The following is a 57,671-nucleotide window of genomic DNA, read 5'->3' as shown; positions in this document are numbered from 1 at the left end:
GCAATAATTAAATCGATAAAGTAAGTGGTTTAGAAGGCGATGGTGTTCAGGATCTCGGCTATTCTTTTTTTTGCAGTGGTTCTGCCGGTATCGGTTGCAAGTGCTCAAGATAATATGCAGGCTGGTCCGGATGAAGTGACGGCTCGATCGGATAGTGCGCTGGTACATTCTTATCTGGAAGAAGCTGGTGTTTCCAAAGGAGAGGGAGATATTCGCAGACAGCGGAAATTACTTGGACGAGCATATGAGGCAGCTGATTCTCTTGACGTCTCATTATTGCTCAAAGCGGTCGAAAAAGATCTTGGGGAGTATTATCTGGAGACAAGCAGTTATGATTCGGCGGAGACCGTACTTCGACGAGCTGCTGAACGATCTTCGGATGGGATCATCCAAACACGGACCCTGAATTTATTGGCGACGGCCTACCGATACCAGTCTAAATACCCTGAAGCGATGAAGACGTATAATCAGGGATTGGCACTGGTTGATTCGTTGGAAAGTCCGAAAGTATATGCGGCTATCAAAACCAATAAAGCTTCTATTTATGAGAATTTAGGTAATCTCAGCAAAGCGGTATCTCTTTATCAAGATGGAATTACATTTGCCGAGATTGTGGAGGATAGCAGTTTTTTGGCTACCGCCTTGAATAATTTGGGGAACCTTTATTTTCAAAAGGGTGATTACGAAGAGGCCATCCCGTATCTGGAAGAATCGATTGCTATTAGCGAGCAGCAGGGATTCTATAATACATTATTGCGGTCTAAGCATAACTTAGCCAGCGCGCATCGTGATCTCGGTAATTATAAAAAGTCACGAGAAGTATACGAAGAAGCTTGGGCGCTTCAGAAAAAAGTTCGTCCCGATATTCCGCCTATACAACTTTTGCATAGTATGGGAGTGTTTTATTTAAAGGTTTCTGAGCTTAAAAAGGCTGAAGAGCATTTTCAAGAGTCTTTGGAGTATGCCCGTCAAGCAGGGGTCCCGGCTGGGCTGTTTCATAACCTAATTGGTCTTGGAGATGTCTCCGTTGCTCGCAGTGATTATACAGAGGCTACTGATTTTTACAGTAATGCTTTTGATGTTGGCCAGAAAGTTGATGTTCCTCCATTTCGAGTAACTGCCGCAGATAAATTGTATAAATCATATAAGAAAGCGAATAATTTTGATAAAGCACTCAAGTATCACGAACTGGTTAAACAGGTGTCCGATAGTTTAACTGAAGCTCAGCAGGATGAACAGCTGGCCCTTGCCGAAACGGAATTGGGACTTCGTCAGCAGCAAAAAATAAATCAGCTGTTGCAGGAACGTCAAGATGAGCAAGAAGCTCGAATACAAACTCAGAATTGGTTGATTATTGCATTTACAGTGGTCCTTATCATTGTCATCATTTCGTTGTATCTGTTATATAGATCAAATAAAGAACGGGAACGCATCAATAAGGAGCTTGAAGAGTTGAATGAAGTAAAGAATAAAATGATGGGGATTATTGCTCATGATCTCCGTTCGCCGATGTCATCAATGCAGGGAGTATTTTATCTGTTAAAGAATGAAGACCTTGAGCTTGAAGAAATCAGAGAAATCGCCTCGGAGTTGGAGATTTCGATCCGCGAGAATATAAACATGATGGATAACTTGCTGAACTGGGCAAATAGTCAGATGACAGGATTGAAGATAGATATTGAGAAAGTTTCAGCTTTTGAAGCTGTAGATGAGGTGATTGAAAACTTGTCCTTTTCGGCCAGTCACAAATCAATAACACTTGTAAATGAGGTGGATACAACCATTGAGGCTGAAGCGGATATCAATCTTTTGCAGTTAATTATTCGTAATTTGGTCAGTAATGCGATTAAGTTTTCAAATGAGGGAGATTCCGTTACGATTACGGCAAAAGAGCAAAATGATGAGGTAATCTTCAAGGTGGAAGATACGGGCATTGGAATTCCTGAAGAAGAACGTGAAGGACTTTTTTCTTTGCAGGGGAATTCGCGTTCGGGCACTAATAATGAAAACGGCAGCGGACTGGGTTTAAAGCTGTGTAAGGAGTTTGTAGAAAAACAAAATGGCACTATTGAGCTGGAGAGTACTGTAGGAGAAGGGTCTACTTTTTATGTGAGCCTACCCAAAGCGTCATAGGTTTTGATATTATTATCTAAAAACAAAAAACCTTCCAAGGCAATGAACCCCGGAAGGTTTAAAGTGTTGTAGGTTCGGTAGTACTTACCGAATAAATACCGGCTCAGTTTTATCTTCGGTATGTTCTTCGCTGTAGCTGTAATCATTTCCGTTGAAGCCGAGTAACCCTTCATAGGAATCAATTTCATTTTCAACCAGATAACGGGCCATGGTACCGCGGTTTTTCTTGGCATAAAAACCGATCGTTTTTAAATCGCCATTTTTGAAATCTTTGAATTTTGGAGTGATGACATCCACTTTTAACTCGTCCGGTTGCAGGGCTTTAAAGTATTCATTGCTTGCAAGGTTGACGAAGAGTTCTTCATCTTCAAGTTCATCATTCAATGCCTCGGTAAGGCTGTTGCCCCAGAATTTATATAGCCGATCATGACCGTTTACTTGCATCTTGGTTCCCATTTCCAAGCGGTAGGGTTGCATTAAATCTAATGGACGAAGTATTCCATACATTCCCGAGAGGATACGCAGGCTGTCTTGGAGGAAGTCAATATGATCTTCATCAATGGTATAGGCATCAAGCTCTTTATAGGCCGAACCGTTAAAGGCATAAATACAGGGGCGGGCATTTTCTTTGTTGAACGGCGTAGAAAACTTTTGATAGCGTTCATAATTCAGATCTGCCAAATTCTGGCTGATGTCCATGAGGTCTTTCAGTTCCTCTTTCGACATTTCAGCCAGTTCATTGTTTAGCGTTTCCGCCTCATCCAAAAAACGGGGCTGGGTGGCTTTATCAGTTGGCAGTTCGCTTTCGTAATCCAATGATTTTGCAGGTGAAAGAACTATTTTCATAAAGTTAGATTAATATTATCAGCGTTAAATGTTTGTTAATGAGATTAGGAGGTACAACCTATTTTATAAACAGGATCATTCCATGTGGCAGCAATCAAGTATGTAAGAGTAAGTTATTTTCCCATCGGGCCAATATTTCCGCGAAGTTCCCCTTGTTTGTTTTTGAAGGAACTAATATTGATATACAGATCTCCTCTTTTTAACAAGGCCTTTTCTGAAGCGGAAAGGACATATCGATTTTCCTCACCAATAAAGGTGCCGCCGGTTTTTTCTTCGTTCAAATCAGCTTTTAACCGGTAGAGTTGATTTCTTCCTTTTCTTCGAAGGCTCACCATCAGATAGGCGCCTGAAAAATTTCCGGTCAAATCTTTAAATTTTCCTTTTACGGTAAGGGTATCACCATGTAATTGAATGGTAGCCAGACCTGAACCGGTGGTTGCAACTGGAGGTTTATGTTTATAACCGGCTAAAATAATTTTTTTGGATTGTTGAGCCTGTACAGCTGTGTGGTCGCCCAAAATCCAAGATACCACCAGTAGCAAAGTGAATGTATAAATGGATAATCGTTTCATAACAAAAATGTTATGTGAGAGTGTGATGTACATTACTAACTCGAACTATTGCTGATTTATTTTGTAGTTTAAAAAGTTCACAAATAATATGTACTATCCAATCTGTGCTATAATATATATTCGTTGCGAAAAATAATAAAAGGAACGGATTACTTTTTTAAAGTGAGATTACTCTTTCTGTCATGGCTAAAAAACCTACTATTTATGAAGTTGCCAAAAAAGTTGGCGTAAGTACGGCTACTGTTTCACGGGTTCTTAATGATTCGCCTCGCGTTTCGGATAAGACCAAGAAACGTATTCTAAAGGCAATGCGTGAGATGAATTATGCCCCGCGGTTAACAGCTCGAAAATTGGCCAGTAGCAAAACGGAACTTTTAGGAGTGGTGGTGCCCTCATTTACCACCCCATACTATAATGAAGTGCTCAAAGGTATCAAAGATGAAATAGGCCATACTGATCTGGATATGATGATTTATAATACCGGATCGGATACTCCTCAACAAGGTTTGAGAGAGTTTTTCGGACGAGGTATCGCTGATGCTTTAATTATTATTTCGGTTGATATACCCGAACGTATCCATAAACAGATGCAAGCCACTGAAGTAAAAACGGTGCTGATAAATACTACCCACCCTGACCATAGCTATTTTCAGGTTGACGATTATAAGGGGGGCTATATGGCGGCCGAACATCTGGTGAATCAAGGGTATAGATCGATCGGCATTATTTCGGCAGCAGAAGAATCGACTATAACGAAGGAACGAACGAGAGGATTTCAGGAGTACTTGGATGAGCAGGGTATTGAAGTGAAGGAAGAACATTTTGTAAGAGGATCAATTAGCAAGCATGCCGGATTTTCGGAAGAGTCGGGGTTTGAAGCTATACACAAATTTGATAAGCAGGGGACGTTCCCAGAGGCTATTTTTTGTCTGAATGATACATTGGCCACTGGTGCGATGTATGCACTGTCACGGTTGGGTATTAAGGTGCCCGAAGATGTAGCTATGATGGGCTACGATAATATTAAGTTGAGCAAATACCTCGACCTGACAACAGTAGACCAAAAAATGTATACCATAGGAGTTAATGCTATAAAACAGATGACCAAGTTAATTGGTGCTGCTGATACTCCCGTTGTTCAGCAGGTTTCTGATCCTATTTTAGTTAAGCGGGGCTCGACAGAGAAAAAGTTGTAATATTACCGGTGGTTTTGGAACCACTCCATCAGTTCATTGGCAGGTTTTGTGTTTAAAATACGCTCTTTCTCAAATTTGGCCTTTCGCGCAATACGCACGCCATAAGATATGTAGTCAATTCCTTTTTTGCTGTGCGCATCGGGATTAATGCTGGACATCAAGCCTACCTCTTTGGCTTTGTTGCCGTGCCTCCAATCTAAATCCAACCGATAGGGATTCGCATTTATTTCAATAGCGGTGTTATGGTCGGCAGCCAGCTCAATCAGCTCATTCATATCCAGGTCGCTGCCGTCACGTTGTAGCAGCAGGCGTCCTGTTGGGTGGCCCACGATATCGGTATATGGATTTTTGATAGCATTACGGAAGCGCATCATCATCTTTTCGCGCGACATATCAAGGCCATTGTGTACACTGGCAATCACGAAATCGAACCCCTCCAGAATGTCATCGTCATAGTCCAGGCTGCCATCACTCAGAATATCAGACTCAATACCTTTAAATATTCTAAAATCGGTATCATTTGCAGCGAACTCTTCGTTTAATTGATCAATCTCTTTCCACTGCTGTTTAATCTGATCCACGGAAAGACCGCCGGCATAGGCTGCGGTTTTGGAGTGATCACTCATTCCCAGATACTCGTAGCCACGTTCGATACAGGCCTCAGCCATCGCTCTTATCGAGAATTTGCCATCGCTGTAGGTACTGTGGGCATGAAGAACGCCCCGGATATCATCAGTAGTAACCAACTCCATGGATTGGTGAGATTCGAAAAACTCAATCTCTCCACGATCTTCGCGCAACTCCGGAGGTACGAAGTGAAGGTCAAGGTGTTTATAGATATCCGTTTCGGAAGTGTAATCTATCGGTTGATCGAAATTGGTATTTCCTTCTTCATCAAGTTTAAAGAGTCCGTATTCGTTTAGTGACAAGCCGCGTTCGCGTGCCCGCTGGCGTAACACCACATTGTGCTCTTTGCTACCGGTAAAGTACATCAGTGCGGCGGAAAATTGGTCAGGTTTTACGATGCGTAAATCAACCTGACGGCCATTTTCGGTTCGGATGGAGCTCTTGGTATCGCCGCGTCCCAGCACCTCGACGACCAGCTCGTGATCTACAAAAGCATCAAATAGATCTGTTATATATTTTTCATCGGCGCCGATTAAAATATCCACATCACCGATGGTTTCTTTTGATCGGCGGAGCGAACCGGCAATTTCGATAGTTTCAACGCCTTCTCGCTCTTTAAGAAAATCATACATGGGTTCTGCTATTGCGGTGGCTTCATCCAGCCGACAGCGTTCGTCGAACTGTTCCATCCATTCGATGGATTTCAAAATCTTCTGTGCGGATTTTTCCCCCAGCCCGTCGAGTGAGGCCACTCGGCCGTCTTGGCAGGCTTCTTTGAGTTCATCAAGTTCTGAAATACCCAGCTGATCGTGAATTTTAGCGATATTTTTGGGACCCAATCCAGAAATATCCAACCACTTAATAATGCCCTCGGGGATGCGTTCGCGCAGGCTTTCCAGTACCTCGATTGTGCCCGTATTTGCGTACGATTTGATATCTTGTGCAATAGAGTTGCCAATACCTTTGATATCAGTCAAAGAATCGTTTTCAATATAATCATTAATATCTTCGTTCAGAGATTCAATGGTTTGAGCGGCACGGTCGAAGGCAATAGCACGAAAACGGTTTTCACCGGCCAACTGCATAAGCTGATATATTTCACGGAGCCGTTCGGCAATTTCAGCATTTGTTACAGACATAAAAAGCGAGTAGTTTTATTCTTAATTTTTGATGGATAAAGGTAATAAATAGCTCCCTTTTTTAGCAGTTCCTTAGCGGATTAATTAATTCCTTTTGATCTCGATTTTTTTATACATTCCACAAAGCAAATTTACTCTCTATATTTTATGGTTAATAAAACGCTCATCTACATTCTAATCATTCCTGCTCTTTTTGTGCTGACGGTCGGGTGCTCTTCAGGCAATGAACAATCGCGGCAAGTACAAAAAAAAGCTATTAATACCATTCTTGATGATTGGCACTTAGCTGCATCTGAAGCTAATTTTGAACGTTATTTCATGCATTTTACAAGCGACAGCGCCATCTTTATGGGGACTGATGCCACTGAGCGGTGGACGATTGCGGAATTTAAGCCATGGGCTAAACCCTACTTTGATGATGGTCAGGCGTGGGATTTTACGCCGGTAGATCGACATATTTACCTATCTGATAACGGGCAAACAGCTTGGTTTGATGAATCGCTTGACACGCCCAATTTAGGTCCGGCGCGTGGTTCTGGCGTTCTCGTAAAGCAGGAAGAAACATGGAGAATTGCTCATTATAACTTGTCTATCCCTATTCCAAACGCTATCGTGGATACGGTTGTCAAACAAGTTGAAAATGCTCTTGAAGATACAAGCACAAAAGAGTCACCGTAACACATCAGTTAGCTTCAACGTCGTTTAGCACTCATTATAACATACACGAAAACAAATATTATGCGTAGAATACCACGGCTTTTAATTATTTTGATATTATTCATTGGATTTGGGTCTGTGGATAGTGTGGCCCAAGATATGGTGAAATCGCCATCGGACTTTTTAGGATACGAATTGGGTTCAGAGTGGACTCCCCACCATAAAGTAATGGACTATTTTTGGTATGTGGCCGAACAGTCGCCGCTTGTTGAGGGTAAAAAATATGGTACGACCAATGAAGGCCGTGAGTTGATGTTGGCCGCTGTTTCAAGTGAGCCAAATATGCAACGGATTGAGGAAATTCGAATGAATAACTTAAAACGTACCGGCTTAGTAGATGGTACGCCAACGGAGGACAATACAGCTATTGTCTGGCTCAGCTATAATGTACATGGCAATGAGACCTCCAGCAGCGAGGCGGCCATGAAGACTATTTATGAACTTGTTCGTTCAGACAATACCGACACTAAAACGTGGCTGGAGAATACGGTTGTGGTGATAGATCCGATGCTGAATCCCGATGGACGAGATCGTTATGTGAATTGGTACAAAAGCACAGTTGGAGAAAAGATGAATGTCCATCCCGATGCACGTGAACATCACGAGCCGTGGCCGCAGGGACGTTCGAATCATTACTATTTCGATTTAAATCGTGATTGGGCATGGTTGACGCAAAAAGAAAGTCGTCAGCGCGTTGCCGAGTACCAAAACTGGATGCCGCATATCCATGTTGATTTTCACGAGCAGAGTGTAAATTCTCCCTACTATTTTGCTCCCGCCGCCAAGCCATTCCACAATGCTATAACCGATTGGCAATCTGATTTTCAATACACTATTGGTGAAAATAATGCCAAATATTTTGATGAAAAGGGATGGCTTTATTTTACGCGCGAAGTATTTGACCTGTTTTATCCCAGTTATGGCGATACCTATCCAATCTTTAATGGGGCTATTGGGATGACCTACGAACAGGCCGGGAACAGTCGGGCGGGATTGGGCATCACAACGGAAGAGGGGGATACACTTACCCTTAATGATCGCCTGATGCATCATTATACTACGGGGCTGTCGACAGTTGAAATAAGTTCAATGAATGCTGAAAAACTGGTATCGGAATTCGCTGATTACTATCAAACGGCACAAAAAAATCCTGAAGGAGAATACAAAACGTTTGTTATCAAGCAAGATAACAATCCTGATAAGCTAAAAGCATTATTTGATTTACTGGACAAGCATAAAATTGAGTATGGGCAGGCCCAATCCGGAGCAACCCTAAGCGGATACAATTATCAAACAGGGAGTACTCAAAGGGTTCGGGTTACCGAAGGAGACTATTTGGTTAGTGCCCGCCAACCGAAAGGAGTACTTGCTCGAACGTTGTTTGAACCACGCCCGCAGCTTGAGGATTCGGTGACCTATGACATTACCGCGTGGGAACAGCACTATGCATACGGATTGGATGGATATGCTTTGACGCGACAACTTCGGGTGGAACCACTGGAGTACCAAAAAGCAGATGTGCAACAAGATTTCCCCGATAAACCTTATGCTTATTTAGCTCGTTGGGAGGATATGGATGATTTACGCCTGCTCTCGGATTTGTTAAAGCATGATGTAAAAGTGCGTTATGCCACCGGAGAGTTTAAGATGAACGATCGAGTGTACGATCCCGGTACGCTGGTTTTAACGCGCTCCGATAATAAAAATCTGGCAACTTTTGATAAAACCGTCCGCGATCTTGGTAAAAAGCATAATCAGGAAATAAATGCAGTGGAGAGCGGTTTTGCGCAATCTGGATTCGACTTAGGCTCTTCTTCTGTTCAGTATATGGATAAGCCCCAAGTCGCGGTCTTATCGGGTGAAGGGACCTCCTCGTACCAGGTGGGTGAAATTTGGCACTTTTTTGATAAACAGATTGAATACCCGGTGACGCTGCTCGATACTGAATATTTTGATGGAGTGGATTTGGATCTGTACGATGTGCTGATTTTACCTTCCGGATATTATAACAGCCAGATCGACAGTAGTCGATTTGCCGAAGTTAAAAAGTGGGTTTCTGATGGTGGAAAGTTGATTGCGGTGCAGGATGCAAATGGTTTTTTGGCCGGTAAAGACGGTTTTGGCTTAACCCATAAAAAAGAAGATTCATCAGATTCGGAGCAGCAAGAAGCGCTTGAAACTTATAGCAATCAGCAGCGGGAATCTATCTCCAGTTTTAATAGCGGATCGGTTTATAAAATTACCATGGATAACACCCACCCATTGGCATACGGATATGATGATGCATATTTTTCCTTAAAGTTAGACTCTGATGCTTATAATTATCTTGAAGATGGCTGGAATGTGGGAGTGGCCAAAGAAGATGCACATATGAGCGGCTTTATTGGATATAAAGCTAAAGAAGAGCTCGAAAATACTCTTACCTTTGGTATACAGAATATGGGCTCCGGCTCTGTGGTTTATATGATTGATAACCCCTTGTTTCGCGCATTTTGGTATAACGGTAAGCTGTTGTTTGGCAATGCCGTTTTTATGGTCGGACAGTAGCACATCCCATCGGGTGGCTGGCAAAGCCATCCGATAAAAAAATGGTTTGCTCTTTGAAGCATTTTTGCTCGATCATGTCTTTTAATTAATCGGTGTGTAAGATAAGTATATACGCATTTCGTAGCAGGCCAGCTTTACAAGCTCGCTTATTTTATTTGCTAAACATATTTTGAAGATATGAGGCAAGGCCCTTATCTTAGGGATGAATAAAATCACCCAAGGTTGGGGGTGCTTGCAACAGCAGGCTGAGATCATACCCTGAGAACCTGAACCGGATAACACTGGCGTAGGGAAACCAAGGCAGCGTACATCATATTTTAAACGCTGCTGGATTGATCAGCATTTCTTGCAAGTTCATCTCCCGCTCTTATAAACCTATAAGACGGAGGAACTTATGTTTTCCAAACTACTTAGAAGTACAGCATTTCTGTGCTTTATATTCTTTTTTAGTTCATCTCTTTTTGCACAAACGATAACTGGAACAGTGACGGATGCCCAAACGGGCGAACCGCTTGCCGGAGCAAATATTGTGCAGGCAGGTACATCAAATGGTGTTTCAGCAGAAGCTGACGGCACATTCTTTCTTGAACTGCTTGATAGTAAGACTCAAAAAATTTCTGTTTCGTTTGTGGGATATAAAACCAAAACCCTTGATGTCTCGGATGATCAGGAATCATATAATATTTCGTTGGTTTCGCAGACGATCATGAGTAACGAGGTTTTTGTAAAAGCGTTGCGTGTTGATGATGCCTCACCAATGGCTTACGAAAATGTGAGTCGGGAGGATATTGAACGGCAGAATCTGGGGCAAGATATGCCGTATATGATTGGCAGCACGCCATCTGTAACGACTACCTCTGATGCCGGCACGGGCATTGGTTATACCGGTCTGCGCATTCGGGGCGTAGACCAAGGACGTATTAATGTGACGGTAAACGGGATTCCCCTCAATGATGCAGAATCGCACAACGTGTTTTGGGTAAACATGCCCGATCTGGCATCATCAGTGGAGAATATTCAGATCCAGCGCGGGGTGGGAACTTCTACCCAGGGCGCGGCCGCCTTTGGTGCAACTATGAACATCCAGACTTCACAAATGCGTCCGGAAGCGTACGGAGAAGTCAATACTGCAGCCGGCTCTTTCAATACCCGAAAAGCAAACGTTATGCTGGGTTCGGGTTTGATGGAAAATGGTTGGCAGTTCGAAGGCCGGCTCTCAAAAATTGAATCCGACGGTTATATTGATCGTGCTTTTTCTGATCTAAAATCATTTTATTTGTCCGGGGCTAAACACGGTGAAAATAGCTTGCTCCGTGTTGATGTTTTTTCAGGTCAGGAGCAAACCTATCAGGCGTGGTATGGTGTGTCCCAAAGCCGCTTAGAAAATGGTAACCGAACATATAATCCTGCCGGCATGGAAAAGCCCAACAGTCCGTATGATAACCAGACGGATAACTACCAGCAGGATCACTACCAACTGCATTATTCTTATCAGCTAAGTGATAACTGGAATGCCAATGCCTCACTGCATTATACCTACGGTCGGGGATATTATGAGGAATACAAAGCCGATCAGATGTTGAATGAATATAGCTTTAATCCCATCCAATTGCCCGGGACCACTATTTCGCAGAGTGATTTAGTCCGTCAGCTTTGGTTGGATAATCATTTTTACGGAGGCGTATTTTCAACGCAATACGATAAAAGCGAACGCTGGTCGATAACTGTCGGCGGAGGATATAATGAGTATGATGGGGACCATTTCGGCGAAGTTATATGGGCCGAGTTTGCCGGTAATACGGAGGTTGAGAATAAGTATTACGATAATAATGCGTATAAGACAGACTTTAATACTTATGTGAAGGCAAAGTACAATATTACAGATGATTTAAGTGCTTTTGCCGATGCGCAGATTCGCCATATTACCTATGAGTTTTTAGGGAAGGATCGACAACCTGCACCGGGTGGCGGTCAACAAGTGGTGGATGTACAACAAACCGATCGGTTGACGTTCTTCAATCCCAAAGGGGGCCTGACCTATAATTTCAAAGATAATCAGCGCGTGTATGCTTCCATGAGTGTAGGCAATAAAGAGCCAACCCGTGATGAGTATGTGAATTCAACACCCGAAAATCGGCCGGAGCACGAAACCCTCTACGATTGGGAAGCCGGTTACAAAGGTAATTTCGATCGCTTTTTTGTAAAAGCCAATCTGTATTACATGAATTACAAAAACCAACTCATTTTAACCGGTGAAATTAATGATGTTGGGGCCTATATACGCCAAAATGTGCCCGACAGTTACCGAGCGGGATTGGAGCTGCAGGCCGGCGTTCAGCTTCTTGAAAGCCTCGAATGGTCCGGTAATGCAACCTTAAGTCGAAATAAAATCGAGGAGTATACCAACTATCTTGACAATTACGACATCGGTGGGCAGGAAACAACTACCTACACGGGCACTGATATTGCTTTTTCCCCGAATGTTATTGCCAACTCGAAATTCCGAATTACGCATAAAGGATTTTCGGCCGCACTGAACACTAAATATGTTTCCAAACAGTATTTGGATAATACCCAGACTGAAAGCAGATCATTAGATTCATACATAGTAAATGATCTGCAGCTGAGTTACAATTGGAGTACTACACCATTGTTTAATAGCCTTGATGCGACGTTAAAAGTAAATAATATCTTTAACGAAATGTACGAATCCAACGGCTATACCTATGGATATATCTCGGGTGGTGAGCAGCAGTTTTTTAATTATTATTATCCGCAGGCCGGACGCAATATTATGCTGCAACTGTCGTTTAAATTTTAGAAGATAGATAGTTATGGTTTAGATGATTAGTGAAAAGGCGGGTCGGCAGGCCCGTCTTTTTTTATTTTGTCCAACCAATTAATTCTTAGTTCTCCTGTTTGGTTTCAGCAAAGAACGTTAAATCTTCTTCCTTCTTTTTTTGGACTTCTGGAGTGGCTCCTGCTTCATTATCCACCACTTGTATAAATATAGCGCCAGTAATAATAAATACCGCAGAAATAATTTCCATCATGTTTGGATTCACACCGATGCTGAGCCAAGCAATTACCAAGGCTGCGATAGGTACCATATTGCCATAGAGCACCACTTGAGTCGGTCCCAGTATTTTTAACGCTCGAACCTTAACCCATTGTCCAACTCCCACCCCGATGGCTCCGCCGGCTATAATAGCAATCCAGGTCCAGAGTCCTAATGATAACCAAGTAACTTCAATTAAATCAGGCGTAGCGATAAGAATATATAACGCCCCGCCAATAGCAGTTCGTAATGCAACGATAGAGACGGACCCGTATTCGCGTGCCAAGGGTTTTATAGCGTGTAACTCGATAACGGTGAGGGCCAATGCCACTATAAGGATGAGATCGCCCAGCCAGTACCCTTGTTCCGGACGTAATCCGTCCCAGGCTAAAACAGCCGTACCAATCACGGCAAGCAACACACCTGCATAGCCAAACTTTCCCATCTGCTCGGTACTAAAAAAATAGCCGATGCCGGTACTGATAGCAGGACCGAGTGCCAGCCAGAGCGAAGCACGGGCGCCGTGGGTAAGTCCTAATCCTTCAATGCCCAGCCAAGGGGCCAGCGTAGCACCAATTACAGAGACAAACAAGAGGCGGGGCCAATCTTCTTTTTTTATTTTCGGTAAAAAGGGAACCTCGTGCGAAGTTTTGCTGCATGCGGTGCGGTATTGCAAGTACATTACCAAAAACATAGCAATGCCTCCCATCGCAAAGCGTGATACGCTAAATGAGATGGGAGACATTTCGGCAAGAGCAATTTCGGCCAGTATAAAATTGGCTCCCCAAAAAAAGACGAATAATATTAGTAGGCTGTGGTGAGGTAAAGCTTCCCCACTTACTGATGATTTAAGAGGATTAGATGTCGAAATAATGCGCTATATATTAATTGTAAAGGGTACTTTGGTTGTATCCCAGTGTAATATCACGGTTGCTGATTCTTGAGAAACATCTTCAAAATAGAACAGCAGCCGCTCTGAAAAGTCTGCCTTTTGAGGTTCTGTTGTAAATCGTAATACATCTTTGGATTTGTCGTACTGCGTACCCCAAGATAGCTTTGAGTTAATGATTATCGTCCATTCATCTTTGCCCGGAATCGTATAGAGTGAATAGGTTCCGGCCTCCAGCTTATTACCTTCAATAGTTACATCATCAGAGAGAACCAAAGCCGTAGACTCATTGGCCCCTGTTCTCCATACTTCGCCGTAAGGCACCAAGTCTCCAAAGATTGTTCGATCATCGACAGCGGGACGTCCATAGGTGATGGTAATGTCGGTTGTGCCAATGGTTTGACTTACCGTTGCGTTAGGACTCTTTCGCGGTTCTTCATTTCCACGCTCTTGTGCTAAAGCTGTTGCTGATATGAAAAATGACATTACAGCCACAAGCGATATCTTGATATAAGCAGAGTAAATAATTTTCATAACCCGGTTGGTTAGTTCATGATTGAAGATTCATCATTTTAACTTAAAATAGAGGAAGATCGTTTATTTGTATTTACCTAAAGTTTTATCCTTATACAAGCTGTTAAATTAATGTGTGTTAATACATATTTGTATTTTCTAAAAAGCCTTTAAATACTTATATAAGTAAAAATAAGTAGTTCGTTTTTTAATAGTTTATAACTATAGTATTAGGGCATAAATAATAACTAATGGTAAAAAAGGAAGGTTCTCGCTTTTCTGATGACATTGAAGAGCTCTTTAGCAGTGGAACGGTTATTTTATTCACCTGTGCTACTACTCCAGGTTTTCCCATTCTTTCTGTTAGTCAAAATGCTGAAGATATTTTAGGATTTTCACCCACCTATCTTAATGAGCACGAAAACGCTTGGTCGGATCGGATTCATCCGGATGATAAAGAAGAGGTGTTTGCTCAGTTTCAAAAAGTACTTGAAGAGGGGGGGACAGCTATAAACGAGTATCGTTTTAAAACCAAAGGGGGAGATTATAGTTGGTTGCGTGATGAAATTAAAGTTATAGAAACCAGTGATGGAAAGGAGTTGATATATGGTTCCTCTATAGACATCACCAATCGTAAAAAAGCAGAAATAACGCTCAAAGAGAATAAAACGGAAGAGCTAAAGCAAGAGATTGGGCGACGTCAAGAGGCTGAAAAAAAATTAGAGAAGCGTCTTGAATATCAGAAAGTGATTTCTCAATGTTCAAAATTACTACTGGAGAGTAACTCTTCTGAAGCCGTAAAGAAGAGTTTGGAACTGCTTCAAGATGCCATCAAGGCTGACCGAATTTTCCTTTATAAGAATAAAGAGATTGACGGTAAACTTTATTTCGATCCGATAACAGAGGTTACCAAGGCTGGGGTAAAACCTGCCGTTAAAAACCTGGATCGAACATTTAAATATGCTGATGTCCCATGGCTGCATGAGAAGTTGTCGTCGCTACAAAAGGTGCATGCTTCTATTGATGAATTACCAGAGCCGGATCGATCTTTTTTAGAAGATCAGCAGGTGCAGTCTATTTTGATTATTCCTCTTACCATCGATGATGAATGGAAGGGGTATATTGGCTTAGCTGACACGCAGAAAAGAAGGAAATGGAATGAGGAAGAAATTTCGCTGCTGCAAACAGTATCCCGCAATATCGGGGCCTTTGAGAACCGAAAGGCAATAGAAAAATCATTGGTTGAGCAGAGAAATTATATCGATACAATTTTAGACAGCTTGCCCAGCATTTATCTGTTGATGGATCAAAGCCTGCAGTTTGTAGAGTGGAATAGTTATGCCGAACGTTATACCGGATATTCAAGTGAAGAGATAAAATCCAAAACGGCTTATGACCTGATTGCACCCGGTGAGCATGAAAAGATGGAAGAGGCTATTGATCGAGTTCGGAGTAACAGGGGAGATGGATCAGAGTTGGATTTAATTACCAAATCAGGAAATATAATACCCTTCTTTTGGCAGGGTTATTTTATTGAGCTCAAAGGTGAAATGTACTTTTTGTGTGTCGGTATTGATATTTCAAGTCAAAAAGAATTTGAACAGAAGTTACTTGAAGAGAAGCGTTTTAATGAAGCGCTATTAGAAAGTCTACCCGGTATATTCTATATGTTTGATCAGGAGGGTAATTATCGCCGCTGGAATCAAAATATGTTGGATGAAATGGGGTATACTGATGAAGAGATGAAACAGATAACACCTGATGTCTTTTTTAGTGAAGAAGATTATGAGTTGATTGAAACGGAAATTCAAAGGGTATTTGAGAAGGGTAAATCAGATATTGAGGCTTACCTAAAAACTAAAGAGGGCGAAAAAAAGCCATATTACCTTACGGGCAAGTTATTCAATGCCAGCGGTGAGGAGTTTCTGTTAGGGGTAGGACACGATATGTCTGAACAGGTAGAAGCACGCGAAAAACTTCGCAAAAGTGAAAAACTCTTCCGCAATCTGTTTTTAAAAGCACCGGCGGGTATTGTGATGGTAGACCCAGAAAATAAGGTACTGGATGCTAATGAGAGTTTTGAAAAGATGTTTGGATTTAGCAAGGAAGAGCTCAAGGGTAAAGATGTTGACCAGTTCATTGTGCCGAAAGACGAGCAGGGAGAAGTGCCCCGAATGCCGTTGAAGGAATATGCTTTCGAGAGTTTTTACAGAGAAGCTAAGCGCCTCACCAAAGACGGTGATCTTATTGACGTATTTATAGCAGCTATACCCGTTTATATCGATGATGAACCCATTGCCGGGTTTGGGATGTATATTGACATTACCGAAGAGAAAAAATATGAGCAGGAGATTTCCAGTTCACTAAAAGAAAAGAAGATGATGTTGAAGGAAATACATCACAGGGTTAAGAATAACCTGGCGATTGTTTCAGGATTGCTTCAGCTACAGATGTATGAGTCGGACGATCCCTTAATACGTGATACGTTGCAGGAGAGTGAACGCCGTATTCAAACGATGGCACTTATTCACGAGCAGCTCTATAATTCAGATAGCTTGGGTAGTATTTCTTGTGATACCTACATAGGTGATCTTGTAGAGACTATTCGTGATACCATCGGCTCCAATCAGGATGTTGAAGTTAACATTGATATTGAACCTATCGAGCTGGATATCAAACAAGCAGTACCCTTTGCACTCTTGGTAAACGAAGTGGTTACCAACTCGTTTAAGCATGCCTTCAAGGGTTCAAACGAAAAAGACAACACCATAAGTATTCGGATAACTGAGGAAAACGAACAGGTTCATGCTCGATTAAGTGATAACGGTAAAGGTCTGCCCGATGATTTAGATCCGGAAGTGAGTGATACACTGGGAATGAGTCTGATTGATAATTTTTCTCGACAGTTAGAAGCTGAATACGAGATGGGTAGTGAAAATGGGACCTATTTGAATCTTCGCTTTGCCATTAAGAAAGAGGAGTAGAATAGTCTATACGTTCAACTTAAAATAACGACCGATGAGATTATTTCTGTACGTTTTCTTTAAGCAGATGTGAAAAATCCTTACGGAATTTTTTAAGCTTGGGTGCAATTACTACCTGGCAATATCCCGCATTGGGATTATTTTCATAATAGTTTTGATGGTAATTTTCAGCTGCCGAATAGTTTTTGAGCGGTTCAATTTCGGTTACAATGGGATCTTCCCAGAGATCAGAGTTGTCCGTTTTTTGCAGTGATTGTTCTGCAATTTCTTTCTGTTTATCGTTGTGATAAAAGATAACCGACCGATATTGGGGGCCCACATCAGCGCCTTGCCGATTTTTGGTTGTGGGATTGTGCGTGTGCCAAAATACTTCAAGCAACTGTTCGTACGATATTACAGAAGGATCGTAAGTAATGCGTGCTACTTCGGCGTGTCCGGTTTGCCCCGATGAAACCTGTCGGTAAGTAGGATTGGGAATTTTGCCCCCGGCATAACCTGCAACGGCTGATTTTATCCCTTTAACCTCTTCAAAAACAGCTTCGACACACCAGAAACAACCAGCGCCAAAGGTTGCTTCTTCTATAGTTTTTGTGTTCATGGTATCAGTGGTATTATTGGGTTGGGCCTGCAATACAGCTGATGAAAGTATAACTAATGAAACAGCTGTAAACAGTAACCCCGCTATGTTGTTAATCTGTGTTTTTTGTGTATTCATAGGTGACTCTATTTTAAGTACACGTTGTAACACAAAAGAGAAGCCTACCGTTTATAAAAAATACAAGTGCGTTTAAAACGTCTACTTGCGTATTTCTTCATAAGCTTCAATGAACTCATCTGGTGTATGCTTACTTATGATAGTTGCAATAGCCTCCAGCGGTAGGTCGGTTACCATATTAAAGCGTAGACAAGAACGTCCCATGTCCATTTTCTTACCGGCTTTTTCAAACTCCTCTTCTAACCACTCCTGGAGCTCCTCATCCTGATATACCGACATTAGGTAAAGTGCGTTATGATTTTCTTGTGCAGCTAAGCCTATATAATTGAGCGGTTGATTATTATAGGTATCAGGATATTTTTCGAGGGGGATTTCGTAACTTATCATTCCCCAATTAATAGTCTCTTCATAGCCATCAGGGAGATTCTCGAGAATCAATTCCCGTATCTCTTCAATGGGTTCTCTGCGATATTCAGGAAGTTCTTCAATGTATTCTTCTACCGTTTGAGCCATACTTTTTGCCATGACAGAAATTCTGTTAGTTAATTATTGAAAATTAATAGTATAGAAAATAATTAAGCGTACTGTTCTTGAATTATTTCAAAGAAGGATTTTCTGGCATATAAAAACCATTATAATCTGCTGGTAATATAAGTGCTATGAATACCAATTTCCGCCCCTAAAAAGTGACTGGGGAATCGGGAAATATTTAAACGATTTTATCCCGAAAAACTTTTTGTTATGTGTTAGAAAACGCTATTAATGTAACTATTAAAGAGCCAAAAAAATTATTATGGAATATCGATTTTTAGGACGATCAGGACTTAAAGTTTCTGCACTGTCATTTGGATCGTGGGTCACGTTTGGGGATCAGATCAATGAAGACGTGGCGTATGAATCAATGAAAGAAGCCTATGATGCCGGCGTTAACTTTTTTGATAATGCTGAAGTTTACGCCGAAGGTCAGTCAGAAATTATGATGGGTAATATCATCCAAAAAGCAGGGTGGAAGCGCTCGGATTTGGTACTGTCTACAAAAATATTTTGGGGCGGCGAAGGTCCCAATGACCAGGGACTCTCATTTAAGCATATCAAGGAAGGGACTGAAGCTGCATTACAACGATTACAAACCGATTATGTAGATCTTATTTTCTGTCACCGTCCGGACAAGCATACACCCATCGAAGAAACCGTTTGGGGCATGAATCAAATGATAAAAGAGGGGAAGGCACTCTACTGGGGAACCAGTGAATGGTCGGCGCGACAAATCCGTCAGGCCTATGATTTTGCTCGTCAAGAACACCTTCGTCCACCGTTGATGGATCAACCCCAGTATAATATGTTTCGCCGTGAGAAGGTCGAAAAAGAATTTACTCCGCTTTACGATGAGATCGGCTTAGGCACTACTATTTGGAGTCCATTGGCCAGTGGTTTGCTGACGGGTAAGTATAATGATGGTGTGCCTGAAGGCAGTCGACTATCGCTTGAGAAGTACGATTGGTTGCGCGAAAAGCTGCTCGAGACCGAGAGCGGACGCCAGAAGTTGAATAAGGTGAAGAAGTTGGCTGATGTAGCAGATGGGGCGGGAATCCCCATGCCACATTTTGCTTTGGCGTGGTGTCTTAAAAATAAAAATGTAAGTACGGTCATTACCGGAGCTTCAAAACCGGAACAGGTAAAACAAAATATGAAGGCTATTGATGTGGTGGATCAAATGACACCGGATATAATAGAGCGTATTGAAGAAATACTTGATAATAAGCCGGAACCGGAACCAGATTTTAGAAGGGACTAAAGTTTTTGGTCACCTGTAATCTTTAGTCTGTGCCCGGGGATGAAACTCCGGGCATTAATTTTTTAAAAATGATACCCCATATTCAGCTTTACGGCATAACTGCCGGAAAGGCTTGGCGTTGAGAGTTCAACTTCAATTGGCCCTACGATCGAATTTGCGCCCATCGAAAGCGAATATCCCGTTTCTAACCGTTCTTGATCCAGATTGAATGTCCAATTATTGGAAAGATGAGCCAGACTCACACCGCCACTGAGAAAAATGGTTTTATTTAGTTTGAGCTGAAGTTTAGAACGGAGTGCTTTAATATTTGCAGCTCGGAGCTGTTGGGCAGGATGTCCCATAAAAGGGATCTGTTTTAACTCAAAGACGGGATTCTGGAATAACCCTCCTGCATAGTAATAGTAGTGGAGCGGCAAGTCTGTAGTAGAGGAATACCCTGCAAACAGTTCATTGGAAAGGTTTACTCCATCAATAAGCTGCAGGGTGGAAAACCATTTGCCCGAAGTCTGAAAAAAGATTGATGAGCTTCCCCAAACAGGATCCGAAATTTCAGTATTTAAATGGAGAGATTGACCTCTTGTCGGGAAATAGGGACGATTAAGCGTGTTTAAGTTGAAGGTTAAAAAGGGATTAAATAAAAAGTTGGTATTTCCAAATACAAGGGTATTCCCAATAGCCTCATTAAGATTATAAAGTTCTGCTTTGAGACCGAGTTCAAGATGTACACGTTGCCAAAGTTTTATGTCAGTTGATGAAGTTAATGTTAGCTTTTCTACATCAACACTTGATAAGGCCTGATACTGATCATAATAGTTGATAGGAGAACGTTGAACCTTAAGTCCACCTTGTATATGAATAAGAGGAGCAAGACTGACGGGCATACTATAATTTGTAGCAAGTTCTAAGATTTCCCCAGCTCTTAGTTGAGCGGTTAGTCGGTCATTCCAAAAAAAGTTATCAGTAAATGAGGCTCCAAATAATAAGGCTGCTTTATATTGGCTGTCGTACCGCATGCTAACCCCAACAAATTCTTGTTCTTTATGCTGGAATTCCAAGACCAGTTGGTTGCCCCCGGCAGAGTGATTCTTTTGCAGCCGGTATGATATTTGGCTAAATAATCCTGAATCATAAAGTCGATTTATCTTATGCTCCAGCTGGGAGAGGGTGAGCTTTTCCGGAGTCTGTATATCTAAAGCTAAGAAAACCTGTTGCTGCTGAATTAAACCAGATAGATTCTTGAAGGTAATATCTGAGACAAGGATGGTATCTTGCCTTGTTCTGTTAATAGGTCTAAAGCCTGTGGGTGCAGTCTTACGTATATCCAGCGCTTTTTTGATTTTTGGTAGCGCCTGACGAGCAGCTTCTTCTCCGCGGCGAATAATTTCAGTTGTTTTTTCATAACTGAAGGTAGAAAACTCACTAATATTTGGGCGAATATAGATATCCGTTTTTTCTTTTTGGATATTATCTGACTCTATTTGATGAAATCCCACCGACTGAAAAAGGATATCAACAAAGGTTTTAAGGCTATCGAGCTTTCTGATGGGTTCTCCAACATCAGAGGCAATCACAAAGTCGGCGCCAAGATTTTGCACGTCTTCAACGGGAATATTTCGTGCCACTCCACCATCGATGTATGTTTCTCCATCAATTTTAACCGGTTTAAAAATGCTGGGTATAGCAATACTGGCCCGCACCGCATCAGGCAGATACCCGCTGGAAAATGTGCGGGGTTCCCCGGTTGCCAAATTAGTTGCCACTGCAGAAAATGGGATCGGCAGGTTTGTGAAATCTCTGGTGTCATGAAAAGGGAGCATCAAACGGTACAGCAACATCGATAAGTTCTGCCCGTCAATGAGCCCGGTAGGTAGTGATATTTTTCTCCCCCCAAAAGGCAAGGTAACAAGGTAGGTATCTCTTCTTAGAATACTATTTGAAACTTGCTGCGAATTAATCTCATAACTGTCGTTTAACAGAATATTCCAGTTGGTAGTTAGCGCAATTTTTTCGATCTCTTCCGGAGAATATCCTACAGCATATAATGACCCTATGATTGATCCCATGCTGGTGCCACTGACCATATGAATGGGTATACCTTCTGACTCAAGCACTTTGAGTACCCCAATATGGGCAAATCCCTTGGCACCTCCTCCACTTAATGCAAGCCCCAGCTTTATCTCTTCGTTGGCAGAGGATGTTAATGATGTGTCTTGATTTTGCTGAGCAATTCCTGCCAAAGGAATCCCCAAAAATAGTATCAGGAGTAAGGTCCATAGGATAGTAAAATTATTTTTCGTTGGACCTGTCATATACGTTTGTTATAAAGCAGTTTAATGAGGCTAAATATATGATAATGTGAAAAGATCAGCGAATATGAAGCTATAAAGATAACTTTTTCGACCGATTTATTGGATCACAGTTTAGCAATCGGCATTGTTAACATTAAAATCCCAGGTTTTGTTCGTAAAATAAGCCACTTTTAAGGGTATCCGGCAGGTTTTTGAATGTGATGGGAATCGATTTTGATCCCGCCAGAACTGCAAAGTGAAGGTGGGGGGTAGTAGAGTATCCGGTATTTCCGCTGAAGCCAATAATTTGTCCGGCATAAACCTGTTCGCCAATATTTACAATCGCTCCTTTATACCTTAAATGAGCATATACAGCAACGGTCCCATCGTCATGACAAACCATGATCTTATTGGCGTGTTGCAGGTAGTTTTCATTATTTCCGCCCTTTTTATTGTTGACGCTTATAAATCCTACGGTACCACCACGCGCAGCACTAATCAGACTATTTTCAGACATCTCGAAATCGAAGGCATAATTTGAGCTTGGTAAATCATGAGTGAATGCCGAGTTGTTTCCCTGGATTAGCATATGTGATTGGCCTTCGGGAAAAGGAAGTAAATATTTGTAGTTTGGATCGTGGTTGGCGTCAGGATTACCAAGGGTAAGATGATATCTAATTTGCCCCTTGAACTCGTTGGGAGAATTTAAAGAATCAATGGGCAATTGGATCAGAGTTTCTTGGTTACCCTTGGGTAGAAAGCGGGCGAAATCCATATCCATCGAGTCGGGTTCGGCCTTAATATGTATAGGACAAGGGAGGTTATTTTTCGCCCAGAGCGTGAATTCTTTTTCGGATATCTTATTCCATACGAAAACAGTCTGAGCACGAGCTTTTTGCATCATCCCCATTACGGAAAAAAGTATTATGAGTACGACAAGTATTCGCATGGGATTATTGTAGTGGATAACAACATATTTCAACCTAATTTAGAATATATAACAGTATTATATATTCCGAAGTTTAGGGTTAGCAAAGTTTGCTACCATCCGCAATTCGTTTATCAGGAACTGCCAACACTACGTTGTCATTTCTGTGAAAGCCGGTAATCAGACATTCAGACATAAAGGGCCCCACCTGTTTAGGTGGAAAATTGATTACACCAATAACTTGTTTATCAATCAGATCAGCTGTGGAATACAGGTCAGTTATTTGAGCACTACTCTTTTTAATTCCAATTTCTTTTCCGAAATCTATCCACAGTTTATAAGCGGAATTGATTACTTCCGGGAACTCTTCTGCCCTTATAATGGTCCCGACTCTGAGCTCAACCTGCTCAAATTGTTCCCAACTAATTGTCGACATAGCTTGATTACTGATTTTGCCAGTTAAAAGATTCTGCCCGCGGAAATTGCTTTAGGACATCCAGCAGCGCTTGGGGTGGCATCGATAGTTTTCTTTTTTCCAGATCTAACCAAGCGCCTTCCACAATAATCTGGGCGGCTTTATTGCCATTCTGCTTGAATATTTGGTGAAGAAAAGTCCAGCGTGACCCATCCTTATGCATGGTTTTTAGTTTACAGTCTACAGTGATCTGTTCTGATAGCCCAATCTCCTTTAAAAATTTAGTTTCCTCCCGAAATAATATGGGTCCTAAATTCATATTGGCAATTTCTTGAATGGGTAATCCAAAATCCTGAAATATGGCGATACGTGTTTGGGCGGCGTAGTCATTATATACTGAGTGACGCATGTGACGATTGGGATCCATATCGGCCCAGATCACTTCAAATGTTTTACTGTATTCAATTTTGCTCATGATTTTTTGTTTAAAGCGATAAACAGATGTAGCCAAGGATGGCTTTTGATCCATGATTAGCTTTATTAATTGTAACAGAAATTATGTTGCTATGCGAAAACTTTTATAGTTCTCTTTATTCTTTTTGGCATGGCATTTAAGATCTCTGGTAAATACGGCTTATTGATTTGATATACTCTGTATCAATTTTAGTGGCTTTAATGATTGGGTTAAGGATGTAAGGGCGTTTGTTTCGGAAAGAAATTTAGATATCAATGTCTTTTATGATAACGACGCCCGGTTTACCGATAAAATGGATGTAGGTGGAGTCCCCTATAGGCTGGTAATTGATACATTTATCCAGTTTTCTAAATATCACATTCCCATTCGGAAGAAAGTGCCCGATAAACTACAAGGTCTTTAAACGTACCATTTAATTGAATGGCTTCCTTTTGTATTACTTCTTTAATGAATCCCAGTCGTTCAGGAATTGCCCGGCTCTTTTTATTGTCAATGGCACAATGAATTTCAACGCGGTGCAGATCCAGCACTTTAAAAGCGTGTTGAACTATGGCAGCACAGCATTTCGTCATAATTCCACGTCCCTGATAGGATTTACCCAGCCAATACCCCAGCGAAGTTTTCTGGTTTTGCCAATCTATTTTGTGGTGTCCAACAATTCCTGCAACTTTATCACCTGCATTAATAACAGCCTGAAAACTTTGATTTTCAATCCACTGCTGCTGGGATTTTTTTATGAATTGAGCTGTATCTTCGGGTTCTTGAACTGATTCTACCCACGGGAGCCATTGCCCAAGGTATTTCCGATTCTGTTCGGTCAACCGAAATAACTCCTTTCCATGACGAGCTTCTAACAGCTCAAGCCTAATGCGATTATCTATTTGCCAGGTGAACATCCGAACGTTTACTGAATGCCTCAGAATTAAATTTTATACAACAACTTTGTTGTAGGATTATACCGTTCTGAAATGATCGGAATACTCCAGACAAAGCAATAAGGTGATTCCATAACCCAAGTGCATAATTAACCCTGCAAGTATATTTAGCACGGGGAACCAAGTATCAATATAAAAGATGCCAAATGATTCTCCACCTGCCATAGATATTGCGGGTGAAACAAGTACGGCAGCCACAATTGATATCAAAATACCATAGATAATTCCCTGCACCAACCAATTGCCTGAGACCCTGTTATCCAGAAAAACTACCCAGATCAAAGCCAATAGTATTCCACCGATATAATAGGCTGCATTGCCCCAGAGAATGCTGTAAGGTTCCTGTTCATGAATATGATTGAAAATTTCCTTAAGCATGTATCCTACATCAATAACAGGAAGCCCAATACCGCTCGATAAGAATGAAAGCATTGACATCATAAACGTAGCGATAAGTCCACAAATAACCGTTTCCGTGAAAGAGTATGTACGTTCCATAGTAAGTCCACCCCGAAGTGATTAGTTGAAAAGTTTATTTATATATAGATAGTATGAGGCACAGAAACAAATAGCCAGTGGTTCTTTTATCGGATTTTAAAAATCAAATACGGCTAATTGGTTTTGAGTTCCGGAAAATGAAAAAAGGAGGGAGCTAAATTTTATAAAGATTAGGACAATAATAAACCCTTGCAAGCCAAAGACTTACAAGGGTTTGAGTGCCCTGGACTAGAGTCGAACTAGCACTCCCGAAATGGGAACTGACCCCTCAAGCCAGCGCGTCTACCAATTCCGCCACCAGGGCATAGATCAAATTTTCAAGGCCTCAAATATAGGGGTAAATCCCGATAATTTGAAACAAAAATTATCGGGATTTGCAGCGTTTCTATCCGCCCAGCTGCTCTTTCACATATTCATTATCCGGATCCATTTTGCTGGCCTGCTGATAAAAACCCTGCGCTTTTTCGTCCTGTCCGGCGCGCTGTAGAAGGTCGCCCATCAAAATCCAATTTTCAACATCTTTTGGATCTTGTTTAATGCGATTAAGCAGGTACTCATTAGCTTTACCGGCATCTCCATTCATGATCATATACAGCACCTTGTTGCGGTGTGCAGCGGGAGAGTCATCCAAGTCTATCGCCTTGTCGAAGTCTTCTATGGCCTTGTCAAGGTTTTCGAGTTGCATGTTAGCAAAACCACGCAAGTTATAGTAGCCACTGTTTTCCTCTTCCAAGTCAATGGCTTTTTCCAGCGCTTCAATACTTTTTTCCCACTGGTTAAGCTTCTGAAATACCAAGCCTTCCAGATGGAATCCATCAGAATATTCAGGCTCTTTTTTTTGTAGCTGGTGAGCAATATCCAGTGCATGATCAAAGTCGCCTTCGTGCAGTAGCGATAGTCCTTCTTCAAGCTGATCTTCGTAATTCATGTGAAATAGCTGCTTTCGTGGTTAACGGTAAATTAAATAATGCCTCGAAAGATAAGGAATGTTGAAGCGTTAATCAGATGATTTTGAGGATGTTTTTTCCTCTTCGGTGATATCCTCAAACTCGGCCTCTTCAATTTGATCAAAGTGCTTGTCAGAGGTATTAGAGGATTGTGACTTGCGGTTTTGCTGATTTTGTTGTTGATACATCTGGTAAAAAAAGTTCGATCCCTTTCTGCTTTTCTTTTTTGAATTGGAAGGCAGAAAAAGTCGACTGATGACTTTGATAAGAAGATACATCAGTAAAAAAAATAAAAGGGTGCGAAAAATCATTGCTACTAATCGGTGATGTGAATATGCGTGTTACCGCGAATAGGCTGATTGAAAATTTGTTCTTCTATATAATCTAAGTGTTTTTCGTTACTAACGAAATCAATCTCTGATGTATTAATGATCATCAGGGGTGATTTATTGTAATGATGAAAGAAATGATTGTAGGCATCGCTGAGTTCCTTCAAATATGAGCGGGAAATATCGCGCTCGTAGTCACGATCTCGATCCCTGATATTTTGCATTAATCGATCAACATTTGATTGCAGATAGATAACAAGGTCGGGCTGTGCAGAAATCCCGGCCATAATTTTAAAGATAGAATCGTATAATGCCAGCTCATCGTCTTCTAAATTTAGCCGTGCAAATATGCGATCTTTTTCAAAGATGTAGTCCGAGATGGTCATCTGTTGAAACAGATCTTTGCTGAGCATCTCTTGCTGCTGCTGAAAACGACTGGCTAAAAATGACATCTGAGTGGGAAAGGCATAGCGCTCCCTATCTTTATAAAACTTGGGTAAAAAGGGATTCTCTTCAAACTGTTCAAGGACAAGGCGCGCATTATGACGTTCAGTCAGTAGTTTTGCAAGGGATGTTTTTCCCACCCCAATGACTCCTTCAATGGCAATAAAATCGAACTCATTTTCCATGGTTACCAACGTAGGTCTGTTTTTTCAAGTCTAAGCTCAGACGCCGCGGACGTTAGTTGTGCTATAGATTTTCCACTTTTGGGATCGTTCCAGTCGGGTATAACTTCTGCCAGAGGCGTTAACACAAAAAGTCGTTTCTGATATTCCGGATGCGGAATGATAAGATTATCCGTTTGAATCACCAAGTCGCCGTACGCAATAATATCGAGATCGATCGTGCGGGCACTCCATTTCGGTTGATCCGCATTACGCCCGTGTTGCTGTTCAAAGTCTTTGAATTTTTTAATTAACGGTTTGGGATTTTCTTTGGTCGTCATTACAACTACGGCATTGTAAAAATCCCGGGTGGAGGGACCAACCGGTTCGGTTATATAGATAGATGATTTCTGCAGCGGATATTCTGATTCTTCTTCCAAAAAATTAGCGGCATCCGCCAAGTGCTGATGCCGGTCGCCTACGTTTGATCCCAGTGCTACAACTACCGTTGCCATTGCATCGTAATCTCAGAATATGCGGTTTCTATGTCCAGGGGAGGGTGAAGCTTGCGCACGGATACTTCGATTGATTGAACTTGCGAAAATTGCCCAAAAAGTTGGTCACCAATTCGTTTAGCCAGTGTTTCAATAAGTTTTTGGGATGGTCCATGCATTACTTCTTTGACGATACTAAGCACCTCTTGGTAATCAATTGTGTCATCGAGTTGATCGGAGTCACCCGCTTTGCGTAAATCGGCCGAAAAGATGATATCGACCTCAAAATCATTACCCTGTTGGCGCTCCTTTTCGTAGTATCCGTGATACCCTTTAAAGCGGAGACTTTTAAGCGTCAGGGTTTCCATAAATTACAGCGTAGACACTTCTATTTTTTGATGCAATTCCTCGACAATCCGTTTGTGTTTTGCAGTCGTTTGCATGCGTTCTTCAACAGTAGATATGGCATGAATAACCGTTGAGTGATCGCGTCCGCCAAAATGAAGTCCAATGGTTTTTAAACTCGAGTCGGTAAACTGCTTTGAAAGGTACATTGCAATTTGACGTGCTTCAACAATTTCTTGCTTGCGCGTTTTTTCGCGTACTTTGTTGGTATCAATGCCAAAATAATCGCATACATAATCTTGGATCTGCTCAATAGAAATCGTCGTCTGTGATTCCTGAATCATATCCTTAAGCACCCGTTTGGCCATCTGAGGTTCAATCTCATCCACATGTTGCAGCGAAGCAAAAGCCAATAGTTTAATGATGGCGCCTTCCAGGTCGCGGACGTTTGATTTGAAGTTATGCGCGATAAATTCAAGCACTTGATGGGAGAGCTCAATACCGTTGTCGGAAGCTTTGCGTTCTAGGATGGCATAGCGTGTTTCATATTCCGGAACTTGGAGGTCGGCGCTGAGTCCCCAGCTAAATCGCGAAATAAGGCGTTCTTCAATATCTGGAATTTCACGAGGAGCCCGGTCACTGCTCAGGATAATTTGTTTACCATCTTGGTGAAGCGCATTGAAAATGTGGAAAAACTCTTCCTGGGTTTTTTCCTTTCCGCTAAAGAATTGGATGTCATCGACAATCAGTACATCAATTTGCCGATAAAACATTGTAAATTCACTGGCCCGATTATTTCGAATGGCCTGCACAAATTCATTGGTAAAACTTTCGGAAGAGATATAGAGTACGGCAAGCTCATTTCCGTGTTCCTGCTTTACTTTATTACCAATACTTTGAATGAGGTGTGTTTTGCCAAGCCCGGTACCGCCATAAATAAAGAACGGGTTAAATGAGCTGCTGCCAGGATTTTCGCCGATAGCCATTGCTGCAGACCGCGCCAGCCTGTTACAGTCGCCTTCTATATATCGATCAAACACATAGCTGGAGTTTAGGTTTGAGTCGATCTTAGTTTTTTGGATGCCGGGAATAACGAAAGGGTTCTCTATTTTGCCCGGACTATATTCTGAATATCCTTTAACTTCTTGGCCCTGATTATTTTCGGGCGGCATGGGGCGTTGGGGAAGGCGGACAGAACGGTTGTCGGCGTTGTCATCAGATTTTTCGAGTACTACCGAGTATTCAAGCTTGCCATCCTCACCTAACACTTTGGCCAGAGTAGATCGTAACATACCATAATAGTGTTCCTCCAGCCACTCGTACCAGAACTGGCTGGGAACTTGTATGGTAAGCGTGTTTTCTTCCAGTTTTACCGGCTCGATAGGTTCGAACCATGACTTGAACTTCTGGTAGCTGATATTGTCTTTTATAATTTCTAAGCACTGCTCCCACGCAGTCTCGGAAGAAATATTACTCAACGTCCCTTAACCTCCTCTAAATTAAAAATTATTACTCAGGATGCCCTACAGTTATCCACACACTTTTAGTGCTGTCGTATTTTTGTGTGAAACGAAGATGATAATTTCGGAGACAGATGTCAAAAAAATATTACCCGCCTGTACAAAAGTTATCCACATTGCTCTAAACAATATAAATACATGCGTCGCATTGACTTAGTATTTTATACACATTTCTATCAAATTTTACTTGACAGTACATAATATTGCGCTAACAATGATTTTACCTAAAAGTAATATCCCAAATGCCGGGCAAAAAAAGTTTTCCACAAGTTATCCACATAAATATTATGGAGTAAATAGTCCAAAATATTTAACCGGGATAAAGGGGATGATTAGGTAGAGGAATCTGCTAATTAATGCTTTTGGGCTATAATAAAACGAGGTTTATCGTCATAGTCGTTTGCAATACGAGCCGACCACTTTTGCCCGTCGAAAAGAGCCAAAATTTGTTGGCTGTAATTTTCGTGTATCTCTAGATAAAGATGCCCATTTGTGGTTAGCTTTTCACCAGCAAATGAAATGATGCTACGATACATTTTTTCAAGATCATCAAAGAAGAGTGCTTCGGTCGGTTCATAGTCTTTGACTTGCGGCTCAAGGATCTCTTTTTCCTCTGTGGGTATATAAGGCGGGTTAGATACAATCAGGTCAAGAGGGGAGGCAACAGTAATACTCTCCGGAGCTAAAATATTACCTTTTGAAAAGGAAACATTAGCGTCGTTTTGTTCTGCATTCTCCCGGGCAGTGTTAAGTGCTTTTTCAGAAATATCAATTCCGTAAATGTCCCAGCCGGGCTGTTCCATTTTTAAGGCAATGGGAATACAGCCCGATCCGGTTCCAATATCGAGTACCGTGAGATCTTCTTGGGACTGATGTTCATCCAGAATAATCTCAACAAGTTGCTCTGTTTCAATACGGGGAATCAGCACCTGTTCATTGACCAAAATCCGGGCATTCATAAAGTCGGTGAACCCAACAATATATTGCAGGGGTTCATGTTGTGCCCGGCGCTTGACCATTGGACGCAGCGTATCAAGTTCTTGAGGGGAGAGTGGCCGGTCAAACTTAAGGTATAGATCCAGCCGTTTTACATTGAGCGTCTCCGCCAATAACCATTCAATGCTGTGCCGAGGATCCGGAATATTTTTCTTCTCAAAAAAATCAGTAGCCCATTCCAACATGGAAAGGACTGTCCATTCCTCGACCTTTTTGCTCATATTATGGTATTGAAGTAGTTACGACTCGTCTTCTTCCACTTGTTGTTCTTTTTCTTGCTGAACGGTAAGTCCAAAACGTTTGCCAAAATCTAAGATAAAGTCAGTAACTTCGTCATCAATGGTGCGTTTTTCTTCATCCAGCGAGCTACCGCGAAATCCCATGCGTCCACCCGTTTTTTTGAGTTCGAACCGATTTTGCTTACCGGTAAACTCAATAATGCAGGTAAGAGTTACGCTTGCGTTTATCTGCTTTTCGTATTCTTCATAAACAGCAACATGAACTTCATCACCACTGTCGGATGATTGATATTTGTACAAATATTTAGGCTCTATATCATTAAAGAGCTGTTCGGGCATTCTACGCAGTGTATCTGCTGGCCCAAAAACAAGATACTTGCTTACAGTAGCCATAATATGTTAACTTCTATTGGTAGTTTGATAGATTGTAAAGAGCCTGAATAAAAGTTTTTATATACTCAGAGTCAAATTTGTTTGTAGGTTAACGTATATTTATTTATAGCTATCAAATATTCGCATAATTTTTTGATTGAACGATTGTTATCATAATACGTTTAAATTTTGTAGGAGTATAACTTAGCAGCAGTTATTAAATGAGAAATGATATGATAAAGAAAAAGTTTCCAGTTCTGGTTTTAACACTTTTATTGATGGTGTTAAGTAGCACGGCTATTGCCCAGATAGAAGAACCAGAGGTAGTAGAAAAGTCTCAGCCAAAAACACCGTTAACAGAAGGATATAAGAATGGGTTGGGTTTTGATGTGTTTGTTAATAATTTCGGATTTGGTATAGGAGGAACCTATAGCCGGGCCGTAGCCCCTTATACAGAAATTACATTCCGTACAGGCATTACCGGGATTAGAGATGCAAGTGAGCAAAATTTCCAAAGTTTCTTGACGGGACAACAAATTATCCCCAACAAATATAAACGCGCTTTAGGGTTTCCCTTTCTATTGGGGGTAAAACAGCGACTTTTTGCCCGTCATATCCAGGACAATATGCGCTTTTTTGTAAGTGCCGCTGGAGGACCGGCTTTGGCATTCACGTATCCCTATGTTAGTGATTCAGTGGTACCGGCATACGGTGAGCCGAATGGTTTTCGTGATTTCCAGGTAGGCCCCAACGGTTTTTTATACCCGGTCGAGCGGGTAAACGATTTCTTTACCGGTTGGAGTGACGGCGAAACCAAATGGGGATACAGTGGTGCGATTAAGTTAGGTGTCGATTTAGGGAGTAAATTTAAATCGCGAACCACCATTGAGTTTGGATATTTCTTCTATTATTTCAATGAGGGTTTGCAAATTATGGAGCCCTACAAGCCTACCCAGTATAATGCTGACGGTGAACCGATTTTTGAATCAAGAGTTAAATTCTTCGATGCCCAAAAATACTTTGGCACCCCACAGATCAAATTTACCTTTGGCGGTATGTGGTAGAAAAGCGTTTGGATATAAAAATGCAGCATAGAAGTATAGGGAAAGCTTGCATCTTATGCCTTGAACCAATTTCTATAGTTCATCTGTTGGCGTCCATTCTTCGCTCTTTTCTCTTTATCAGTAGATAAAAACCTTGTACCTTTATCCACAATTGATCACCACAATTAATGAGATATTATAATGAGTTTTATTGAAGAAGTTATTGGCCGGCAAATCATTGACTCAAGAGGAAATCCCACAGTAGAAGTTGATGTGGTTTTAACGAATGATATAGTGGGACGTGCTGCGGTACCATCAGGTGCTTCAACGGGAGAGCATGAAGCAGTTGAGCTTCGCGATACAGACTCGGCTCATTATTTGGGAAAAGGAGTTACAAAGGCCGTCGAAAATGTAAATACGGTGATTGCCAATGAACTGCGTGGGTATGAGGTCTTTAATCAGGTAGAGATTGATAATACCCTCCTCGAAATTGACGGCACCGAAAACAAAGGAAATTTAGGCGCCAACGCTATTTTAGGCGTATCGCTTGCTGCTGCTGATGCAGCTTCAAATGCTCTCAATTTACCATTATGGCGTTACATTGGAGGTGTTAATGCCAAGGTGCTGCCATTGCCGATGATGAATATTATTAACGGGGGGTCGCATGCTGATAATAATGTGGACCTGCAGGAATTTATGATCATGCCAAGCGGTGCCCAATCTTTTTCCGAAGCTGTTCGTATGGGATCAGAAATATTTCATCACTTGAAGAAAGTGTTAAAAGATAAAAATTATAATACATCTGTTGGTGATGAAGGTGGGTTTGCACCGGATTTGGATTCCAATGAGGAAGCGGTAGAAGTTATTTTAAATGCGATCGAAAAGGCTGGTTATATACCGGGCGATGAAGTAGTCATTGCGCTCGATCCTGCTACCGCAGAATTTTATAACGCTGATAAAGGCGTTTATGAATTTCGATGGAGTGATGGTAGCGAGCGAAGCAGTGAAGAAATGGTTGAATTCTGGAGCAAATGGGTGGATAAATATCCCATTGTATCTATTGAAGATGCGTTGGATGAAAACGACTGGGACGGTTGGAAGAAGTTAACCGATGCGCTTGGAGATAAAGTTCAGCTTGTTGGGGATGATCTTTTTGTGACCAATACTGAACGGTTGGCTCGGGGAATAAAGCAGGGCGTGGCTAACTCTATTCTCATCAAAGTCAATCAAATTGGCACGCTTACCGAGACACTTGATGCCATTGAGATGGCCCATAAGAATGATTATACAGCAGTAATTTCTCATCGATCCGGTGAAACAGAGGATACGACTATTGCCGACCTGGCTGTGGCAACCAATGCCGGACAGATAAAAACGGGTTCTATGAGTCGGACTGATCGTATTGCGAAGTATAATCAGTTATTGCGAATCGAAGAGCAACTGGGCGAAAATGCCATCTTCATGGGCAGTGATGCTTTTGGATTTTAAAGAGTGCTACATTACGTAATAAGGTTATAATAGCGCGGGTATTTGCTCGCGCTATTTTTTAGTTGATTACAGGTGCCAATGAAGATCACGAATTTACGACTGCAAAATTTTCGTAATCATGAAGAAACCATGGTTGAGTGGGCACCGCATATGAATGTGATTATTGGTCAAAACGGGGCAGGAAAAACCAACCTTATTGATGCAATTCATTACCTGTGTATGAGCCGCAGTTTTGTATCCAGCAGTGATATGTATGTGGTAAATCAAGATTCGACTTTTTTTATGATCAAGGGGCATTTTGAGGGTAATATACGTTCCAGCTTTGATGTGGGATGCTCCTATTCCCGTGGAGAAGGAAAGAAGATTTTTGTCAACGAAAGTCCGCTCGATCGTCTGTCTGATTTGATTGGGATGGTTCCCGTGGTGGTGCTCTCGCCATCCGATAAAAAATTGACCAGTGAAGGACCCAAACAGCGCCGGTCATTTATTGATTCGTTTATCAGCCAGATTTCACCGGCCTACTTGCAAGACTTGCTTGATTTCAGAAAAGCCCGCAAGCAGCGTAATAAATTACTTCAGGAGTTTCGGGGAAGCCGCGAGGTGTTGCTGGCTTATCTTGAACCCTGGAATGTACAGCTGATGGAATACGGGTCACGCATTGTAGCGAAACGCACCGAAGTTTTGAATAAATTTCAGGATTATCTGGCGAAGGAGTACGAAGTAATTTCAGGCATGCGGCACGAACCCCATTTGGAATATCAAACGTTTTGTGAGCCTTCTGAGGAGGAGGAAACGGTAAGGGAGCGTTACCAGGCAGAGCTTGAGAAAGAGCAGGATCACGAACTTGAACGGGAATTGACGCTTATTGGTCCGCACCGCGATGAGATCGTTTTTTATCTTGATGACTTTGAACTGCGTAAGTTTGGCTCCCAGGGCCAGCACCGGCTGTTTGCGCTTGCTTTGAAACTGGCCCAGCTTTTGTATTTTTCAGATGAACTGGATGATTTGCCGATATTTTTATTGGATGATGTTTTTGGTGATCTGGATGCTCAGCGTACCGAAGTGTTGTTGAATGCACTTATAAAACATGCCGGACAGACCTTTGTGACGGCGGCAAATCCTATCCCTTTTGATGATTACATAACTTTTGACGGTGAACAGAATAAAAAATACAAAGTGGAGCAAGGACAGATTTCTGTTGTAACTCCCTGATCAATAGTAACAGTTATGGGACGATATAAATCAAATTCGCCGAAATCCCTGAAGGAAGCGCTAAAGGATTTTTTAGATACCTATCCGCATCGCAAAAGGTTAAAGCGGGGAATGATTTTATCATTGTGGGAACAGACCGTAGGTGAGCGTATTGCGGAGCAGACAGAAAATATCCATTTTGAACACGGTAATTTAGTGGTTCATGTTAAAAACCCTGCATGGCGGCAAGAAATTCATATGAAGCGTTATAGTATAGCTAAAAAACTGAATGACCAGGTGGATGAAAAAATTATTAAAGAGATTGTTGTGCGCTCATAATATATATTTGACTATTTCTGGGTGCTCAAATATGATCGATTGATCTGACAATTATTTATGGAAAAATCAAAAATTGAGGAATATAAAGAGAAGTTACTGGCAGGCTGGGAGTCGCTCCTGCAAAAATCAAACGAGGATGAAATTGCCGGCTTTGGTCGGGAACGTATCATTGTTTTTTTAGTTGCTTTTATTTTAGCATTGGCGTTATGGCTGATGGTGAATTTAAGCAGGGATTATACATTAAATATTGAATTACCCATTCAGCTTGGAGCTGTTCCCGCTGATAAAGCACTGGTCAAAGATCTGCCCGGTACTGCTACAGTAAGTGTAACCGGAGAAGGATGGAAGTTGATCAACTTGTATAATAACCCGCCTGCCATAAATATTGACGTAAATAACGCAGAGGTAAATTTATTTGATCAAGTACAGCAACAGATGAATGCGATGCTGAATGTAAATATTCAGCGTGTACAACCACGGATTTTGGCGGTGCAATTGGAAGATAGGATCTCAAAAAGGGTTCCGGTGCATTCTGCTGTGAATATCAATTTTAGTGGGCAATACGGGTTTTTAGATTCACTCACGATAAATCCTGATAGCATAACCATAGATGGGGCAGCTTCTCTTGTTGTGGGCATTAAAGAATGGGCTACTGATCCGGTAGAAATAAACAATGTTACCAAGGATATCTCACGAACGGTTCCCTTAGAATCACCAAGTGAGCTTATAAGTTTATCACAGAGGGAGGTTATGGTTGAGGCTGATGTGGTTGAATATACTGAGGGTGAGGTGCAGGCAAACATAAACACGCGCAACCTGCCCCTGGGTCGTATGGTAAGCTACAGTCCACTTGCGATAACAATTAAATACGATGTTCCGATTGAAGAGTATGCGGATGTTCAGGATGAAAATCCCTTTGATGCGTATGTAAGTTATGAGCAAATCTTAGAAGATTCTACGGGCTTTGTAACACCGCAAATAGAGGAGAATAACGAAAACTACCACATCAAACTGCGGTCATTTCAACCGCGGAATGTCGCCTATTTTATTGTTTTGGAAAATTAGCGCCTCATTCAGGCTACTTCATCCATTTCTTCTTCGAATGGTTTGATAACCTCCTCTACGGTACGGGTATCCTCAAAATAATCCAGGATTTTCAGCATAACTTCATCTACTAACACATCAGGACATGAGGCCCCCGACGTAATCGCAATGTTCACCGGCTGGTCTTTAGTGGATAGCCAGTTTTCTGTTTGTTTGATCTCCTTATCCCACTGATTAAAATGTTGAATGTTTTGGGGCGATTCGATTTCCTCAGCATCACGAACGTGGTAGGTAGGAAAGGTTTGTTCTAAAATCTCTACCAGGTGCATTGTATTCGACGAGTTATATCCCCCGACGACGATTGACAGATCAGCATCCATTTCGGCCAGTGCCAGCGTTGCCGACTGATTTTCGTTGGTAGCATAACATAAGGTGTCAGAAGTATCTGCAAAATGATCCAGGATATCAGCTTTCCCGTATTTTTCGATAGCCGCTTCTTTGAGAATTTCCATTACTTCTTCGGTCTCGGTGGCCAGCATAGTGGTTTGATTAATCACTCCAAAGTGTTCCAGATCTTTCTGTGGATCAAATCCATCGGTGCTTTTATGCCCAAAATATTTTTCAAAGTCAGACTGGGGACGATCACCCGTCATAATATCTGCTAAAATCTGTGCTTCTTCCGGATTTAAAACGACTACGCATTCCGAGTGGTCGGCACTGTGCGAAAAGGTGGCTCTTGTTTCTTCATGACGATGTTTGCCGTGGATTACCAGCGAATATCCTTTTTTGCCGAGCTGTTTGCCTCGTCGCCATACTTTCTCTACAAAAGGGCACGTGGTGTTATATTCATAGGGATCAATCCCTTGTTTTTTTAGCTTTTGTTGAATTTCAATGGTCGTCCCAAAAGCGGGAACAATCACAATATCATCTTCATTCAGAGACTCTATGGGAATGAGTTCTGTGCCATCCGTTTCGAAAAGAAATTTTACGCCCCGTGCTTGCAGATCCTCATTTACTGTGGGATTATGAATCATCTCGCTGAGTAGATAAATATTTTTCTCAGGATAATTTTCAACGGTATCGTATGCAATGTCAATCGCATTTTCTACTCCATAGCAAAACCCAAAATGCCGTGGTACAAAAAAGCGAACAGGGCCAAAATCGAGCACGCTCGGTTCAAGATCTTTCTTGGTAGGGTCCATCACCTTGTTGGCATCTTTAACCTTTCGGATGATAGGAGATTGATAAATGTCCGGGATATTGAATTTCTTGCGAGCCATAATTATTTGCTGGATTTAATTTAGTTTCCAAATATACGGAGCACAGCGCGAAACATCACAAAGAATAACAGTAAAATGGGGGCTTTCGATCACGATTTCCAAAGGGTAGTGATAGGGTAAAAAATTAGTCCGCTGTTACTGGTTGATTACCTAAACTTCAGCAACTTCATCCATCTTGACACCTACCAGCCTGCTTATTCCTGTTTCGGGCATGGTTACGCCGTACATCATCTCAGCCTTGCTCATCGTCTTTTTGTTATGGGTAATGATGATGAACTGGGTTTCTTCGCTGAAATTGCGAATCATATCCGCAAAACGTTCGATGTTGGCGTCGTCCAGCGGGGCATCAACCTCATCAAGAACGCAGAAGGGAGAAGGCTTAACCAGATATATGGCAAAGAGCAGGGCAATGGCTGTAAGCGTTTTTTCCCCACCGGAAAGTTGGTTAATAGTAGAAGGGCGTTTGCCTTTGGGATTGGCCTTTATTTCAATACTGGCATCAAGCGGATCTTCAGCTTCTTCATCAATGACAAGGTCGCAATAATCATCCTCGTTAAAGAGCGTGTGGAATACCTTTTGAAAATTAACCCTGATCTTTTCAAAAGTTTTGTTAAACCGTTCAATAGCTGTTTTATTAATCTCGTCAATTGTTTCCTGTAGTTCTTCAGCAGCTTTATGTAGATCGCCAACCTGTTCTTCGTAAAAATCGAGTCGCTCTTTTTCTTCCTCATACTCCTCAATAGCCAGTGGATTGACTTCCCCGATTTTATTGAGTTTTTGTCGCAGCCAGGCAATACGTTCTTTGGCTTCGTCGGGCTCGGTATCTTCGGGCAGTTCCTTATCAATCTGATCCATCAATATGCCATAGGTTTCCCAGATGTGATCGGAAAGATTCTCAATCTGCATTTCATACTTTTCTTTCGACATGGCCAAGTGATGGACGAGCTCCATGTTTACTTCCTTGCGCCGACGGACTTCCTTAAGATCTTTCTCAATTTCATTAATACGTCCCCGCTGTTTGCCTGAAGCTTCTTCGGCCTGTTCCAGTTGCTTGTCAGCCTTCTGTTTTTTCTCCTTAAGGGTGCTGAGCTCGTCTTCAAGCTGCTCGATGGCCGATTGGTACTTACTGATACGTTCCTTGGCTTCTTCGGTCTTCTCCGAGCGAATTTTAAGTCGTTTCTTCAGGTTCTTGATGCCTTCTTGGGCCCGTTTGATGTCCCGCTCGTGGTTTTGAACCTTGTTTTTCAGATCCTGATGCTTTAACTGCGCATCATTGTATCGACTTTGGGCAATTGAACGCTCTTCATCCAGTTCCTGAAGGGTCTGTTTCTTTGCTTCCTGCTGCTCGTGAAGGTCTTTTAATCTTTGTTGTAATTCTTTCTGTTTGGGTTGTAGGTCATCTAACTGCTGTTGGGAGGAATCTTCATTGCTGATTAGTGATTCGCGTCGATTTTTGAGCTCCCCAATATTTTTCTGATAAATCTCAATCTTGTGCTCAAAGCTGTTAATATTATTTTCGACTTGGCGAACTTGCTGCTCTTTCTCTTTGAGCTTTTGCTCAAGTTCATTCAGATCAATAGCTTCATATTTCTGCTGGACTTCTTCGAGTTGATCTTCGGAGGACTGAATTTTGCTACTGATAGAGCTGGCCTTGTCTTCCAGCTTGGCAATTTTATCTTTTAATCCAACACGAATACCGGCATTTTTGCTTTTGCTCCCACTCTTTAAAAACTGTGTATTGGTGATTACCTCACCGCCAAGCGTTACCCCGGTTTGACCACTGCTCTCAAGTGAAGAGTAGGCCTCATCAATAGAATCAAAAACGCGGACATTGCCCAAAAGTAATTCTTTTAATGCACTGAATTTAGGTTCTGTCTCAACCTCACTGGCAAGGCCTCCGGAAATCGTTTCATAAGAATCGGAAAGTTGACCGAGCGGAATAAAGGTAGCTCGTCCCTTGTCATTTTCTTTAAGAAGTTTTGCAGCTTTTCGGGCATCATCAAGGGTATCGACAACAATGTAATTCAGTGCATCCGCCAGTACTGCTTCAAGAGCAACAGCATGTTTTTCATCCGTGGAAAGCAGATTCGAGACCACATCTAACTGCTTGAACTGATTTGCATAATTATCAAGTAGAAACTGGACACTGCTTGGAAAAGCCTCATTAGAGCTTGCAATATCCTGCAGGAGTTCGATCTCAGATTGTACCGAATCGAGCTTGCTTTGGTGACTTCGGATCTGATCTTTGAGCGTATTCTGTTGTTCGCTCAATTCCTCACGTTGTTCTCGTGCGGATTGCAAATTCTCCTGCCACTGATCACGTTCTGCAATTGCCTTTTCAAGCTTTTCAGCGGCCAGCTTTTTTTCCCCGCGAAAGTTCATAATCTCATCTTCGAGATCTTCAATTTCTTCGCGGATGCGAACCAAATCCCCTTCGGTATTCTCAAGCCGGGATTCAATTTTGATGCGTTTGGTCTGCAGGTCATTGAGATCTTGGTTGGCCTCCGAAAAGTCTTTTTCGAGCTGATTTAGCTTTTCTTGCTCTGCGTTATATTGCTGCTGAATATCAGCATAACGTTCCTTTGATTCCTTGAGATTCTTTTCTGCTTTTTCAAGGTCGTCATCAAAAGAAGCCAGTTTCTTTTTACTGCTCTGAAAAGCTTCCCGGAGATCTTCCAGGTCTTTTTCACTTTGCTCAATGTCGCTGGTGTACTGCTCAATTACGCTTTCCTCATTCGTAATCTTTTCCCGGGTGATTTCGAGAGTAGTCTCGTTGTCCCGAATTTTAGAATGGAGCTGACTAACCCTTCGTTGAGCTTCAGACTGTTGTCGCTCTTTTTCATTTAATGTTTTGCGTGCTTTTTCTGCTTCTTCTTCAAGTTTTTCCGCCTTGGCAATGATCTCCTTTTTCTCTTTGTCTGCATTATCAATGCGTTCTTTAAGCGGCTCAAGCTCTTCTTTTATTTTGAGGTACTCGTGCTTATTAAGTGCTTTATCGAGGTGTTCTAATTCCTTTTTGAATTTCTTCGCTTTTTGAGCTTTTTCTGCCTGTTTTTCGAGTGAATTTGTTTTCTTTCGAACCTCAACCAGAATGTCCTCAACGCGCTGCAGGTCGCCTTGTGTTTCGTCGAGTTTACGGAAGGTCTTTTTGCGTTTTTCTTTATATCGGGTAACTCCGGCGGCTTCCTCAAAAAGCCGTCGCCGGTCGTTGTTTTTATCATTAAGAATTTCTTCGACCATCTTGAGCTCAATTACTGAATAGGCATCTGAGCTCATGCCGGTGTCCATGAAAAGATCTGTAATATCTTTAAGTCGGCAAGTGGTACCGTTGATTAGATATTCACTTTCTCCTGATCGATACAGGCGTCGGCCAATGGTAACCTCGTTATATTCAGTAGGCAGAAGGCCTTTATTATTAACGAACGTCAGGTAAACTTCTGCCATCCCCAAGGCATTCTTTTTAGCAGTACCGTTAAAGATGACGTTCGACATGCTTGAAGAGCGGAGTAGGGTAGGGCGCTGTTCGCCAAGTACCCATCGCATGGCATCAACGATATTGGATTTGCCGCAGCCGTTAGGCCCCACAATTGCTGTTATGCCCTTATCAAAAGAGACATTGGTTTTGTAGGCAAAACTCTTGAAGCCCTGAAGTTCAAGTTCGGATATATACATGTATTACAATTCAAATGGCAAAGTTCGAATAACAGCCTTCACTTTGTTAATAAACTCCCCGATTGTGAAGCTGTTATTGCTAAGCAACCGTCCCGTTTATACGGTCATAATTTCTTTTTCTTTCTTTTCAGAAAGCTTCTCAACCTTTTCGGTGTGCTGATCGGTTAATTGCTGAATTTCATCTTCCGCCTCATAACGAGAATCTTCTGGCAGTGATTCTTTCTGTACTTTCTTTTTAACCTCATCATTAGCATCGCGACGAGTGTTACGGATAGAAATACGCGCTTCTTCAGCAAGTTCATTGACTCGCTTCACAAGTTCCTTACGGCGTTCTTCAGAGAGAATGGGCAGCGGTATCCGAATAATATTTCCGTCATTATTGGGATTTAATCCAAGTCCCGCAGACATGATGGCCTTTTCGATATCTTCCAAGGCAGATTTGTCAAATGGTTCTACAGTAAGAAGACGAGCTTCGGGCGCACTGACGTTAGCCAACTGGTTCAAAGGGGTTTGCGATCCATAATATTCAACCTTGACGCCATCAAGTATCGAAGGTTGAGCTTTGCCGGCCCGAATGTGAGACAATTCTTTTTTATAGTGTGCAACAGCCTGATCCATTTTTTTGTCGGCAGATTTGATAACGGGCTCTAACTCTGGTGGTATCATAATATTCGCGGGTTGTTTAATTCTTTTTTGATGATGCTGTTATTTAATCAAAATGAATTTAAGAAATCTACGAATCTTCCCAAACCACCTTTGATCCCACGGAAGCATCTTCACGCAATACTTTTTTCAGGTTTCCAACTTTATTCATATCAAAGACAATAATCGGTGTTTTGTTTTCACGACAGAGGGTAAAAGCTGTAAGATCCATGATCTCCAACTGTCGATTTAGAACCTCTTCGCCAGTAATGGTAGGAAACTTTTTAGCATCAGGGTTGATTTCCGGATCAGAATCAAAAATACCGTCAACACGGGTACCCTTGAGAATAACATCGGCCTCAATTTCGATAGCACGCAGCGAAGCAGCCGTATCGGTTGTGAAGTAAGGATTGCCGGTACCTGCACCAAAAATAACCACACGTCCTTTTTCGAGGTGCCGGGTAGCTCGTCGACGAATATAGGGTTCGGCAATTTCTTCCATTCTGATGGCTGACATGAGCCGTGTTTGCACGCCCATTCGTTCCAGGGAGTCTTGCAGGGCCATGCTATTGATCATAGTGGCAAGCATACCCATATAATCACCTTGTACGCGGTCCATACCTTCAGTGGCGCCTTTTACACCCCGAAAAATATTTCCGCCTCCCACAACAACAGAAACTTCAAATCCTTCATCATGTATAGATTTAATCTCCTCGGAGTACTGGGTAAGAATATCTCCATCAATGCCGTGTCCCTGTTCACCTAAAAGTGCTTCTCCGCTTACTTTTAATAGAATTCGATGATATTTGCTGTCCACGTTTTACCCTGTGTTAATTATTGAATTGACGGTCTTTTTAAAAGTGATTTGATCAATATTACATATCTCTTAAGCATAAAAAAAAGGCTACCGAATTGGTAGCCTTTTTTGCGAATCAAAATGATTACGAGTCATCGCCGAGTTGGAGTCGGTGGAACGACTTGACCAGCGGTGTATCGTTATTTTCGAGATACTCTTTAACGGAGACACTGTTGTCTTTTACGAACTTCTGTTCCAGAAGAACCCGTTCTTCATAGAAACGCCGCAATTTACCTTGCGATGCTTTTTCGGCAATTTCTTCTGACTTACCTTCTTCAAGAAGTTGTTCTTTGGCGATCTCAAGTTCTTTTTCAACAACTGAGCTGTCAACGCCCTCACGTGTTACCGCCAGCGGATTCATTGCTGCAATCTGCATAGCAACATCTTTGCCCACTTCGGGATCTTCGACATTACCTTCAAATTCAACTAATACGCCAAGCTGGTTGCCGGGATGGATGTATGAGATGTAGAATCCATCCGTTTCAGCAAAGACCACACGGTTAATTTTAATTTTCTCACCGATTTTACCTACCATATCTTTTACGTGGTCGGCAACAGAAAGTCCATCATGTTCAATGTCGAGCAGTTCATCGACTGAATTTATTTGGTTTTTAAATACGATATCTAAAAACTGCTGTGCCCGATTTTGGAAATCATCATTACGAGCAACAAAATCTGTTTCACAGTTTATTTCGAGTGCTGCGGCTTTGCTTCCGTCATCGCTTACACGTGTTACGATTAGTCCTTGGTTGGCTTCACGATCAGCACGTTTTTCAGAAAGTTTTTGTCCCTTCTTACGCAGGATTTCAGTGGCTTTTTCAAAATCACCGTCAGCTTCCTGAAGGGCCTTTTTGCAATCCATCATGCCGGCCCCTGTTTGTTCGCGTAGTTCTTTTACGTCTTTTGCAGAAATACTCATTGTTCGAGGTACGCTATTTAAATTGTTGTTCTAAGTTAAAACGAATAGTGCCGCTTATTACTCTTCTTCGCTCGAAGAGTCATCGTTGGAATCCTTCTTTTTACGACGTTTGCGACGTTTGCCCGTAGCTTTGGTTTTCTCTTTTACTTGTTGCTCTTCGGCTTTACGCGCTTCTTCAGCAGCTTGATCATAAAGCTGCTCTTCACTTTGTGCTTCGCGCTCGGCGTTGCCTTCAATAATAGCATCGGCAATTTTAGAAGTGACAAGCTGTATACTGCGAGCAGAATCATCGTTGCAGGGAATAATGTAATCCGGAGTATCGGGATCACTGTTGGTATCAACCATGGCAATAAGAGGGATATTAAGTTTAACCGCTTCGTTTACGGCAATATCCTCTTTGGTTGTATCGACAACAAAAATTGCACCCGGGAGATGCCCCATATTGGCGATACCGCCCAAGGTGTTTTCAAGCTTTTCATACTCACGCTCAAGCATGAGAGCTTCCTTTTTGGTAAGCTCTTCAAACGTACCGTCTTTACTCATACGGTCAATCTCTTCCATGCGAGAGATGCTCTTTTTAACGGTGCTGAAGTTGGTCATCATTCCTCCTAACCAACGGTGAGTAACATAAGGCATTCCACATCGAATAGCCTCTGTTCTTACGATATCTTGGGCTTGCTTCTTAGTACCAACAAAAAGGATATCTTTTCCTGCACGGGCAAGCTTGGTAACTTCATCCAGTGCTTCCTGGAAAAATTTCTGTGTCTTTTTGAGGTCGATGATATGAATCCCATTGCGTTCCATGAAGATAAATTCCTTCATTTTGGGATTCCATCGGCGGGTAAGGTGACCAAAATGGGCACCGGATTTTAACAGTTCTTCTAAGTCAGGTGTAGTAGGCATAGGTTAGATTTATTTTTGAGTTAATCCTCTATGCAGGTCATCCCCGGCGCTAATCCCAACAGCTGTTGAGACACTCGGCGCACTGAGTAGCTGCATATGTGTGATTGAATTTTGTGTGTCTGGAAAAAGAAAATATATAAGCGCGATCTATTAACGCTTGGAGAACTGGAACTTTTTACGAGCACCAGGTTGACCGTATTTTTTACGCTCTACCATACGATCGTCACGTGTTAGTAGATCATGTGCTTTCAAGACATCGTGCCACTCTTCATTATGATCGTCAAGAGCGCGAGCCAAAGCATGTTGGATGGCGCCGGATTGGCCGGTAATGCCACCGCCACTTACGTTTACCAAGATATCAAACTGTCCGTCAGATTCGGTAACGTCAAGCGGAAGCTTGGCAATATTACGATGTGCTTGAGTGCAAAAATATTCATCCAGAGGTCGTTTGTTTACAACAAACTCACCTGAACCTGGTTGAATATAGAGTCGCGCAGTAGAAGTTTTTCTTCTTCCGATGAAGTTTTTCTGTTCCATTCGTGATTAAAGCTCGATTTTTTCTGGTTGTTGTGCTTCTTGTTCATGAACCGGACCGGCATAAACCCTAATATTGGTCATAAGTTTGTCGCCTAACTTGTTTTTTGGCAACATTCCTTTCACGGCTTTTTTGATAACCAATGTTGGATTGTGATCCAGCATTTCTTCAGCTGAAGTAAAACGTTCGCCGCCAGGATGGCCGGTATAACGGAAATATTCTTTCTGCTGTAATTTGTTGCCGCTCAATGTAACTTTACTGGCATTAATTACAACAACATTGTCACCGGTGTCCATATGCGGAGCGAAGTTAGGTTTGTGCTTTCCTCTCAATAAGGAAGCAACCTTAGAAGCAACTCTTCCGAGCGCTTGGTCTTCGGCATCAACAAGAACCCAATTCTTTTCGATATCACTCGCTTTTGGGGAGTAGGTCTTGTAACTGTTAGTATCCACGGTTAAAACTTGTTTATAATTGCTTTTATGTGAAGTCTCGAAAAATAGGCTTATTTAGATCCATTTGCAACGGTGAAGTTATGAATATTTTTGAAACCGAATTGAACGGATCTTTTTATAGAAATAATAACAGTCCGAATAGGGGCAGGAGTTGAAATTTCCGGGGTTTAAGATAAGATATTCTTAAAAATTAATTGTATCTTTCTTACATAAAAATAAGCCTGATAAAACAGGTTAAGCCAAGTTTAAAAAGGACAATCAAGGACCATGAGTAAAGAGAATAAATTTTTGCAGACAAAGACCCCTTTTGATACAGGCAGTGGCGAAGCACACCTGTATAGTTTGAAAAAACTTGAAGAGATGGGGTATGGAAATATCAGCAAGCTTCCATTTACCATTCGCGTATTACTGGAAGCGGTACTCAGAGAATATGACGGCTATGTCTTTAACGAAGATGATGTAGAGGTATTGGCTAATTATAATGCCAAAAATCCCCAGGGCGAAATTCCTTTTAAACCATCGCGGGTTGTGTTGCAGGATTTTACCGGCGTGCCGGCTATTGTTGATTTGGCTGCGTTGCGTTCTGCTATGGAACGCATGGGTGGAAATGCCACGTCCATAAATCCACAAGTACCGGTAGATCTGGTTATCGACCACTCGGTACAGGTTGATGAGTTCGGTCAGGAGTATGCTTTTATGCATAATGTGGAAAAAGAATTTGAGCGGAACCGTGAACGATATGAGTTCCTGAAATGGGGACAAAAAGCATTTGATAATTTTAGGGTCGTTCCTCCGGGACGTGGGATCGTCCATCAGGTTAATCTCGAGTATCTTGCGAAAGGAGCCTTTAGTCGAAAAGAAGAGGATGGGACTACTGTTGTTTATCCCGATACGCTGGTGGGTACCGATTCACACACAACGATGATTAATGGTCTTGGTATTCTCGGTTGGGGCGTTGGTGGTATTGAAGCCGAAGCAGCCATGCTGGGGCAGCCTATTTATATGTTGGTGCCCGAAGTTGTGGGTATGAAGCTGACCGGTAAGTTGCGCGAAGGTATTACAGCAACGGACTTGACCCTAACAGTTACCCAGATGCTTAGAAAGCATGGTGTTGTGGGTAAGTTTGTAGAATTTTATGGCGATGGGCTTAGCAACATGAGTCTGCCCGATCGTGCAACGATTGCGAATATGTCTCCGGAATACGGGGCAACCATGGGCTTCTTCCCAATGGATGATGAAGCCATGCGCTATATGCGTCGAACCGGACGTGATCCCGAGCATGTGGAAATGGTTGAGAGTTACATGAAAGAGCAGGGTTTGTATCGTACAGATGATACGCCCGATCCCGAATTTACGGATACGTTGGAATTGGATCTTGGCGAAGTGGAAACATCACTTGCAGGGCCGAAGTTGCCACACGATCGAATTGCATTGCCTAACATGAAGAAAACGTTCGAGAGTAGCCTGACCAGCGATGACCCGACTATGGGTTTTAATTTGGAGCAGGAAAAGCTGGCGAACAAAGGGACGTTTAAAAACGGTCAGGAGATCGAAATGAAGCATGGCGATGTGGTGATTGCTGCCATTACATCCTGTACCAATACTTCGAACCCAAGCGTTATGCTGGGAGCCGGAATTGTAGCGAAGAAAGCGTTCGAAAAAGGATTGAAAGTTCCTCCTTATGTGAAAACGTCGTTGGCTCCGGGCTCTCGGGTCGTTACGGATTATCTCGAAGAAGCCGGACTTACTGATTATATGGATAGTCTTGGCTTTAATCTCGTTGGATATGGATGTACAACCTGTATCGGTAACTCAGGTCCGTTGCCTCAAGCTGTTGAAAATGCAGTAAAAGAAGGCGATTTGATTGTGGCCGGTGTGCTTTCTGGTAACAGAAACTTTGAAGGTCGTATACATCCCTATGTAAAAGCGAACTATCTGGCTTCACCGCCATTGGTTGTTGCTTATGCACTGGCCGGTACGGTGGATATTGATTTAGAACATGAGCCGTTGGGCAAAGATAAAGACGGCAATGATGTATATCTGAAAGATATCTGGCCAACATCCGAAGAGATTGCCGAACACTTAGACAGTGCCATTCGTCCGGAGCTGTTTGAAAAACAATATGGCGATATTTTCAAATCTGAAGAGTGGGATGAGATTCCCGTTGGCGGCGGAGAGCTCTATGAGTGGAAAGATGAATCAACCTACATTCAGGAGCCGCCGTTCTTTATGGATATGGGAGAAAATCCCGATCCTATTACCTCCATTAATGGAGCACGGGCCCTGGTTAAAGTGGGCGATTCTATTACAACGGATCATATTTCTCCGGCGGGAACTATCCCGAAAAACAGTCCTGCTGGTAAGTATCTGATTGAGCACGGTGTTGAGCAGAAAGATTTCAACTCATATGGATCACGACGTGGCAATGATCGCGTAATGACGCGCGGAACATTTGCAAACGTGCGATTTAAGAATCAGCTGGCGCCGGGTAAAGAAGGCGGTTACACTAAGTACTTCCCCGAAGATGAGATCACTACGATCTTTGATGCGGCCATGAGATACAAAGAAAACGATACGCCACTGGTGGCACTGGCTGGCAAACAGTACGGAACGGGATCATCCCGGGATTGGGCTGCCAAAGGTACTATTCTACTTGGTGTTGAAGCCGTAATTGCGACTTCTTATGAACGCATCCACCGATCCAACTTGGTAGGTATGGGCGTTTTGCCATTGCAGTTTAAAGATGGAGAATCAGCAGATACTCTTGGATTGGATGGCTCGGAAGAATTTAATATCCACTTGGATGATGAGCTCAAAGCCCAACAAATGGTGAAAGTGGATGCCAAAAAAGAAGATGGTGAAACGATTTCTTTCGAAACCGTTTGCCGCATTGATACTCCTGTTGAGGTAGATTACTATCGCAATGGCGGTATTTTGCATTACGTTCTGCGAGATTACTACCAATCTGAACAAGCAGAGTAGAATTTGGCAAACTAATATTGAACATTAGTTCATTAAGCCCGACTTCTTTTTGAGGTCGGGCTTTTTTATTGATATCCGGCTATAATTTTTCTATATATTTTTAAATGATCTAAAAATATATTAAATAGATAAAGACAAGAGAGTTAAACAAATCAGGCAAATCGGCTTTTGAGGTTAAAATGGTATTATCTAATAGAGATGATATAGCTGACAAAATTTCACATGATGATATAACGACTAATAGTCTTCAAGTTTTGCTAAAGAATGTTAACAGTGTTAGTAAGGCGGTTAAACTCCGGACTGTATTGCAAGAGAGTATTGAAGTAGTGCAAAACGTGATGAACACCGAAGCCAGTTCATTAATGCTCCTGGATGAAGGTACCGGAGAATTAATTATAAGTATGCCTACCGGTCCGGTAAAAAAAGAGATCAAAGGGCAGAGAATTAATAAGGGGGTAGGCATTGGTGGTTGGGTCGTCAAAAATGAGAAACCATTTTATTCCAACGAGGTAGCCCAAAGCGAGCTGTTTGGCGGTGATATATCTCCAAACTTTACCACCGACAATATCATCTGCGTGCCGCTTAAAAATAGTCATGGAAAAATAATTGGAGTACTACAGGCGATAAACAGACGCGATGGCGATTTTACTGATCGGGATATCCCTGTTTTTGAGGCACTGGCTGATCATTTGGCACTGTCTATCGAACGATGTAGGGAACTACAGGATATGCAAAAGAAGCTTGAAGAGCGCGACTTAATGCTGACGGAGGTTCATCACCGGCTAAAAAATAATTTATCTACTATAACAGCCCTCATTGAATTGGAGTTATCGGATATTGACGATGAGGGAGCCAAAGAAGTGTTGCAAAAGACGACTGCACGTATTAAATCAATGACGGAAGTGCATGATTTTTTATATAACAATGAGCCGGGTAATGAGATTAAACTGAAGTTATATGTCGAGCGGTTATCAAAGAAAATTTCAAACATCCTTTCCCATGTTTCGCAAAAGGTAAAAATAAAAGTAAAGTCCAAAGAGGTTTCTTTGGATACGGATCGGGCTATGAGCTGTGGATTGTTACTTAACGAATTAATAGTAAATTGTTATAAACATGCTTTTGACGAGGAATCTAATGAGCCCCGCATTGTCATTGAAATTAATGAAACTGAGGATAAAGTCATTGAGTTGAAGGTTTCGGATAATGGTACTGGTATTGGAGAGGATTTTTCATTTACCGAATCGGGATCGGTTGGTGGGTGGTTGATTGATGTACTCATTCGCCGCCTTGAAGCCGATATCGATATTGAGCGAGAGGAAGGAACAACCTTTTTAATTCGTTTTGATAAATAAGAACAACATCACTTAAATTAGCCATCGCTCAATGCCGCGCATTGTAAAAATGTTTGCCATAAGTTGCGATAGTGGAGCTTTTAGCATTAATGAAATTAATCTATTTCGCCAAAAAGGAGATTTTGTCGCCCTGCCTAATTTCATGTTCATTTCTGCTCTTCGAATTGCATTTTTTACGGCATGTTCTCTTCGCTTTTGATATTGATTCAGGATTGATCGGGCTTGAAAATCGTTCTTGAATATCTGTGTTAGTGTATCTGCTAAATCCTGTGCATCAAGCCAACCTAAATTCATACCCTGGCCTCCTATAGGGCTTATAACATGAGCGGCATCTCCTGCTAAAATAACACGATCTTTCACTATGGGTTGGGCAACCAGTTTTTGAACGCCAAAACTGCTGAGCATAGAAGTTTGAGTGTCATCTATCGTATGACCAATTCTATGTAAAACTTTCGATGTTAACTGTTCCGGTGTTACATCATTAATGTATTCAGCCGTTTTAACAACCCAACGTCGCCGATCATCAGGTAAGGGGAAAGATTCGATAAGTCCTTCATTACATAGAAAGATCGCTGCATCAGAACCAAAATCACTGTTATCGGGGAAGTCGCCCATGATGTAGGTATCGGGATAAGGTTGGCCTTTAAAAGAAATACCGGCATGTTTGCGAACCAAGCTGTTTTTACCGTCGCAGCCAACCAGATATGCTGATTCTATAGTATTTGTACTTCCATTCCTTTTAAAAGTAATCTCTATTTTTTGATTATGTTCAGTAATAGCGGTGACTTCTGCATTACGTATCAGGCTGTCGGGATTGCGTTCGGTCAATGCTTTTTCGAGAAGCGATTCAGTACGATGCTGGGGTAGTGCCAAAATAAAGTTGAAGGGGAGCGGACAATCTTCGAAAGATAGTGAGCCTAATTTCTTGTTATTGGTAAAAGCATGTCCTTGTTGAATCTTGATTCCATTGCGGATGAAGTTGTCGGCAAGGCCTAATTCGTCGAATAGTTCCAGCGAAACGGGATGAATGCCCAGCGATCGAGATCCGGGACGAGGAGCAGATCGTTGTTCAAGAACAATGTATGAAATGCCGACTTGTTCAAGGCAGAGTCCCAAGTAAAGTCCTACCGGCCCGCCACCCACAACGGCTATCGGATATGGTTCAGAAAAGTTACGCATGATCGTATGTTAGCAATAGTCGAAAGGGAAAGAGGTTTTGTATATCCCAATCTTGCGGGACAATCGCTTCCAATTCTTTTTTTGTGTAGCTCCGTTTAATAGAGGTTAGGCCATCCTCGGTTATAAAAGAGCTTCGAAAAATAGGTCGCGAGAAAATATTAAATAAAAGGTATGCCCAGTCACTTCGCCGAAGGTCATTAAAGAGAACCGATTTTGAGCATAATTTTTTTGCTTGTTGCAGTATGGATAAAAGTTCTTGTTCATTCAAATGATGAATTAAATGGTTTGATAGAACGAAATCGAATTGCTGTGTTGCCGGATCCAATTCTGAAAGTTCACACTGCAAGAATTCAATATTCGAGGGTGGTTTAAGTGTTTGTATAAATTGTATTGCTCGTGGATCGGGATCGATGGCCGTTATTGAAAGGTTGAACCCATCTTGTTCTGCTCGTTTAGCTAACTTCAGGGGAATATCTCCGCCGCCAAATCCGATATCCAGAAGTGAATTACGGGTGTTATGTTGAAGATGAGGACGGATTTTTGTGTCATAAATGTAATCCCATTGAGAAATCAAGTTATTGACTCGGCCAAAATGGCGGTAGGTATTCCGGAGTTCATCCGGATCGCAATCTGGGTTATCCATCCGTTCGCAGCTTTCGGTATCTCGCTGTGATAAAAACAGGGGCATTACGTTGGCTGGATTTTTTGAAGCAGTCCGCTTTCTATTGTTAATCCCGGGCCAAAAGCCATTGCCAACACAGATTCTTGTGCCTCAGAAGAGGGACGATTTAACAGTTCTTTTAGTACAAACAGGATAGTAGCACTACTCATATTGCCATAATTAGCAAGTACTTGTCGGGATGGGGATAGCTGCTCGTTAGCGATGTTGAAGTTGTCCTGAACCTTATCCAAAATTGCACGTCCACCAGGGTGCAAGGCCCAATGCTTAATATCGTCAATAGTCAGTTGATAATCTGTTAACAAGGGCGCAATAGACTGTTTAAGATTCGCTTTTATAATATCAGGGACATAGGTAGACAGCACCATGTCAAATCCCGTATCTCCGATCGTCCAGGCCATATCTTTTTCACTTTCCTGGGCAATGGCAGTGGCAAAGTTCGTCAGTTCATAGCTGTTAGTTTCATGTGGTTTGTCTTTGGTGATAATTAGGCCGGCGGCCCCATCGGCAAAAACGGATGCTGATATCAAGTTGTCGGTTGATTCTGACGGTTGTAGATGAATGCTGCATAATTCCAGGCAAACGATTAACACCTTAGCATTGGGATGTGATTCACAAAAAGACTTGGCCATTTTCATGGCAGGGAAAGCGGCAAAACATCCCATAAAGCCCAGATGATAACGTTGCGTGGATGTTGGTAATCCCAGTTTCTGAATAATTTCGAATGCAGGTTCGGGAGCAAAAAATCCCGTGCAAGAAACGGTAATAACGTGTGTGATGTCATCACGATTTACGGATGGAGTTTCTTCGATCGTTTGACGAGCCGTTTCCACAAAAAGCTCTTTGGCTTTCTGGGTGTAAAGTTCATTGCGGGCTCCGGTAGAAGGCACGTTTAGGGTGCCATTTTCCTGAAAGAAAAACCGCGGATCGCCGTTCGCATTAAAATCCGGAATAACGGTGTGACGTTTATTAATTCCCGAATTTGAATAAATGCGATGGATAATGCGCTGTGTAATATCTTTGTTGCTGATATATTCTTTCATGCGATCACGCAGAAAGGTCTGGTCATACGATCGCTCAGGAACTACCGTAGAAATATTTTGAATGTAAGCTGGCATCTACCGCTAAATTAAAAGGTTAGAGTATGTACTCTATAATACCCTAATTTTGTGGTAAAAATTCCGAATTCCTAATTAGGACTTATTTTTCGTGAGTTTGTAAAATCGAATGTTGTGAAGAATGGCAGCAATAGTGAGTCCGGCAATGAGTCCCATCCATAACCCCTGGGGGCCAATGTTTTGAATGAGCCCCAGGTAGTACCCAAGAGGCAGCCCCACCATCCAATAAGCAATAAAGTTGACCACCATGGGAACCGTGGTGTCTTTGAGTCCCCGCAGGGCACCGTAGCCGCTGACTTGCAGTCCGTCAGAAATTTGAAAAATAGCAGCCATATATAACAGGCTAACTGCCACTTGCTGTACGTCGGCGTCTTGGGTATACATGCTGGTAATGAGTTCGGGGAACAGGTACATAATGACAGCGGTGATGCTCATGAAAAAGGTAGCCATGGTGATACCCAGATATCCGCGGCGGCGTGCCTCGCTCATTGATCCCTTGCCAATGGCGTTGCCCACACGGGTGGTAATAGCGGTTGATAAGCCAAATGGCACCATAAAAGTCATCGCCGAAAAATTAATAGCTACTTGGTGCCCGGCTACTGCCACAGTGCTTAGTGATCCCATCAGCAAACTGACCAAGGCAAACATGGTCACTTCCATGGTGGAGCTGAGCCCGATGGGAATACCAACCTGCAGTAGTTCTTTCAGGTATGTCCATTCCGGCAGCCGCCAGGTTGAAAAGATTTGGAAACGACTGTACGGTTTGTGGTTCATCGTGAATAGGAGCATCCCCAGAAACATCACATAACCTACGAGGGAAGAGGCATATCCGCAGCCCACAGCGCCCAGCTCAGGGAAGCCGAGATGGCCGTACATCAGTACGTAGTTGGCACCAACGTTTACAAAAACACCTATAAGGGCAAAATACATAGCGGGACGTGTAACCGACATCCCTTCGTTGAAAAAGCGGAGTGCCATATATCCACAGACGCCAAAAACGCCCCACGAAATAGCATCGAGATACCCTTGTGCGAGCGGAATGATCTTGGGCGTCACATCCAGAAAGTGCATGACAAACTCGAGATTGCGAATCAGAAAGAAAATGGGAATGGCCAGCATCAGGCAGAGCCAGAGTCCCTGGCGGACATTGACGCCAATTTCATTAAAATTTCGCCCGCCTATGTGTTGGGCCACGATCGGAGTGAGAGCCATAAGCGTACCGGCGGCCAACATCATAAAGGGCATAAATACCGCACCGCCCACTGCTACAGCAGCTAAATCCTGAGCCGAAAGATTGCCAGCCATCACCGTATCCACAAAGTTCATTGACATCTGCAGCAGCTGGGCGATAATTACCGGCAGGCCGATCTTGAGCGTAATGCCGGCTTCCTTACGCAGGTTGTGTTTTTCTGATTTTAGATACGAAAGCATTGGTGAATGGAGTGCTACAGAAAGAAGATAATTCTGTTTTTAGGGAATCGCGTATGGTACAAAAAAAGAGAGGGAAAAGTAAGTCAAGAACGAATGTTATTTCTGTGGCAACTTAATTACAAAAGTAGTTCCTTCCTCTTCGACTGAGGCAAAGCTGATGCTACCTTCATGTGCCTCAATAATCTTTTTACAGATGGCCAGTCCCAGTCCGGTGCCGCTGGATTTGGTTGAGAAGTTAGGTACAAAAATATTAGGGCGATCCTCCTCGGCGATACCGCTACCGTTGTCTTCCACTTCGATAAATATATTTTGCTTATGAGGATAAAGCTTCAGTGCAATCTCCCCGCCTTTATCCGGCATTGCCTCGTATGCATTTTTTACCAGGTTGATGATAACACGTTTGAGCTCATCAGCAATGCCCTGAATTTTTACCGGATGTTTTGGAACTTGCTGCTTGATGGTAACTTTTTCGTCATGTTCGTAGAGCTTGGCAACCGATGCTATAATGGTTTTTAAATCTACTTCTTGAAAATCTTCAGTTAAGGGTTGAGAAAATTTGGAAAAATCAGAAGCGATATTATTTAGCGACTGAATTTGCTCGATCAGGTTGGCAGTAATTTGTTGTACTTTTTTCTTGAGCTCTTCGGGGTTTTGGCTATCACTTTTAAGCTGACGTTCCAGATGTTGAACGTTCAACTTCATAGGGGTTAGTGGGTTTTTGATCTCATGAGCAACCTGCTGTGCCATCTCTTTCCAGGCGGCTTCGCGTTCGGCTGCAGCTAACTCTTTTTGCAGTTTTTTAAGTCGCGATACCATGTTGTTGTAGGCTTCTGCAAGGTTCCCGATTTCATCATCACTGGTTACGGGAATGGTAGTATCCAGATTACCTCCCGATATTTTATTTAAGCCACGTTGAATGTAAACCAAGGGACGTGTGAGTTGCTTTGAGATAAAAGTTGATCCTATGATAAATAATCCAAAGACAAACAGGTAGACAAGAATAAGATAGCTAATAGTTTCAAGCAGTTGCTGGTTGTATTTGGGGGATTCCAAAAACGTGGGTATTGCAATTGTAGCAATCGGCATATTTTGATTATTCAAGATGGAGCGATAACCTATAAGTAAATTTTGTCCGGCCAGTTGAACGTTGGAATAAGCATCTTGACGATCTCTGTTATGTAATTGGTGATAAATATCGTACGGCAATGCTGCGGGCAATAGATGCTGTTGGTAAATCTGTGGAGCCGTGGTTTCTGTTACCGTTCGTCCAGTATAAAAGCTGGCGTCTACATCAAGGGTAGTCGTTAGAGAATCCAACGAAAAGGAAGGGCCGAGTTGACTTTTATTGCGGATGACTTGGTTTGATTCAATGGAGTTTGATAGTCGTTGAAGTTTATCCACAAGTTCTTGGCGTACAATATCACGGTTTTGTTGTTTGATTGCGTAATGAGATGAGGCGATCAGGAATCCCAGAAAGATTAGCGTTGCCAGCAGAAAGCTGTCGATAAGGCGATCTTGAAAACGAACATTGGAACCGAGAAGCCGGAAGGTAAATCTTGGCAATATTGGTCTAATAAGTAACACAGCTCCTCCAATCAACAAGAGGAAAAAACTGAAACGGAAAAAGGAAAACAGTATGATTCTGTAACCGGGTAGCGTCGTGCTGGCTTTGATAATATTATTTTGAGATACATTCCAAAATAACGTTCGATATGAAAAGGTATCCGTTTGGTCGGTTACATAGATCAGGGTATCATTTTGTAAGGTCTCAATTTGATTTTGATCCAAGGTGCGATACTTTGGAAAATGGTTGGTAAATCCTTGCTGTACCGAATTAACAAGTTTGCCGTTTTGGAACCTTTGCAATAAATAATCGGTGTTTAAGTCATCAAAGGTGAGCCTGGAGATAACTGTGCGCAGAGGCTTGCTATACTCCGGACGTTCTTGGTACACCGAGCACAGAATCCATGCAATAGGTTCTTGATCAGAAATCCCAAAAATGGGTATCCATCCACGATAGAAGGTGCGGTATTTTTGCTGATTGATCAGTTGAGGCAATTGAACGACGGGCCGAATAGTGGACTTGTTGATTTGTTCAATTTCGGTAACAACCTGCAGCGTAGATATGTTATATGTAGTTACCCAGTTGGGAGAGTTGAGGTCAGTAGCGTAATCGCCAATCAGTTCTCCTGAGGAGGTAACAAGTTGAAGGTTTAATGAGTAGGTATTACTCCTGGGCGAAATATAATCTCGTATTGTTTGGGTAAAGCGCGTTTGTAAATTAGATCGGTTTTCCTGTAGATCTTTTGAGGTAATACCCTGAAAACTTTCTTCGAGCCTGACAAGTAAGTTACGGGTCAGGCGTTCTGCAACATGATCCTCTTCTTGGGCATAGCTTGATGCCCGCTGCCAAAGTTTATCATCGATATTGATGAATGCCGCCTGATATAATGCTGGTAAACAGACAATAGCAATTAGAAAGGACCCAATAATGACTTTCCGCAGGCGGGATGTATGGGATAGCAGACTTGGGGCTTTTTCATAAGCAATAGCAATAGTCAACACAATGATAAATCCCATAATGCTGCTGTAGAATATCCAGCTAAAGATAAGCCGTTCGGGAATAAACAGTTGGGCAATAAATAGGCTGACCAAAAAACTGGCTGATAAAACGGAAGAGGTAAGCTTTAGGTGCTCCCTGGAAAATCGAAATAACATGCGATTTAAGACAACCAATATATTTCCGGCCGCTAAGGTTGAAAACCCAAGAATCAGGTATAATATAATGGTTCCGGGATCAGGAAAAATGCGCAGGTCGAGAATAGCAACACCAGCATCATTGGCTGCCTGAAAAAGCATTTTAAAGAAACTGAGAATAGCCAAAGCATTAACAACACCAAAAGTGCTGGCTAAACTGATGATACTTAAATACCAATCAGCTTTGAGTTCGTGCTTGTATTCCTGCAGCTTTCGAGAGACTACCCACGAACCGATAAGTGCAAAGGCAGCATTTGTAAAAGCAGTGCTTAAGTTGGTAACTAAATTAATCCACTCCGTATTGCCGGATGAAGAGATAGAAAGTATCCAGTATGATAGTAAACTTGTATGCCAGAAAATTGCCCATCCTACAGATATAAAGAGGAGTTGTGCCAATAGGGCTTGCCAAAGCGAAAGGTTTTCGGCAGCGATAAAAAGAATAGACAAAATCAGTATAAAGCTGAGGGCGGCAAATATTGATCGCCAAAAAGTGTTGTTTTCTTCCCACTCAGCCCGGGTTTGCTCAAATTCATCGGTGGTCGCATAAACCACACCAACAGAATCATTTTGCAAATTAGTCAATATTTGGCTTCGAAAGGTTTCGGCTGGGGGATCGCTGAAAATACTGAATTCAACAGGATACGACGTGGAGAAATCATCTGAATTGAACAGGCTAAATTCGGTATCTCCTC

The 57,671-nt window shown here is 42.2% G+C and carries 48 protein-coding genes, 1 tRNA gene and 1 riboswitch; of the genes, 14 read left to right on the top strand and 35 right to left on the bottom strand.

Going from position 1 to position 57,671, the window contains the following annotated elements; all coding sequences use genetic code 11:
- The first annotated feature begins 39 nt into the window (after window positions 1–39).
- A complete protein-coding gene (locus tag ACQ76V_RS13550; RefSeq protein WP_441001041.1) occupies window positions 40–2,133 on the top strand; it encodes a tetratricopeptide repeat-containing sensor histidine kinase in 2,094 nt (697 codons plus the stop codon).
- 84 nt (window positions 2,134–2,217) lie between these two features.
- On the opposite strand, the gene yaaA is transcribed toward ACQ76V_RS13550, so the two are convergent.
- The gene (gene yaaA / locus ACQ76V_RS13545) at window positions 2,218–2,979 is read right to left on the bottom strand and encodes a peroxide stress protein YaaA (protein WP_441001040.1); all 762 of its coding nucleotides are present in this window, start codon (window positions 2,977–2,979) and stop codon (window positions 2,218–2,220) included.
- 113 nt (window positions 2,980–3,092) lie between these two features.
- A complete protein-coding gene (locus ACQ76V_RS13540) occupies window positions 3,093–3,551 on the bottom strand; it encodes a CHRD domain-containing protein (protein ID WP_441001039.1) in 459 nt (152 codons plus the stop codon).
- A 182-nt stretch (window positions 3,552–3,733) separates the two neighbouring features.
- On the opposite strand from ACQ76V_RS13540, the gene ACQ76V_RS13535 reads away from it, so the two are divergent.
- Window positions 3,734–4,747: a LacI family DNA-binding transcriptional regulator gene (locus ACQ76V_RS13535; protein WP_441001038.1), complete on the top strand. Its 1,014-nt coding sequence runs from the start codon at window positions 3,734–3,736 to the stop codon at window positions 4,745–4,747.
- Between the two features lie 2 nt (window positions 4,748–4,749).
- On the opposite strand, the gene polX is transcribed toward ACQ76V_RS13535, so the two are convergent.
- Window positions 4,750–6,513 carry a DNA polymerase/3'-5' exonuclease PolX gene (gene polX, locus ACQ76V_RS13530; protein ID WP_441001037.1) on the bottom strand — a complete coding sequence of 588 codons (1,764 nt, stop codon included), beginning with the start codon at window positions 6,511–6,513 and terminating at the stop codon, window positions 4,750–4,752.
- Window positions 6,514–6,660: 147 nt separating this feature from the next.
- Between polX and ACQ76V_RS13525 the strand changes: the two genes are divergently transcribed.
- The 3 genes from ACQ76V_RS13525 to ACQ76V_RS13515 all read left to right on the top strand — a co-directional run bounded on the left by ACQ76V_RS13525 (window position 6,661) and on the right by ACQ76V_RS13515 (window position 12,598).
- On the top strand, window positions 6,661–7,191 hold the full coding sequence (locus tag ACQ76V_RS13525; protein ID WP_441001036.1) for a nuclear transport factor 2 family protein: 531 nt from the start codon (window positions 6,661–6,663) through the stop codon (window positions 7,189–7,191).
- 60 nt (window positions 7,192–7,251) lie between these two features.
- Entirely contained in the window at window positions 7,252–9,777 is a 2,526-nt protein-coding gene (locus ACQ76V_RS13520) for a M14 metallopeptidase family protein (protein WP_441001035.1), read from the top strand.
- Window positions 9,778–9,991: 214 nt separating this feature from the next.
- Window positions 9,992–10,087, top strand: a riboswitch (TPP riboswitch).
- An 84-nt stretch (window positions 10,088–10,171) separates the two neighbouring features.
- Window positions 10,172–12,598: a TonB-dependent receptor gene (locus tag ACQ76V_RS13515; RefSeq protein ID WP_441001034.1), complete on the top strand. Its 2,427-nt coding sequence runs from the start codon at window positions 10,172–10,174 to the stop codon at window positions 12,596–12,598.
- Between the two features lie 85 nt (window positions 12,599–12,683).
- Here ACQ76V_RS13515 and ACQ76V_RS13510 read toward each other — a convergent pair whose 3' ends face one another.
- Window positions 12,684–13,640 carry a DMT family transporter gene (locus ACQ76V_RS13510; protein ID WP_441001053.1) on the bottom strand — a complete coding sequence of 319 codons (957 nt, stop codon included), beginning with the start codon at window positions 13,638–13,640 and terminating at the stop codon, window positions 12,684–12,686.
- A 72-nt stretch (window positions 13,641–13,712) separates the two neighbouring features.
- A complete protein-coding gene (locus tag ACQ76V_RS13505; RefSeq protein WP_441001033.1) occupies window positions 13,713–14,258 on the bottom strand; it encodes a DUF2911 domain-containing protein in 546 nt (181 codons plus the stop codon).
- A 230-nt stretch (window positions 14,259–14,488) separates the two neighbouring features.
- Here ACQ76V_RS13505 and ACQ76V_RS13500 point away from each other — a divergent pair, with 230 nt between their 5' ends.
- A complete protein-coding gene (locus ACQ76V_RS13500) occupies window positions 14,489–17,221 on the top strand; it encodes a PAS domain S-box protein (RefSeq protein WP_441001032.1) in 2,733 nt (910 codons plus the stop codon).
- A gap of 40 nt (window positions 17,222–17,261) precedes the next feature.
- Here the strand turns inward: ACQ76V_RS13500 and msrA are convergent, their stop codons facing one another.
- Window positions 17,262–17,936, bottom strand: a complete 675-nt coding sequence (msrA, locus tag ACQ76V_RS13495; protein ID WP_441001031.1) for a peptide-methionine (S)-S-oxide reductase MsrA — start codon at window positions 17,934–17,936, stop codon at window positions 17,262–17,264.
- A gap of 81 nt (window positions 17,937–18,017) precedes the next feature.
- Entirely contained in the window at window positions 18,018–18,461 is a 444-nt protein-coding gene (locus tag ACQ76V_RS13490) for a DUF1801 domain-containing protein (protein WP_441001030.1), read from the bottom strand.
- A 268-nt stretch (window positions 18,462–18,729) separates the two neighbouring features.
- Here ACQ76V_RS13490 and ACQ76V_RS13485 point away from each other — a divergent pair, with 268 nt between their 5' ends.
- Entirely contained in the window at window positions 18,730–19,731 is a 1,002-nt protein-coding gene (locus ACQ76V_RS13485; protein WP_441001029.1) for a potassium channel beta subunit family protein, read from the top strand.
- A 62-nt stretch (window positions 19,732–19,793) separates the two neighbouring features.
- On the opposite strand, the gene ACQ76V_RS13480 is transcribed toward ACQ76V_RS13485, so the two are convergent.
- From ACQ76V_RS13480 to ACQ76V_RS13410, 15 genes are all read right to left on the bottom strand, one after another.
- Entirely contained in the window at window positions 19,794–22,040 is a 2,247-nt protein-coding gene (locus ACQ76V_RS13480) for a patatin-like phospholipase family protein (protein WP_441001028.1), read from the bottom strand.
- A gap of 133 nt (window positions 22,041–22,173) precedes the next feature.
- Window positions 22,174–22,968, bottom strand: coding sequence for a M23 family metallopeptidase (locus ACQ76V_RS13475; protein WP_441001027.1), 795 nt, complete (start codon window positions 22,966–22,968; stop codon window positions 22,174–22,176).
- A 79-nt stretch (window positions 22,969–23,047) separates the two neighbouring features.
- Window positions 23,048–23,383, bottom strand: coding sequence for a tRNA-binding protein (locus ACQ76V_RS13470; RefSeq protein ID WP_441001026.1), 336 nt, complete (start codon window positions 23,381–23,383; stop codon window positions 23,048–23,050).
- A 7-nt stretch (window positions 23,384–23,390) separates the two neighbouring features.
- On the bottom strand, window positions 23,391–23,837 hold the full coding sequence (locus ACQ76V_RS13465; protein ID WP_441001025.1) for an acyl-CoA thioesterase: 447 nt from the start codon (window positions 23,835–23,837) through the stop codon (window positions 23,391–23,393).
- 347 nt (window positions 23,838–24,184) lie between these two features.
- Window positions 24,185–24,733 (bottom strand): GNAT family N-acetyltransferase, encoded by a 549-nt coding sequence (locus tag ACQ76V_RS13460; RefSeq protein WP_441001024.1) that lies wholly within the window; start codon window positions 24,731–24,733, stop codon window positions 24,185–24,187.
- A gap of 57 nt (window positions 24,734–24,790) precedes the next feature.
- A complete protein-coding gene (locus ACQ76V_RS13455; protein ID WP_441001023.1) occupies window positions 24,791–25,270 on the bottom strand; it encodes a hypothetical protein in 480 nt (159 codons plus the stop codon).
- A 219-nt stretch (window positions 25,271–25,489) separates the two neighbouring features.
- Window positions 25,490–25,574: transfer RNA gene (locus ACQ76V_RS13450), tRNA-Leu, on the bottom strand.
- A gap of 81 nt (window positions 25,575–25,655) precedes the next feature.
- Window positions 25,656–26,198 (bottom strand): tetratricopeptide repeat protein, encoded by a 543-nt coding sequence (locus ACQ76V_RS13445; protein WP_441001022.1) that lies wholly within the window; start codon window positions 26,196–26,198, stop codon window positions 25,656–25,658.
- A gap of 69 nt (window positions 26,199–26,267) precedes the next feature.
- Window positions 26,268–26,528 (bottom strand): hypothetical protein, encoded by a 261-nt coding sequence (locus tag ACQ76V_RS13440; protein WP_441001021.1) that lies wholly within the window; start codon window positions 26,526–26,528, stop codon window positions 26,268–26,270.
- Window positions 26,529–26,533: 5 nt separating this feature from the next.
- Window positions 26,534–27,175: a deoxynucleoside kinase gene (locus tag ACQ76V_RS13435; protein ID WP_441001052.1), complete on the bottom strand. Its 642-nt coding sequence runs from the start codon at window positions 27,173–27,175 to the stop codon at window positions 26,534–26,536.
- A gap of 2 nt (window positions 27,176–27,177) precedes the next feature.
- Window positions 27,178–27,666, bottom strand: coding sequence for a 2-amino-4-hydroxy-6-hydroxymethyldihydropteridine diphosphokinase (gene folK / locus ACQ76V_RS13430; RefSeq protein WP_441001020.1), 489 nt, complete (start codon window positions 27,664–27,666; stop codon window positions 27,178–27,180).
- Complete coding sequence (gene folB, locus ACQ76V_RS13425; RefSeq protein WP_441001019.1) at window positions 27,654–28,013, bottom strand: dihydroneopterin aldolase; 360 nt, start codon at window positions 28,011–28,013, stop codon at window positions 27,654–27,656. Before folB ends, folK begins: the two co-directional genes overlap by 13 nt.
- A gap of 3 nt (window positions 28,014–28,016) precedes the next feature.
- The gene (gene dnaA / locus ACQ76V_RS13420; RefSeq protein ID WP_441001018.1) at window positions 28,017–29,468 is read right to left on the bottom strand and encodes a chromosomal replication initiator protein DnaA; all 1,452 of its coding nucleotides are present in this window, start codon (window positions 29,466–29,468) and stop codon (window positions 28,017–28,019) included.
- A 395-nt stretch (window positions 29,469–29,863) separates the two neighbouring features.
- Entirely contained in the window at window positions 29,864–30,727 is an 864-nt protein-coding gene (gene prmC / locus ACQ76V_RS13415) for a peptide chain release factor N(5)-glutamine methyltransferase (protein WP_441001017.1), read from the bottom strand.
- Between the two features lie 18 nt (window positions 30,728–30,745).
- Complete coding sequence (locus tag ACQ76V_RS13410) at window positions 30,746–31,138, bottom strand: hypothetical protein (protein ID WP_441001016.1); 393 nt, start codon at window positions 31,136–31,138, stop codon at window positions 30,746–30,748.
- Between the two features lie 212 nt (window positions 31,139–31,350).
- On the opposite strand from ACQ76V_RS13410, the gene ACQ76V_RS13405 reads away from it, so the two are divergent.
- From ACQ76V_RS13405 to ACQ76V_RS13385, 5 genes are all read left to right on the top strand, one after another.
- Window positions 31,351–32,181, top strand: coding sequence for a hypothetical protein (locus tag ACQ76V_RS13405; RefSeq protein WP_441001015.1), 831 nt, complete (start codon window positions 31,351–31,353; stop codon window positions 32,179–32,181).
- 180 nt (window positions 32,182–32,361) lie between these two features.
- Window positions 32,362–33,648: a phosphopyruvate hydratase gene (gene eno, locus ACQ76V_RS13400; RefSeq protein ID WP_441001014.1), complete on the top strand. Its 1,287-nt coding sequence runs from the start codon at window positions 32,362–32,364 to the stop codon at window positions 33,646–33,648.
- A gap of 78 nt (window positions 33,649–33,726) precedes the next feature.
- On the top strand, window positions 33,727–34,860 hold the full coding sequence (gene recF, locus ACQ76V_RS13395; protein ID WP_441001013.1) for a DNA replication/repair protein RecF: 1,134 nt from the start codon (window positions 33,727–33,729) through the stop codon (window positions 34,858–34,860).
- Window positions 34,861–34,875: 15 nt separating this feature from the next.
- A complete protein-coding gene (locus ACQ76V_RS13390; RefSeq protein ID WP_441001012.1) occupies window positions 34,876–35,178 on the top strand; it encodes a DUF721 domain-containing protein in 303 nt (100 codons plus the stop codon).
- Between the two features lie 57 nt (window positions 35,179–35,235).
- Complete coding sequence (locus tag ACQ76V_RS13385) at window positions 35,236–36,243, top strand: CdaR family protein (protein ID WP_441001011.1); 1,008 nt, start codon at window positions 35,236–35,238, stop codon at window positions 36,241–36,243.
- 8 nt (window positions 36,244–36,251) lie between these two features.
- Here the strand turns inward: ACQ76V_RS13385 and ACQ76V_RS13380 are convergent, their stop codons facing one another.
- The 8 genes from ACQ76V_RS13380 to rplM all read right to left on the bottom strand — a co-directional run bounded on the left by ACQ76V_RS13380 (window position 36,252) and on the right by rplM (window position 45,481).
- Entirely contained in the window at window positions 36,252–37,502 is a 1,251-nt protein-coding gene (locus ACQ76V_RS13380) for a 4-hydroxy-3-methylbut-2-enyl diphosphate reductase (protein ID WP_441001010.1), read from the bottom strand.
- Between the two features lie 150 nt (window positions 37,503–37,652).
- Window positions 37,653–41,174 (bottom strand): chromosome segregation protein SMC, encoded by a 3,522-nt coding sequence (smc, locus tag ACQ76V_RS13375; RefSeq protein WP_441001009.1) that lies wholly within the window; start codon window positions 41,172–41,174, stop codon window positions 37,653–37,655.
- Between the two features lie 96 nt (window positions 41,175–41,270).
- A complete protein-coding gene (gene frr / locus ACQ76V_RS13370; RefSeq protein ID WP_441001008.1) occupies window positions 41,271–41,840 on the bottom strand; it encodes a ribosome recycling factor in 570 nt (189 codons plus the stop codon).
- 67 nt (window positions 41,841–41,907) lie between these two features.
- Window positions 41,908–42,633: a UMP kinase gene (gene pyrH / locus ACQ76V_RS13365; protein ID WP_441001007.1), complete on the bottom strand. Its 726-nt coding sequence runs from the start codon at window positions 42,631–42,633 to the stop codon at window positions 41,908–41,910.
- 124 nt (window positions 42,634–42,757) lie between these two features.
- Complete coding sequence (gene tsf / locus ACQ76V_RS13360; RefSeq protein ID WP_441001006.1) at window positions 42,758–43,591, bottom strand: translation elongation factor Ts; 834 nt, start codon at window positions 43,589–43,591, stop codon at window positions 42,758–42,760.
- Between the two features lie 57 nt (window positions 43,592–43,648).
- Entirely contained in the window at window positions 43,649–44,494 is an 846-nt protein-coding gene (gene rpsB / locus ACQ76V_RS13355; RefSeq protein WP_441001005.1) for a 30S ribosomal protein S2, read from the bottom strand.
- A gap of 150 nt (window positions 44,495–44,644) precedes the next feature.
- The gene (gene rpsI, locus ACQ76V_RS13350) at window positions 44,645–45,031 is read right to left on the bottom strand and encodes a 30S ribosomal protein S9 (protein ID WP_095606209.1); all 387 of its coding nucleotides are present in this window, start codon (window positions 45,029–45,031) and stop codon (window positions 44,645–44,647) included.
- 6 nt (window positions 45,032–45,037) lie between these two features.
- The gene (rplM, locus tag ACQ76V_RS13345; RefSeq protein WP_441001004.1) at window positions 45,038–45,481 is read right to left on the bottom strand and encodes a 50S ribosomal protein L13; all 444 of its coding nucleotides are present in this window, start codon (window positions 45,479–45,481) and stop codon (window positions 45,038–45,040) included.
- Window positions 45,482–45,748: 267 nt separating this feature from the next.
- On the opposite strand from rplM, the gene acnA reads away from it, so the two are divergent.
- Window positions 45,749–48,463, top strand: a complete 2,715-nt coding sequence (gene acnA / locus ACQ76V_RS13340; protein ID WP_441001003.1) for an aconitate hydratase AcnA — start codon at window positions 45,749–45,751, stop codon at window positions 48,461–48,463.
- Between the two features lie 179 nt (window positions 48,464–48,642).
- Entirely contained in the window at window positions 48,643–49,815 is a 1,173-nt protein-coding gene (locus ACQ76V_RS13335; RefSeq protein WP_441001002.1) for a histidine kinase dimerization/phosphoacceptor domain -containing protein, read from the top strand.
- A gap of 12 nt (window positions 49,816–49,827) precedes the next feature.
- Here ACQ76V_RS13335 and ACQ76V_RS13330 read toward each other — a convergent pair whose 3' ends face one another.
- From ACQ76V_RS13330 to ACQ76V_RS13310, 5 genes are all read right to left on the bottom strand, one after another.
- Entirely contained in the window at window positions 49,828–50,994 is a 1,167-nt protein-coding gene (locus ACQ76V_RS13330) for an FAD-dependent oxidoreductase (RefSeq protein ID WP_441001001.1), read from the bottom strand.
- Window positions 50,987–51,682, bottom strand: a complete 696-nt coding sequence (locus ACQ76V_RS13325) for a class I SAM-dependent methyltransferase (protein ID WP_441001000.1) — start codon at window positions 51,680–51,682, stop codon at window positions 50,987–50,989. Before ACQ76V_RS13325 ends, ACQ76V_RS13330 begins: the two co-directional genes overlap by 8 nt.
- Entirely contained in the window at window positions 51,682–52,791 is a 1,110-nt protein-coding gene (locus tag ACQ76V_RS13320; protein WP_441000999.1) for a type III polyketide synthase, read from the bottom strand. The genes ACQ76V_RS13325 and ACQ76V_RS13320 overlap by 1 nt, the downstream gene beginning before the upstream one ends.
- A gap of 75 nt (window positions 52,792–52,866) precedes the next feature.
- Window positions 52,867–54,222 (bottom strand): MATE family efflux transporter, encoded by a 1,356-nt coding sequence (locus ACQ76V_RS13315; protein WP_441000998.1) that lies wholly within the window; start codon window positions 54,220–54,222, stop codon window positions 52,867–52,869.
- A gap of 96 nt (window positions 54,223–54,318) precedes the next feature.
- Window positions 54,319–57,671, bottom strand: a 3,353-nt coding sequence (locus tag ACQ76V_RS13310) for an ATP-binding protein (RefSeq protein ID WP_441000997.1), incomplete at its 5' end; no start/stop codon positions are given.

The sequence above is a fragment of the Fodinibius sp. SL11 genome, from assembly GCF_052060035.1.
In the GTDB taxonomy this organism is placed as follows: domain Bacteria; phylum Bacteroidota; class Rhodothermia; order Balneolales; family Balneolaceae; genus Fodinibius.
Note: the sequence above shows the minus strand (reverse complement) of the source record. Positions and strands in the feature narration are given on the sequence as shown.

Coding starts and splice junctions, on each gene's coding strand:
- ACQ76V_RS13550 (WP_441001041.1), top strand. CDS start 40: ATGGTGTTCAGGATCTCGGCTATTCTTTTTTTTGCAGTGGTTCTGCCG.
- yaaA (WP_441001040.1), bottom strand. CDS start 2,979: ATGAAAATAGTTCTTTCACCTGCAAAATCATTGGATTACGAAAGCGAA.
- ACQ76V_RS13540 (WP_441001039.1), bottom strand. CDS start 3,551: ATGAAACGATTATCCATTTATACATTCACTTTGCTACTGGTGGTATCT.
- ACQ76V_RS13535 (WP_441001038.1), top strand. CDS start 3,734: ATGGCTAAAAAACCTACTATTTATGAAGTTGCCAAAAAAGTTGGCGTA.
- polX (WP_441001037.1), bottom strand. CDS start 6,513: ATGTCTGTAACAAATGCTGAAATTGCCGAACGGCTCCGTGAAATATAT.
- ACQ76V_RS13525 (WP_441001036.1), top strand. CDS start 6,661: ATGGTTAATAAAACGCTCATCTACATTCTAATCATTCCTGCTCTTTTT.
- ACQ76V_RS13520 (WP_441001035.1), top strand. CDS start 7,252: ATGCGTAGAATACCACGGCTTTTAATTATTTTGATATTATTCATTGGA.
- ACQ76V_RS13515 (WP_441001034.1), top strand. CDS start 10,172: ATGTTTTCCAAACTACTTAGAAGTACAGCATTTCTGTGCTTTATATTC.
- ACQ76V_RS13505 (WP_441001033.1), bottom strand. CDS start 14,258: ATGAAAATTATTTACTCTGCTTATATCAAGATATCGCTTGTGGCTGTA.
- ACQ76V_RS13500 (WP_441001032.1), top strand. CDS start 14,489: ATGGTAAAAAAGGAAGGTTCTCGCTTTTCTGATGACATTGAAGAGCTC.
- msrA (WP_441001031.1), bottom strand. CDS start 17,936: ATGAATACACAAAAAACACAGATTAACAACATAGCGGGGTTACTGTTT.
- ACQ76V_RS13490 (WP_441001030.1), bottom strand. CDS start 18,461: ATGGCAAAAAGTATGGCTCAAACGGTAGAAGAATACATTGAAGAACTT.
- ACQ76V_RS13485 (WP_441001029.1), top strand. CDS start 18,730: ATGGAATATCGATTTTTAGGACGATCAGGACTTAAAGTTTCTGCACTG.
- ACQ76V_RS13480 (WP_441001028.1), bottom strand. CDS start 22,040: ATGACAGGTCCAACGAAAAATAATTTTACTATCCTATGGACCTTACTC.
- ACQ76V_RS13475 (WP_441001027.1), bottom strand. CDS start 22,968: ATGCGAATACTTGTCGTACTCATAATACTTTTTTCCGTAATGGGGATG.
- ACQ76V_RS13470 (WP_441001026.1), bottom strand. CDS start 23,383: ATGTCGACAATTAGTTGGGAACAATTTGAGCAGGTTGAGCTCAGAGTC.
- ACQ76V_RS13465 (WP_441001025.1), bottom strand. CDS start 23,837: ATGAGCAAAATTGAATACAGTAAAACATTTGAAGTGATCTGGGCCGAT.
- ACQ76V_RS13460 (WP_441001024.1), bottom strand. CDS start 24,733: ATGTTCACCTGGCAAATAGATAATCGCATTAGGCTTGAGCTGTTAGAA.
- ACQ76V_RS13455 (WP_441001023.1), bottom strand. CDS start 25,270: ATGGAACGTACATACTCTTTCACGGAAACGGTTATTTGTGGACTTATC.
- ACQ76V_RS13445 (WP_441001022.1), bottom strand. CDS start 26,198: ATGAATTACGAAGATCAGCTTGAAGAAGGACTATCGCTACTGCACGAA.
- ACQ76V_RS13440 (WP_441001021.1), bottom strand. CDS start 26,528: ATGATTTTTCGCACCCTTTTATTTTTTTTACTGATGTATCTTCTTATC.
- ACQ76V_RS13435 (WP_441001052.1), bottom strand. CDS start 27,175: ATGGAAAATGAGTTCGATTTTATTGCCATTGAAGGAGTCATTGGGGTG.
- folK (WP_441001020.1), bottom strand. CDS start 27,666: ATGGCAACGGTAGTTGTAGCACTGGGATCAAACGTAGGCGACCGGCAT.
- folB (WP_441001019.1), bottom strand. CDS start 28,013: ATGGAAACCCTGACGCTTAAAAGTCTCCGCTTTAAAGGGTATCACGGA.
- prmC (WP_441001017.1), bottom strand. CDS start 30,727: ATGAGCAAAAAGGTCGAGGAATGGACAGTCCTTTCCATGTTGGAATGG.
- ACQ76V_RS13410 (WP_441001016.1), bottom strand. CDS start 31,138: ATGGCTACTGTAAGCAAGTATCTTGTTTTTGGGCCAGCAGATACACTG.
- ACQ76V_RS13405 (WP_441001015.1), top strand. CDS start 31,351: ATGATAAAGAAAAAGTTTCCAGTTCTGGTTTTAACACTTTTATTGATG.
- eno (WP_441001014.1), top strand. CDS start 32,362: ATGAGTTTTATTGAAGAAGTTATTGGCCGGCAAATCATTGACTCAAGA.
- recF (WP_441001013.1), top strand. CDS start 33,727: ATGAAGATCACGAATTTACGACTGCAAAATTTTCGTAATCATGAAGAA.
- ACQ76V_RS13390 (WP_441001012.1), top strand. CDS start 34,876: ATGGGACGATATAAATCAAATTCGCCGAAATCCCTGAAGGAAGCGCTA.
- ACQ76V_RS13385 (WP_441001011.1), top strand. CDS start 35,236: ATGGAAAAATCAAAAATTGAGGAATATAAAGAGAAGTTACTGGCAGGC.
- ACQ76V_RS13380 (WP_441001010.1), bottom strand. CDS start 37,502: ATGGCTCGCAAGAAATTCAATATCCCGGACATTTATCAATCTCCTATC.
- smc (WP_441001009.1), bottom strand. CDS start 41,174: ATGTATATATCCGAACTTGAACTTCAGGGCTTCAAGAGTTTTGCCTAC.
- frr (WP_441001008.1), bottom strand. CDS start 41,840: ATGATACCACCAGAGTTAGAGCCCGTTATCAAATCTGCCGACAAAAAA.
- tsf (WP_441001006.1), bottom strand. CDS start 43,591: ATGAGTATTTCTGCAAAAGACGTAAAAGAACTACGCGAACAAACAGGG.
- rpsB (WP_441001005.1), bottom strand. CDS start 44,494: ATGCCTACTACACCTGACTTAGAAGAACTGTTAAAATCCGGTGCCCAT.
- rpsI (WP_095606209.1), bottom strand. CDS start 45,031: ATGGAACAGAAAAACTTCATCGGAAGAAGAAAAACTTCTACTGCGCGA.
- acnA (WP_441001003.1), top strand. CDS start 45,749: ATGAGTAAAGAGAATAAATTTTTGCAGACAAAGACCCCTTTTGATACA.
- ACQ76V_RS13335 (WP_441001002.1), top strand. CDS start 48,643: ATGGTATTATCTAATAGAGATGATATAGCTGACAAAATTTCACATGAT.
- ACQ76V_RS13330 (WP_441001001.1), bottom strand. CDS start 50,994: ATGCGTAACTTTTCTGAACCATATCCGATAGCCGTTGTGGGTGGCGGG.
- ACQ76V_RS13325 (WP_441001000.1), bottom strand. CDS start 51,682: ATGCCCCTGTTTTTATCACAGCGAGATACCGAAAGCTGCGAACGGATG.
- ACQ76V_RS13320 (WP_441000999.1), bottom strand. CDS start 52,791: ATGCCAGCTTACATTCAAAATATTTCTACGGTAGTTCCTGAGCGATCG.
- ACQ76V_RS13315 (WP_441000998.1), bottom strand. CDS start 54,222: ATGCTTTCGTATCTAAAATCAGAAAAACACAACCTGCGTAAGGAAGCC.